The sequence below is a fragment of the Alloalcanivorax mobilis genome (assembly GCF_002864685.1).
In the GTDB taxonomy this organism is placed as follows: Bacteria; Pseudomonadota; Gammaproteobacteria; order Pseudomonadales; family Alcanivoracaceae; genus Alloalcanivorax; species Alloalcanivorax mobilis.
In genome coordinates this window covers 55,653-110,196 of the sequence record NZ_NMQZ01000006.1, presented here as the reverse complement: position 1 = coordinate 110,196, position 54,544 = coordinate 55,653, and the positions used below count along the sequence as shown (strand labels likewise).

The window sequence follows — 54,544 nt, the reverse complement described above, 5'->3', positions numbered from 1 at the left end:
GGCCGCCGACGAAACGGTCATTCTCGAGCGGCTGTTCGCGCATCACCCCGCCCCCTTCAAGGACGTCCCTCAATGACAGACGTGAACGACAACGACAAGGTCACCCACTTCGGTTACCAGCAGGTGCCGTGGCGGGAAAAACAGCAGCGCGTGGCCGGGGTGTTCCGCTCCGTGGCCGGCCGCTACGACGTAATGAACGATCTGATCTCGATGGGCAGCCACCGGGTGCTCAAACGCATGACCATTGAGCTGGCTGGCGTGCGGCCGGGGCAGACAGTGCTTGACCTGGCCGGCGGCACCGGCGACCTGGCGATCAAATTCTCGCGGCTGGTGGGCGAAACCGGCCAGGTGGTGCTGGCCGACATCAACGACGCCATGCTGTCGGTGGGCCGCGACCGCCTGATCGACGCCGGCTGCGGCCACAACACCCAGGTCGCCCAGGTCAACGGCGAGTGCCTGCCGTTCGAGGACAACAGCTTCCATTGCATCACCATCGCCTTCGGGCTGCGCAACATTACCGACAAGGACGCCGCCCTGCGCTCCATGCTGCGCGTGCTCAAACCCGGCGGCCGCTTGCTGGTTCTGGAGTTTTCCCAGCCGGTGCACAAGCCCCTGGGCAAGCTCTACGATCTCTACTCGTTCGCGGTGTGGCCGCGTCTCGGCAAGTTGGTGGTCAACGACTCGGAAAGCTACCGCTATCTGGCCGAATCGATCCGCATGCATCCCGACCAGGAAACGCTCAAGGGCATGATGGCCAATGCCGGCTACGCGCGCAGCGAATACTTCAATATGCTCGGCGGCATTGTCGCCCTGCACCGGGGGTTCAAGGTCTGATGTCGGAACCGGGGCTGATTTCCACCACCACGGTGGCCGCCGCCGAGCGGGCCATCAATGCCGCGCTGCGCGCCGACCCGGCCAGCGCCGCGCGGCTCGCCCAGCACGCCGGGCGCCTGCTGGCGGTGCACCTGACCCTGCCGGCGCTGTCGCTGTATCTGCTGATCGTCGACGACGGCGTGGAACTGTACCTGCGCAGCGACGCGGACGCCGACGTCACCGTGCACGGCAACCCGGTGGATCTGGCCGCCTTTTTGCTCAACTGGCGCCGCCAGCCCAATCCGATTGGCGGGCCGGTGCGCATCGAAGGCAACCGCGAACTTCTGCAAGAGCTGCGGACGCTGGCCGCCGATCTGGACCTGGATTGGGGCGCGCTGCTGGAACCCTTCACCGGTGGCGAACTGGCGCAACAGATCGACCTGGGCGCGCGCCGCCTGTTCGGCTGGGCCCGGCAAGCGTTCGACCGGCTCAACGAGCAGGTCGGCGATTACCTGGGCAACGAAGCCGGCCTGCTGGCGCTGCGCCGCGATGTCTATGAGTTTTACCAGGACGTGGATGAACTGCGCGGCGACGTCGATCGCCTGGACGCGCGCATCCAGCGCCTGAAAGCCAGGAGCGAGAACGCCTGATGCCGCCGCTGATCCGCCTGCTGACGGTCACCCACGTGGTGTGCCGCTACCGGCTTTTGTCCCTGCTGCCCCCCCATCCCGCACGCCCGCTGCTGATCGCGCTGCAATATCTGGTGCCCTCCAGCTGGCGCGGCACCGGCACCCTCAGCGAGGGCGAGCGCCTGCAACAGGCGCTGGAAACCCTGGGGCCGATTTTCATCAAGTTCGGCCAGTTGCTGGCCACCCGCCGGGACATGCTGCCGGTGGCCTGGACCGAGGCCCTGACCAGGCTGCAGGACCGCGTGACGCCGTTTGATGGCGCCCAGGCGCGGCGCCTGGTGGAGCAGGCGCTGCCCTGCCCGCTGGAGGAAGCCTTCCAGCATTTCGACGACACGCCGCTGGCCTCGGCCTCGGTGGCCCAGGTGCACCCGGCCACGCTCGCCGACGGCACCGAGGTGGTGGTGAAGGTGCTGCGCCCGGGGGTGGAACGGCGCGTCGAGCAGGATCTCAAGGTGATGGAATTTTCCGCCGGGGTGCTGGAAAAGCTGTGGCCGGACTCGCGCTATTTCCACCCCCGCCGGGTGGTGCGCGACTATCAGATCGTGATCCGCGCCGAGCTGGACCTGGAGCGCGAAGCGCGCAACAGCGAAACCATGCGCCGCCATTTTCTGTTCAGTCCGCTGCTGCACATTCCCGCCGTGCATCTGGCGCTCTCGTCGCGGCGGGTGATGGTCTCGGACCGCATTCATGGCATTCCGGTCAACGACATCGAGGCGATCCGCGCCGCCGGCATCGACCCCAAAGTACTGGCCGAGCGCGGCGTGGAAATTTTCTTCGCCCAGGTGTTCCGCCACAATTTCTTCCACGCCGACATGCACCCGGGCAATATTTTCGTTAATCCGGCGCACCCGGAATCGCCCCAGTACATGGCGGTGGATTGCGCCATCGCCGGGCGTCTGTCGCGCCACGATCTGAATATTCTTGGCCGCATGGTGCTGGCGGTGATGCGCGAGGATTACCCGGCCCTGGTGGATCTGGTGATCCGCACCGGCTGGAGCCGCGCGCCGATTGACCGCCAGCGTTTCGAACAGGCGGTCACCGCGATCATCGAGCCGGTGCGCTCGGCGTCGCTGGAACAGCTGGAGTTCGCGCCGCTGATTCTGCGCCTGTTCGATCTGGCCCGCGATTACCACATCGAAGCGCCGATTCAGTACATCCTGCTGATGAAGACGCTGGTGCACATCGAAGGGCTGGGCCGCAGCATTTATCCGCAACTGGACATCTGGACCGTGGGGCGGCCATTGCTGGAAGCCTGGATGATGCAGGAATACGGCCCCACCGCCACCGCCCGCAAACTGCGCAACCGCCTGCCGGAGTGGACCGCCCAGCTGCCGGACATGCCCGATCTGCTGCGTGACGCCCTGGAAAACCTGCGCGACGCCCCGCACCGCCAGCGTGAGCTGGAAAGCCACCTGGCGGACCAGCTGCGCCGCCACCGGCTGAAAATGATCGCCGCCATGGGCGGCCTTGCTCTGGGCCTGGTGTGCGCCGCCGATGTGCTGCAGGGCGGCGGCCCGCGCCTGTGGCCGCTGGCCGCCGCCGCTCTGGTGCTGCTGGGCGCCGCACTAAAAAGGTAATACGCTTGACCATTTCCCGCGGGCCGGACTCTGTTAGACTTGACCGCCTGCCCTGGAGAGACCATGTCGGACGTTCTTAAGCAATTGCATCAGGTCCTGGAAAGCCGCAAAAGCGCCGATCCGGAGACCTCCTACGTGGCCAGCCTGTACGCCCGGGGCTTGAACAAGATTCTCGAAAAAGTGGGCGAGGAAGCGGTGGAAACCCTGCTCGCCGCCCGCGACACGGAAGCCGGCGGGGACCCCAAGGATCTGATCGGCGAAACCGCCGATCTGTGGTTCCACTCAATGGTCATGCTGGCCCACCTCGGGCTCGGCCCTGACCAGGTTCTGGCAGAACTCGAACAGCGCTTCGGCCTGTCGGGTCACGACGAAAAAGCCGCCCGCAAGGGCTCAGGAGACTAATCATGTTTTCCGGTATCAGCATCTGGCAGTTGCTCATTGTCCTCGCCATTATCGTGCTGCTGTTCGGCACCAAGAAGCTGCGCAACATCGGCAACGACCTGGGCGGCGCGGTCAAGGGCTTCAAGGATTCCATGCGCGAAGGCGAGCAGGAACAAGAGCATAAACGCATCGCCGACGAACAGGACCCGGACGCCACGCGCCAGCAAAAAGAGAAGGACCGCGACCAGGTCTGAAGCAGCCCCTGGGAGCAGCCCCCATGAGTGAACTCGATGTTTGACGTCGGCTTTTCCGAACTGGTGCTGGTGTTCGTGATCGGCCTGCTGGTGCTCGGCCCGGAGCGGCTGCCCAAGGCGGCGCGCACGGTCGGCTACTGGATGGGCCGCGCGCGCTCCACCTTTAACCATCTGCGCAACGAGCTGGAGCGCGAAGCGCTCAATCAGGACATGCGCGAGCGCATGGAACAGCAGATGCGCGAGATGGGCCTGGACGAAGAGAAAATCCGCGAGGCCAAGGACAGCCTGCTCTCGCCGGACCAGATCGCCAGCGCCCGGCGCCGCCCGCACACCCATGAGCAGCCCGCCGACGCCCCCGCCATCGACAAGGACGGCCAGCCCGGGCCCGAGCCGCACGTACCCACACCGGAGCCGGCGGTCACGGACACCGCGCCGCCGGCGGCCGCACAGAAGAAGCATGATGACTGACGATCACTCTTCCCAGGACCATACCGACCCGGACCACCAGGACACCCCGCAAACGCTGATTTCCCACCTGCTTGAACTGCGTACCCGCCTGTTGAAAACGGCGGTGGCGGTGCTGGTGGTGTTCCTCGCCCTGTTCTATTTTTCGCGGCCGTTGTACACCCTGGTGGCGCAACCGCTGATGCAGGCGATGCCGGAAGGCACGCACATGATCGCCACCGGCGTGGCGGCGCCGTTCCTGGCGCCGTTCAAGCTGACCTTGTATGTGAGCATCTTTATCGCGGTGCCGTTTATTCTGCATCAGGCCTGGGCGTTCGTTGCCCCCGGCCTGTACCGCCACGAAAAGAAACTGGCGGTGCCGCTGCTGGTCAGCAGCGTGCTGTTGTTCTACGCCGGCGCCGCCTTCGCTTATTTCGTGGTGTTCCCACTGATGTTCAGCTTTTTCGCCACCAGCGCGCCAGAGGGGGTGGCGGTCTCCACCGACATCAGCAGTTATCTGGATTTTGTTCTGGCACTGTTTCTCGCCTTCGGCGTGGCGTTCGAATTGCCCATCGCCATCGTGCTGATGATCGCCGTGGGCGTGACCACGGTGGAAAAACTGGCCGCCGCGCGCGCCTATGTGGTGGTTGCCTGTTTCGTGGTCGGCATGCTGCTGACGCCACCGGACATGGTCAGCCAGACGCTGCTGGCGGTACCGATGTGGATGCTGTTCGAGATCGGCCTGCTGTTCGGCCGCCTGGTGCAGCGCCGCAAGGAAGAAGCGGATGAGAACGAGGAAGCCGACGCTCCCTGATCACTCATTTTGGATGGTTCGCGGATTAGAGGGGCAACCGAAGCGCGACACAACGGGGTGAGGCCCTCCAGATCGCACCGGTGCGAGTCCGGTTGCTCTTTGCAGCCTCCTGGTTCCGCCTCTGCGACGAAGCCGCTGTGGGAGCGGTCCCCGACCGCGAACCGAGCCGAAGGCGAGGCGGGCCTGGCAGAGCCCATTCGCGATCGGGGATCACTGCCACGGCGCAGGAGCAGGTAGGGCGGCGTTCCGCCACCTTGCACAGGTTTTCTTACCCACTCAGAACCGATAAGCCTCGGCCGGCGCCCGCAGCGCATCGGCGTCGCCACTGGCGTTCTCCGAATCCACTCCACGATGGCGCGGCGTTGGCATGCCGGGTTGGGCCGGCTCGGCCATCCCGGGCTGTTCCGGTGGCTCCGCCATGCAGCCACTGTGATCGAGAAAATCCAGCAGCCGCTGCTGCACCGCCGGGTCACGGGTGCCCTGGGCGTGGCCGCCCTTGAGCGCCTGAAAGGTTTTCGGCTCGGCGGCGGCGGCGAACAACGCCTCGCCCTGGGCATAGGGAATCACCGGGTCCTGGTGGCTGTGCAGCAGCAGCAACGGCCGCGGCGCCAGCGCGGCGATGTTCCCGGCCGGGTCCAGTGCCGGCGCCGGCAACGTCGGCAACACCGCCCAGCGTAACGGCCATAACAGCCAGCTGCGGCGCATCACATCGTCGGCCACGCCTCGGTAGCTGGCGAACGTCGCTTCCAGCATCACGCAGTCCACTTTGCCCTGGTTGGCCGGGTCCGCCAGCACATCCACGCCCAGCGCACCGCCCAGGCTCTGCCCGAACAACACCAATGGCTTGCCTTGCAGGCGCCCGGAGTGACTCAGCCAATCCAGACCCAATTGCACATCCGCCAGCGCGCCGGGCAGATCCGGATCGCCTTCGGAAAGGCCGTAGCCCCGGTAATCAAGCAGAAACACGTTATAGCCGCGCGCCGGCAGCCACTGCACATTGATCAGATGGGTGCTGATGTTTTCCGCGTTGCCATGCAGAAAATACACCGTGCCGCGATTAAAGCCGCGCGCCGGCAACCACCAGCCATGCAGGCGCAGGCCATCGGGCTGAATCAGCACCACGTCCTGGTAATCCAGCCCCTGACGCGCCGGGTTCTGTGCCCAGGGCTTCATGGGATAGAAAAACACGCCGCTGCAACCGCCCAGAATGGCGAGCAGCACGGCACCGGAAATCAGTCGTAATACCATCGCCATTGCAGTTTGAACTCAGTGTCGTCGCCGCCACGCCAGCCTTCCCGCTCAACCTGGGCGCGCAAGCCCTGCTGCTGGCTCAAGGCGTACTGCACAGCCAGTCGGGAGCGATGCCGGTAGACGTCGTTAGTGAAGTAATGCCCGGCGGTGCTCAGTTGCCACTGCCAGCGGCCGGCATGATACAGCATCCCCGCTTCGCCGCCGCCCCCCGGTGTCACCACTTCGCTGAATTCGCTGTTGTTCTCGGCGCGGGCACTGGCCAGCAAATACGGCTGCCAGCCACCGTAGCGCCAGCTCGCCCCGGCACCGCCTTGCAGGTAGCGCACCAGCCGGCGGCGGCCGGCCCAGGCGCGCTCCAGGCCGCCTTCCACGTACCAACTCAAGGGTTTGGCGAACTGATCGCGCGGTGAGAACGAACGGATGCCGACCAATTGCAGTTCTTCCAACTCCGGCGCGCCGGACTCGGTGCTGCGCACGGTCAGGCCCAACCCCTGAATCTGCGCGCCCTCGGGAAAGCCGAGCGAGTTGTCGAGCAGATCGTGGTAGGTCAGCCGGTAACTGAATTCGCCGAAATCGTCACCGCCAAGCTGGCCGGCGGCGGCGGCGATCATCTGCGAGCCGTGGCCGGATTCCGGCGGCGCCTTGCCGGTGGCGCGCGGCGGCGCCACCGCGGGCAGTGTGCTGATCAGCCTCAACAGGGCAAACGACTGGCCGGCCACCGCCTCGCTGCGATCTTCCTTGCGGTGCACGAAACGCACATAACGGTAGGCGGTCTGCGCCATCAGTGCGCGCCGCTCGGCGGGGTAGGCGCGGAACGCATCGCTGTCCGCCAGACCGGGGTCGTCGGCCAGGGCCCGCGCCAGCGATCGCTCATCGGCGCTCAACCCTTCGCTGAACGCTTCCAGCTCCACCTGCTTGGAGGGCCGATAATGACGCTCGGTGATCAGCCCGCGCTGGTCCAGCGAGCGCACCGTGTTCACCGGCAACTCAGCGAACCGCAATTCATCGAGCACGCCGGTGCCGGGCCGCGCCACTTCGATCAGTTCGAGCAACCGGAACGAGCAGTTCTCATCGAAAAAGTAGTAATCAAAGTTGATCTCTTTGAGTTCCCACAAATGATCGATGATCCAGTCGATCTGCGCCTGATTCAGGTCCAGCGAGTATTCCCACATGTCACGGCTTTCCATGTGGGAGTACTCCTGAATTTTTTTCAGGTAGGGCACCAGATTGAATTGCCCGGGGTAGCCGCCGGCCAGGCCGCGATACATATAGAACAGGGAGTTGTCCTGCTCGCTGGTCATGGCGCCGAAGTTGACCGCCCAGGACAACCACACCGCGCTGTCCTCGCCCTGATCCAGACGCAACAGGGTGTGGCCGAACATGGACGAGGGGCTGTTCAGGTAGGCGGCGGGAAACACCAGCACCGCTCTTTTCGCGTGCACCGAGGCGCGCCATTGCAGGTAATCGGCGCAGTGCGCGAACGGCTGCGGGTCGTGCCAACCCAACGATGTGGCGATAAACCGGTAACGGGCGGGAAAGCGACAGCGCTCGGCGCCGGGTTCGCGCAGGGCCGCCACGCTGGCGCGCAACTCGGCGAACGGATCGTCGGCGCCATGCTCGGCAAGAAAAAAATTGTCGTCGTCCACGTAACTGCGGTGGCGATCACGCAGGGTGGCGCCGGGATTGATGTGCAGCAGTGCGTGCCAGCGGGGCTGCTTGGCGAGAGTGGCGAGGCCATCGTCGGCCCGGGTAACACCGGCAAGCAGACAAAACAGAAGACACAGCAACCCGGTGCGCATGAACAATCCGATTGGAATGAACGGAAATACCCGTCCGCCGCCGGCGAGGCCGGATCAGTGCGTGACGGGACACAAAACGAAAACCGCCCCCGTGAACGGGGGCGGTGGGCCGTACTGCTTAAACGTACTTGGCCAGAGTCTGATCTTTCTGCATCAGCGCGGTGATGTTCTGCATCACTTCGCCGGCGCTGACGTCCTGACGGGGGAAAATGGCGGCGAAGTTCTGGTGCATCAGCGCGTTGAACTGAGCACGGTCTTCGGTCTGGATGCCCATGGAAACGGACAGCGCGGTGAGCGCTTCGCCGTTGCCGGTGGCCGCGTCCTGGGCCACTTCTTCCAGCACGCCGTTCATGGACAGCAGGCTCTCGCCGCTGTAGGTCAAAGCGCCGCTGGTGTCACAACCATTGGTGCCGCTGGACATACCAAAAGTGGCATTACCGGTACTGCCATTGAACACGGTGGCGAGCAGATGCATGCCGGTTCCGGATTTGCCTTCGAACAGCAGGTTACCCCAACCGCAGCCCGGGCCACCCGGCGCCGCCGCCTGTACGGAAAAAGAGGCGCCCAACAGGGCCGTTGCCAACAGTACTTTTTTCATCGGTTATCTCCTGATTATGCAATGGTCGTCCGTTGCGCTCCCGACGTGTTCCCCCGGAGAGCGGGAAACCTCCCAAAAGCTCTCGATAGGTTCGATAACTCTGTGTTGGTTCGGAAGTTCCCTTGAAAATCATCATAATTGAGGGTCACGCCTTTGCAATATAATCCGCTCGGAGATGTTTAACATTTACAAATCGCAACAGGACGTTGTTCACATCTCCAGCATAAAAGTCACCGGGCCGTCGTTAACCAGGTGTACTTGCATGTCTTCACTAAAGCGCCCGCAGGCCACCGCCAGCCCCGCGTCGCGCAGCGCCACCACAAACGCCTCGAACAACACGCGCGCGACAGCGGGTTGCGCCGCCGCTGAAAACCCCGGCCGCCGGCCTTTGCGGGTGTCGGCGGCGAGCGTGAACTGGGACACCGCCAGCAGCGCGCCGCCGGCCTCGCCCACGTCCAGGTTCATCTTGCCCTGGGCATCGGCGAACAACCGATAGCCAGCCACCCGCGTGGCCATTCGCGCCATCGTCTCCGGGCCGTCGTGCCGTTCAATCCCGACCAACAGCAGCAAGCCCCGGCCGATTTCACCGACGGCCTCTCCGCCGACCTCGACACGGGCTTCGCTGACCCTCTGTATCAGTACTTTCATCGATTCCCTCACCCAACCTCGGACCTTGCCGCCCGAGCCTACCAGAAGACCGCTCAAACCCACGTGTGTCGCCTTATCGGTGTATGTATAATCGCGGCACGGAAAACAAACCACGATAACACCACCGCCGCCCCGGCGGCCGGGGCGCGCAGGACCGCCCGACCGGCCGGCCCCGCCCGGGCCACGTCGCGGCTTTCTGATTGGGACATCATGCCCGAATTCGCCATCACACTGGCCCGCTGGGCCGCATGGGCACCAGGTCTGGAAAGCGCCGAACAATGGGCGCGCTGGTCCGGCGATGCCGCGCCTGCCACCGGCAACCCACCGGCCCTGGAATGGCTGCCGGCGATGCAGCGCCGCCGCCTGGCGCCGCTGGCCCGGGGCGTGTTCCAGGTGGCCCGCCAGGCGGCCGGCGACCTGGCCGGCTCGGTGCCCACGGTGCTTGCCTCCACCCATGGCGAATTGAGCCGCACCATCGGCCTGCTGGAAGACATCGCCGATGGCGAGCCCCTGTCTCCGGCGGCGTTCAGTCTGTCGGTCCACAACGCCGTCAGCGGCCAATTGAGCATCGCCCTGGGCAACCGGGCACCGGCCAGCAGCGTTGCCCTGGCCGGTGACGGCCTCGGCGCCGCCCTGCTCGAAGCGCACTGCCTGGCCTCACCGTCACAGCCGGTGCTGGTGGTGCTCTACGAGGCGCCCCTGCCGCACCAGTATCACCGTTACTACAAAAGCGACCCCTTTCCCTGGGCGTTGGCCCTGTTGCTCGGCGAGCGAGGGCAGCGCTACACCCTGACCAGCGCCCCGGGCAGCCGTCCTCAGCTCGCTCAGGGCCCCCGGCTGGCCCGCTTTCTGGCCCGTGGCGAGGCCGATCTGACGCTGGCTGGCGATCGCAGTGACTGGCACTGGAGCCACCATGCGCGCCCTGAATAAAGCCTGGCGACTGGCCGGCACCGCCCTCAGTTTCATGGTGTTCGGCCTGGGTGCCTTGCTGCTGGCCGTGCCCATGAGCCTGAACCGGTTGCTGCCGGGACCGCCAGCGCGACGGGCGCGGCGCGGCCAGCATCTGGTGCATCTGGCGTTCCGGCTGCATCTGGCGATCATGCAGGGGCTCGGCGTGATGCGTTGCCAGGTCAGCGGCGGCGAGCGGCTTAATCGACCCGGCCAGCTGGTCATCGCCAACCACCCGAGCCTGATCGACGTGGTGTGCCTGGTCAGCCGCATCCGCCACGCCAACTGCATCGTCAAGGCGTCGCTGCGGCACAACCCCTTTACCCGCTGGCCGGTGGCCGGCGCCGGCTTTATCAGCAACCGCGATCCGGTCACCATGGTCGACGAGTCGGTACGCTGGTTACGCCAGGGCGGCAGCATGGTGATCTTCCCCGAGGGCACCCGCAGTGAGCCGGGTCAGCTGGCGCGCTTTCAACGCGGCGCCGCCAACATCGCGCTGCGCGCCGATGCCGTGGTGACGCCGGTGTTCATCCATTGTTCGCCGGCGACCCTGACCAAGGGCACACCCTGGTACCGGATTCCAACGCGCCGCTTCACGGTGAGCCTGCGCGTTGGCGACGACATCGACCTGACCCCGTTCACCGGCACCGCCCTGCCCCTGGCGGCCCGGCGGCTGACCGAACACTTGCAACACCGATTCAGCGAGGAGACCCACCGTTCATGAGCGACCATCTGGAACAGGAGCTTAAGGAGCTCATCATCACCACCCTGGATCTGGAAGAGATCGGCAGCGACGACATCGATGCCGGCGAGCCGCTGTTCGGCGACGGCCTGGGGTTGGATTCCATCGACGCCCTGGAGCTGGGTCTGGCGATTTCCAAACGCTACGACGTGAAAATCGACGCCGACGACAAAACCACCCGGGAACACTTCGCCAGCGTCCGCGCTCTGGCGGATTTCGTACGCAACACCCGGGCCTGACCACCATGCGTGGCGCGTTGCTGATCCTGGTGATCGCGGCCACCCTGGCGTATCCGCTGGCGGTGTACGCCGGGCTGCGCCATTTTTCACCCCAGGTTCTGGCGGCCGCACTGGCCGCGCTGCTGGCGGCGCGCCTGCTGATTGCCCGCCCCCGCCACGGCGGGCTGGCCGGGCTGGCGCTGCTGGCGTTCGCGGTGTTGGCGATGTGGCGCGATGACGAGTTCACGCTGCGCCTGTACCCGGTGCTGGTGAATCTGACCCTGCTGGCGCTGTTCGCCTGGACGCTCTGGCGCCCGCCCTCGCTGATCGAGCGGCTGGCGCGCTGGCGCGAACCGGAGCTGCCGGCGGCGGCGGTGCGCTATACCCGTGGCGTGACGTTACTGTGGTGCTTTTTTTTTCTGCTCAATGGCACACTCGCCCTGTACACCGCGCGGTTCACCAGTGTTGCCATCTGGAGCCTGTATAACGGTCTGATCAGCTACCTGTTGATGGCCGTGCTGTTCGCCGGTGAGTGGTTGTATCGCCGCCGGGCCCGGGCTCGGCATGCCAAGAAGATGGGCCACCCCAAGGATGAAGAGGACCACCAGGCTTTATGAGTAACACCTTGCTCTCGCCCCCCGGCTTGCTGCTCGACCTGCCCGACCAGGCGGTGCTGGCAATGCACGCCGGCGAGCCACGGCACGGCCAGCGGCTGCGCCAGGACGTGGCCGCCCTGGCCGGCGCCCTGGCCGCCCACCCGGCGCGCGACTGGGGGCTGTTCCATGACCATGGCTACCCGGCCCTGGTGGCGCTGCTGGCGCTGTGGCAAAGCGGCAAACGCGCCTGGCTGCCCGGCAATAACCAGCCCGGCACCGAACAGGCCCTGGGCCGGCACTGCCAGGCGCTGCTCGGCGATTGGCCGCGCCCCACCGCGCTGCCCACCGGCACCGTGCCTCTGCCGGCCGGCCCCCTGGACGCGGACGCGGAGCTGGTGATTTTCACCTCCGGCTCCAGCGGCGAGCCCCAGGCGATCAGCAAACGCTACCGCCAGTTGTTCGATGAGGTGGCGATCCTGGAGCAGGCGTTCGGCGCCGGGCTGGGCGGCGCTGCCTTCGCCGGCACGGTCAGCCATCAACACATTTACGGCTTGCTGTTCCGGCTGTTGTGGCCCTTGGCCAGCGGCCGCACCGTGCACAGCGAAACGCTGCAGGACCCGGCCAGCGTGCTGGCCCTGGCGAGCGCCGGCGAGTTGGCCTGGGTGGCCAGCCCGGCCCACCTTAAACGGCTCCCCGACGATCTGCCCTGGGCCAGCGCCGGCGGCCTCCAGGCGGTGTTCTCCTCCGGCGGGCCACTGCCCGAGGACGCCGCTCTGGCCCTGGCCGAGCGCGCCGGCCAGGCCGCCATTGAAGTGTACGGCTCCAGCGAAACCGGCGGCATCGCCTGGCGGCGCCAGGGCGCGGACAACGACGACGCCTGGACGCCGCTGCCCGGGGTGCGCCTGGAACCGGGCCCACGGGGCGCCACCCTGTTGCGCTCCCCACATCTGGGCGAGAGCCAGCCCTGGCCCCTGGCCGACGCCATCACCCTGCGCGACGACGGCCGCTTCCACCTCGGCGCGCGCCTGGACCGCATCGTCAAAGTGGAAGAAAAGCGGGTCTCGTTGAGCGCCGTGGAGCAGGCGCTGCTGGCCGACCCGGCGGTGGCCGAGGCGCGCGCGTTGCAACCAGCGGGCGAACAGCGCCTGGGCGCGGTGCTGGTGCTCTCCGCCGAGGGCGAGACCCTGCAACGGGAGCAGGGCCGCGCCGCGCTGATCCGGCGGCTGCGCCAGCGGCTCGCCGCCAACCTGGAAACCATCGCCGTGCCACGCCGCTGGCGGCTGGTGGCGGCGCTGCCCGAGACCGGCCAGGGCAAGGTGCCAATGCGGGCGCTGCAAGCGCTGTTCAAACACAGCCAGGCGCGGCTGCCCGAACCCGGCGACGCCCACTGGAGCGCCGCCGACCAGGTTACCGTCAGCCTCGGCGTGGCCGCTGACCTGCCGTGGTTCAGCGGCCATTTTCCTGGCCAGCCGGTGCTGCCGGGTGTGGTGCAGATCGACTGGGCGGAGGGCCTGGCGCGGCGTTACTTCGAGCTGCCCGACGGCGGTTACCGGTTGCAGGCACTCAAATTCCACGATCTGATCCTGCCCGGCGCCGAGTTGCAGCTGACCCTGCAATGGCAGGCCTCCACTGGCACCCTGCGGTTTGCTTTCCGTTCACGGCAGGGGCCGCACAGTAGCGCCCGCCTGGTGTTCGAGGAGCCACGCTGATGCACCCTTGCATCGTGATCCCGGTGTTCAATCACGGCCACGGCATCGGCCGGGTGCTGGAGAGCCTGCGCGCGCCGCCGCAGTCTTGCGCGCTGCCGGTGTTGCTGATCGACGACGGCAGCGACGCCGACTGCGCGGCGATTCTGCGCGCGCTCGCCGACGCCGAGCCGGAACGCCTCACCCTGCACCGCCGCGAGCGCAACGGCGGCAAGGGCGCGGCGGTGATCGACGGCCTGCGCCTGGCGCAGCGGCTGGGCTTCAGCCATGCCTTGCAAATCGACGCCGATGGCCAGCACAACAGCAACGACCTGCCGCGCTTTCTGGCCACCGCCGAGGCGCACCCCCAAGCCCTGATCACCGGCATCCCGGTGTACGACGATTCGGTGCCGGCGATACGCCTGTACGGCCGCTATCTGAGCCACGTGTGCGTGTGGATCAATACCCTGTCTCTGGAGATTCGCGATTCGCTGTGTGGTTTTCGCGTCTATCCGCTGGCCAGCACCCTGGCGCTGATCGACAGCGAAGGGGCGGGCAAACACATGGAATTCGATTGCGAGATCCTGGTGCGCCTGCATTGGCGCGGCGTCACCGTGATCAACCTGCCCACCGCGGTGCATTACCCCAACGACGGCGTGTCCCATTTCCGCCTGCTACGCGACAACGTGCTGATCGCCGGCATGCACGCGCGGCTGTTCCTGGGCATGCTGCGCCGCCTGCCCGTCCTGCTGCGGCGGCGCTGGCGATGAGCGACCCGCGCCCCTGGTTTCAGATCGAGGAACGCGGCGTGCTGTGGGGCATGCGCCTGGTGCTGGCCGTGTACCGGCTGCTCGGGCGGCGGCTGTGCCTGTGGCTGATCAAGCCGGCGGTGCTGTATTTCTGGCTGACCAATCCGGGTGCCCGCCGCGCCAGCCGCGACTATCTTGCCCGGCTGGCGACGTGGGCACCGCACACCGGCCTGCGCGGCAACCGGCGCGACAGCCTGCGTCATTTCCAGGCGTTCGGCGCCACCATGATCGACAAACTCAGCGCCTGGCGCGGCGAAGTGGCTCTGGATACGGTCGACGTGATCGGCCGCGACACCCTTATCAAGGTGCTCGACAGCGGCCGTGGCGCGGTTCTGATGGGCGCCCATCTGGGCAACATGGAAGTGTGCCGGGCGCTGTCCCAGTTACGCCCCGGGGTGCGCCTGACCGTGCTGGTGCACACTCACCACGCCGAGAAATTCAACCGCCTGCTCAGCGAGGTGAGCGGCGACGCCAGCCTGTCGCTGATCCAGGTCAGCAGCCTCAATCCGGCCACCGCCATCGTGCTGCAACAACGCATCGACGCCGGCGAGCTGGTGGCGATCATGGGCGACCGGGTACCACTGAGCGGCACGCCGCGCACCACCACGGTGCCGTTTCTCGGCGCCCCCGCGCCGTTCCCCCAGGGCCCGTTTATTCTCGCCAGCCTGTTGCGCTGTCCGGTGTTGTCGTTGTTTTGCGTGCGCCGCCAGCAGCGCTTCGAAATTCACTTCGCACGGCTCACCGAACGGGTGCGGCTGCCGCGCCACGAGCGCCAGGCGGCGCTGGCCCGCTATGTCGGCGCGTTCGCCGCCGAACTGGAGCGGCACTGCCTGGGCGCGCCCCTGCAATGGTTTAATTTTTACGATTTCTGGCACCAGCATGAAACGCCGGCGTCATACTCCGTGGACACGGAACGGGAGCGGCCATGAACGAAGCGTCCGAGGCGCGTCTGCGACACAGCGTGGAAGTGGAGATTCCGTTCCACGACGTGGACATGATGGAAGTGGTCTGGCACGGCCATTACCTGAAATATTGCGAACTGGCCCGCTGCGCCCTGCTCGAGCGCTTCGACTACAACTATCCGCAGATGCGCGCCTCCGGCTACCTCTGGCCGATCATCGATGTGCGCCTGCGTTACGCGCACCCGGCGCGCTTCGGCGAACGCATCACCGTTACCGCCACCGTGCGTGAGTGGCACCAGCGTTTGAAAATCAGCTACCAGATCCACAACGCCCACGGCCAGCGCCTGGCCCGCGGCCACAGCGTGCAGGTGGCGGTGGAGATCGCCTCCGGCGAGATGCTCTACCGCTCGCCGCCGGTGTTACTGGATCGCCTCGGAGTAAAACCGTTATGAACGCCATTGCCCGTTTGCCACGCTCACCGCTGCGCGCGCTGTGTTACGGCCTCGCTTTGTGGCTGCTGGCCGCCACCGCCCAGGCCGCCGATGTCAGCCTGGATCAGATTCGCGAGCGTCTGGTGGAGGTGCCCATTGTGCGCGCCGATTTCCAACAGCAGCAGCATCTTTCCCTGTTGCCGGCGCCGCTCACCGCCACCGGCCATATCCTGCTGGTACGCGACCGCGGGCTGGTGTGGACCGTCGCCACTCCCTTCCAAAGCCGCATCAAACTGGTCAACGGCCGTCTTTACAGCAACGGCCAGGTGGGCCTGCTGCCCGGCGGCGAGCAGTTCGCGCGGCGGCTGATGGAAGTGCTGGCCGGCGACATCGCCGCCCTGGAGCCGCACTTCGATATCCAGGCCAGCGAACTGAAAAACGGCAACTGGCGATTGGCGATGACGCCGCGCAACGCCAACCTGGCCCAGGTGCTCAGCCGCCTTCTGGTAACCGGCGACAGCAGCCCGTCGTTTTTCCGCCTGGATTATCCCAACGGCGATTACAGCATCACCACCCTGACCCACATTGAATACCCCGAGGCCCTGAGCGCCGAGGAGGAGCGCCAGCTTGCGCCCTGAGCGACGGCGGGCCGCCGGCCCGCTGTTGTGGCTGGCGGTGCTGGCGCTGGCCGCCGGTCTGGTGGCGACACGCACCCAAGGGCCATGGCTGAACAGTGATCTGCTCGACCTGCTGCCCGGGCAAACATTACCGCCCGGGGCGCAGGCGCTCAGTGAGGGCTACCAGCGGCGCTTTGCCACGCAAACCCTGTGGCTGATCCCCGCCGACACTGGCGCCGACGCCGCCGAACAAGCCCGGGCGCTGCGCCAAACGCTGGCGACGAGTGGCCTGTTTCACGACATCGGCCCAAGCCTCGACGCCGAGGCCATGCGCCAGCGTTACCAGGCGCTCTACCGATACCGCTTCAACCTGCTCGCCGACGCCGACCAGGCCGCCCTGGACCAGCGGCGCCCACGGGCCCTGATCGATCAGGCGCTGGCCCGGGTGTTCGGCCCGTTCGGAGTGTCCAGCGGCCAGCTCGGCAGCGACCCCCTGTTTCTGTTCGAGCGCTACCTGCAAAGTCTGGCGCCCCTGGCCCTGGAGCTTGATGGGAAGATTCCCCTGACCCGCCACGGCCAGCGTTATTGGAGCCTGACGGTGGCATCGCTGGCCGGCAACGGCTTCTCCCTGGCCGACCAGAGCCGCCTGCTGGCACTCACCGAACGGCTGCAACAGCGTTGGCTGGCGCTGCGCTTTACCGGCGTGCCGCTGTACAGCGCCGCCGGCGCCGACAGCGCGCGGCGCGAAATCAGCACCATCGGCAGCGTCTCGCTGATCGCGGTGGTGGTGCTGTTCCTGGCGCTGTTCGCCAGCCCGCGGCCGATGCTGCTGGCGCTGCTCAGCGTCGCCAGCGGCGTACTGTGCGGCCTGGCCGCCTGCCTGGCGCTGTTCGCCCAGCTCAATCTGTTGACCCTGGTGTTCGGGGCCAGCCTGATCGGCGTGGCGGTGGATTACAGCGTGCATTTCTTTTGCCACCGCTTCGCCGCCCGCGAATCCGCCTGGCGCACCCGCCAACGGCTGGCGGCGCCGCTGGCCCTGGCGCTGATCAGCAGCGTGTTGGGCTACCTGGCCATGGGGCTGGCGGCGTTTCCCGGGCTGCGCCAGGTGGCGGTGTTCTCCGCCGCCGGGCTAACCGGCGCCTGGCTCACCGTGATGGTTGTTCTGCCAGCGCTGAGTGGCGCTCTGGCGCTACCGCCACGCCAGCGTCTGCTCGCCGCCGCCCACCGCTGGCGGCTGAAATGGCCGGGCCTGCTGCGGCGCGGGCGCTGGCCACTGGCGTTGTTGGCGTTGCTGCTGGCGGCCGGCGCGCTACGGCTGCACGGCGCCGACGACGTGCGCCGGTTCCAGAGCCCGCCGCCCTGGCTGGAGGCGCAGACGAGCAGCGTGCAGGCGATCCTGCCCGGCGGCGCCAGCCAGTATCTGATCGTGCACGGCGACGACGAATCCCAGTGGTGGCAACGCGAACAGCGTCTGGTGAAATCTTTGCAAGCGCGGGTGCGCGACGGCGCCCTGGACGATTTCCGCGCGCTCAGCCAGGGCTGGCGGCCGGCCGCCGAACAGCAGCGCACCCACCAGCAACTTGGCGCCGGCCTCTATCAGCAGCCGCGCCTGGCGGCCTATCTGCAACGGCTCGGCTTCGGCCAACCAGCCATCGAGGCGCAACGCCAGGCCTGGCGGGATGCCGCCGGCCGCGAGCTGGCCCTGCGGGACTGGCTGCGGGCCTTGGGCGACGACGGGCTGAGTGCGCAATGGGGCGGCTGTAATGCCAATGGCTGCACCAGCCTGGTCAGCCTCGGCGGATTACAGCGGCCGGCGGCGCTGGCCGCCCTGCAGAACCCGGCGGGCGGCGTCTATTTCGTGGATCGCGCCGGCCGCCTCAGCGCCACCTTCGCCGCCCTGCGCCACCATCTGGGCTTGCTGCTGATCGCCGCCTATCTGCTCAGCGGCGTGGTGCTGACGCTGGTCCGTGGGCCGCGCCGGGCGCTGAGCCTGCTCGGCGTGCCGGCGCTGGCGTCGCTGCTGACCCTGGGCGCGCTCGGCTGGCTGGGTGGCGGCATCAGCCTGATCAACGTGGTGGCGCTGTATCTGGTGCTCGGCATTGGCATCGATTACGCCATTTTCTGCGCCCAGCCGACCCAACAGCACGGGGCCGGTGGCGCCGCCCTGGCGGTGTTGGTATCCGCGCTGACCACCGGTCTGTCGTTCGGCCTGCTGAGTCTGAGCAGCACCCGGCTGGTTCACGATTTCGGCCTGACCCTGCTTATCGGTATCCTGGGGGCGCTGCTGCTGGCACCGTTGTTGTCCCGGCCGCCCCCCGCACCCAGCGAGGACACCACCCGACCATGAGTTTCGATTGCGATGTACTGATCATTGGCGCCGGCCCCGCCGGCAGCGTCGCCGGTGCCCTGCTCCGCGATGCCGGCCATGATGTCCATATCGTTGAGAAGCAGCACTTCCCGCGCTTCTCGATTGGCGAGAGCCTGCTGCCCCAGTGCATGGAATACCTGCAACAGGCGGGCATGCTCGAGGCACTGGGCGCGGCGGGCTTTCAACGCAAGAACGGCGCCGCCTTTGCCTGGGGCGCGCGTAAAGCGGCGTTCCATTTCGATGAACAGTTCACCGCCGGCTGGGATTACACCTGGCAGGTGGAACGGGCCCGCTTCGATCAGATCCTGGCGGAGCAGGCGCAACAGCGCGGCGCGCGCCTGGAGTTCGGCACCTCGGTGATCGATTTCCAGCCCGGCGGCGACGGCGTCACCGCCACCCTGCGCGATGAGCAAGGGCACGAACGCCGGCTGCGCGCCCGCTTCGCCCTCGACGCCAGCGGCTTCGGCCGCGTGCTGCCACGCTTGCTGTGTTTGGAAAAGCCCAGTGACTTTGCTGCCCGTGGCGCCCTGTTCGCGCACATCGAGGATCGCATTCGCGGCCCCGGTTTCGACCGCGAAAAGATCCTCATCACCGTGCATGAAAAGCGCCCGGACGTGTGGTTCTGGCTGATTCCATTCGCGGATGGCCGCGCCTCGCTGGGCGTGGTCGGCCCGCCGGATTATTTCGATACACTGCCGCAAGACAACGACGCCGCGCTGCAAGCGGCGGTGGACAGCGAGCCGGGGCTTTCCCTGTTGCTGCTGGCGTCGCGCCCACTCACCCCGGCGCGCCGGCAAAGCGGCTATGCGGCGGCGGTCAGCCAACTGCATGGGCCCGGCTACGCGCTGCTCGGCAACGCCGGTGAATTTCTCGATCCGGTGTTCTCCTCCGGGGTTACCATTGCTCTGCACTCAGCCACGCTGGCCGCCGACGTACTGACGCGGCAACTGGGCGGAGAAACGGTGGACTGGCAACACCAGTTCGCCACGCCGCTGCAACGGGGCGTGGACACGTTCCGCAGTTATGTCAGCGGCTGGTACGACGGCCGCTTTCAGAAAGTGCTGTTCCACCGCGCCCCGCCGCCGGCGATCAAACGCATGATCTGCTCGATTCTGGCCGGCTACGCCTGGGACCAGAACAACCCCTACGTGCAACACCATCAACGCCGCCTGGATACCCTCGCCGAACTATGCGCTCAAGACTTCTGATCTGTTTATGCGCCGCCGTGCTCGCTGGCTGCCAGTCCTGGCTGATGCCGCCGCGCTCGGTGCGCCCGCTGGCCGCGCCGCTCACCGAACGCCACCATGTGGAGCATTTGCTGGAAATCGATTGGGACCAGCAGAGCCAGCGCCTGCACTGCGTGCTGATCACCGCCGAGGGCGAAACCCGGGTGGTGGCGCTCACCGAAACCGGCTTGCCGGTGTTCCAGCTTCTGCAAACGCCGGGCAACATCGAAATCAACCGCTCGCCGCTGCTGCCCCGGCCGGTGTCTCCGGACATCATTCTGGCGGACATTCAGCTGATCTTCTGGCCCATCGACAGCCTGCGCAAAACCCTGTCGCCGCCCTGGCGCCTGGAACAACACGCCGGCTCCCGGGATCTCTACGAAGGCGAGGTGCTGCGCGCCCATGTGGACTACCAGGGCAAGGAGCGCTGGAGCAGCCCGGCCACCCTGGACAACAAACAATACGGCTACCGGCTCACCGTCACCCCGCTGCCTGACGCCACCGGAGCCGCGCCGTGACCGTTTATCTCAACCAACTGGGGCTGGTGTGCGCGCTCGGCAACGACCCGGCCAGCGTGCGCCGCGCCATGAGCGCCGGCGACCGTGGCGGGCTGGTGATCACCGACCACTGGCACCCCGGCCACCCGGGGCCGCTCGGCCAGGTGCGCGGCGAGCTGCCCGGGATTCCGGCGGCGCTGGCGGACTACGCCTGCCGCAACAATCAACTGCTGTTGGCCGCCCTGGCGCCACTGCGCGATGAGCTGGCGCGGCTGGCCCGGGGCGTGCCCCGCGAGCGCATTGGCGTGGTGCTGGGCACCAGCACCTCCGGTATCGATCAGGGCGAGCGGGCGATGGCCTGCTGGCGCCGCGAGCAGCCGGCGCCGGCGGATTACCACTACCGCCAGCAACTGCTCGGCAGCGGTGCCGATTTCCTGGCCCGCCATCTGGACGTTCGCGGCCCGGCGTTGACCCTGTCCACCGCCTGTTCCTCAAGTGGTCGCGCCTTGGCCAGCGCCCGTGCCCTGCTGCGCAACGGCCTGTGCGATCTGGTCATCGCCGGCGGCGCCGACAGCCTGTGCCACCTCACCGTGCAGGGTTTTCGCAGCCTGGGCGCGGTCAGCGACCGGCTCTGCAATCCGTTCAGCGTCAATCGCGACGGCATCAATATCGGTGAAGGCGCGGCCCTGTTCCTGATGTCCCGAGAACCGGGCCCGGTGGCCCTTACCGGCGTCGGCGCCAGCTCCGATGCCCACCATATTTCCGCGCCGGACCCGCACGGCGCCGGTGCCAGCGCCGCCATGAACGCCGCCCTGGCGGACGCCGACCGTGACGCCGGCGAGATCGATTATCTCAACCTGCACGGCACCGCCACGCCGCAAAACGACGCCATGGAAGCCCGGGCGGTGCGGCGGGTCTTTCCAGAAGGAGTGCCCGCCAGCGCCACCAAGGCACTCACCGGCCACTGCCTGGGCGCCGCCGCCGCCCTGGAAGCCGGGCTGTGCTGGCTGGTGCTCAGCGATCCCACCTGCCCGCTGCCGCCGCATTGCAACGACGGCCAGCTCGACCCGGCGCTGCCGGCGCTGAATCTGGTCGCCGCCGGTGGCGGCGCCGCCAACGCCCGCCGCTGCCTGAGCAACGCCTTCGCGTTCGGTGGCAACAATCTCTCTCTGCTGCTGGAAACCACGCCATGAGCACCGCGTTACCGCCGGTCGCTGAACTGATCCCGCACCAGGGTGATCTGGTGCTGCTGGAACACATCGAGGACGCCGGCGAGGCCCACCTTCATGCCCGGCTGACAGTGCGCGCCGATGGCCTGTACAACCACGGCGACCGGGTGCCCGCCTGGGTGGGCCTGGAATACATGAGCCAGGCGGTGGCGGCGCTCGGCGGCCTGCGCGCCCGCCAGCGCCGGCAACCGGTGACGCCGGGCTTTTTGCTCGGTACTCGCCGCTATCAGTGCGATGTGCCGTATTTCACCGTCGGTGCCAGCCTGCGGGTGAGCGTCAGCCAGGTGCTCGGTGAAGACACCGGCATGGCGGTGTTCGACTGCCTGCTCAGCGGTGAAGGCATTCATGCCAGCGCCCGCCTCAACGTCTACCGGCCCGCCCCGCAAACCGATGGAGCAACGCGATGACCGATCCAAGCGCACTGCGCGTGCTGGTGACCGGCGCCAGCCGCGGCATTGGCCGCGCCATTGCCCTGCGCCTGGGCGCCCTGGGCTACACCCTGGTGATCCATTACCGGCAACAGGCGGAACAGGCCGAGCAGGTCGCCACGGCGGTGCGCGACGCCGGTGGCCAGGCGCGCACCCTGGCCTTCGACATCGCCGACCGCGCCGCCACCCGCGCCGCCCTGGAAGCGGATGTGGACGCCCACGGCGCCTATTACGGAGTGGTCTGCAACGCTGGCCTGAGCGAAGACAAACCGTTTCCGGCGCTCAGCGAAGACGACTGGGACCGGGTCGTGCACACCAATCTGGACGGTTTCTATAACGTCCTCCATCCCCTGGTGATGCCGATGATCCAACGGCGCGCGCCGGGGCGCATCGTGGTGCTGTCGTCGGTATCGGGAATGATCGGCAACCGCGGCCAGGTCAATTACAGCGCCGCCAAGGCCGGCCTGATCGGCGCCGCCAAGGCACTCGCAGTGGAACTGGGCAAACGCCGCATCACGGTGAACTGCGTGGCGCCGGGCCTGATCGAAACCGACATGACCGACGACCTGCCGGTGCGCGATATTCTCAAAGCGATTCCCGCCAACCGCCTGGGTCGCCCGGAGGAAGTGGCCGCCACCGTCGCCTTTCTGCTCAGCGAAGAGGCCGGCTACATCACCCGCCAGGTGATCGCGGTGAACGGCGGTTTGTGCTGAGGCTGGCACGCTGACACGCGGCAAGCTTCGCGCTGCGCGCAACACGCCAGATCAAAAAAGTCACCAGAATGGACAACTCGACGTAACGGAATTGCTGAGGCCGATCTGGAGCGCCTCCTTGTTGTGTCGCCCTTTCCCTGTTTAATAATCGCCAAGGCGCTGAACCGCCTGCACCAGTGCATCGCTGATGGCGGGCTCGGCGCTGGAGTGGCCGGCCGCGTCCACCCAGTTGAGGCGGCTGTGCGGCAACGCCTGGTGCAACAGCCAGGCCTGCTCCGGCGGGCAGACCATGTCGTAGCGGCCGTGCACGATCTCCACCGGGCACTCAATGGCGGGACAACGGGGCAGCAAGGGTCGATCAAGAAAGCCGCCATTGAGAAAGTAGTGAATCTCCAGGCTCGCCATGGCGCCGGCGTTGTGGTCCACATTGATGTGTGGCGGCGGCACCAGCGTCGACAGGCTCGCCTCCCAGAAGGTCCACTCTCGCGCCAGCCGTTCACTGTCCGGGCCGGCGCCATCCAGCGCGCGCTGATAGCGCTGCAACAGGGTGCCCTCGCCTTCGGGCAACGCATCCAACAGACGTTGCCAGCCATCCGGCCGGAAACGCGCCGCGCCGTGCTCGGTGTAGAGCCAGTCCTGATCCTGCTGGCGGCACAGAAACACGCCGCGCAACACCAGCGCGCCCACCGCCGCCGGGTAAGCCAGCGCGTAGGACAACGCCAACGTCACCCCCCAGGAACCGCCCAGCACCAGGGCCCAGCGCGGCACGCGCAAATGCTCGCGAATGCGCTCGATGTCCGCGACCAGATGCGGCAGCGTGTTGGCGTGGGTGGTGGCGTAGGGCTTGCTGCGCCCGGCGCCGCGCTGATCGAACACCACGATACGGTAGCGCTGGGGATCGAACAGCCGGCGCAGCAACGGCGAACTGCCGCCGCCCGGACCGCCGTGCAAGGCCACCACCGGCTCGCCGCGCGGATTGCCGCTTTGTTCGACATACAGTGAATGGCCATCGCCGACATTCAGATGCTCGCGATGGTAGGGCTCGATCGGGGGAAACAAAGGCATGGCGGCGATCCGACGGAAAACACCGCAACAGCATAGTCCGCGACGGCGGAGGTGCAAGGGGGTGGATCGGGTTGAAAGTTAAAAGTTAAAAGTTGAAGGCGGCTGCGTTGATAGAAGGGGCACGCGGCTGATGACAAAGAGCAATCTTCCGGTTCGCGTGCACGGCCTCTTCACCCTGCAATAGCCCAGAAACGCGCCTTTAACTTTTAACTTTTAACTTTTAACTTTCAACCTCCCTTTTCAATCCTCGCCGCTGAATTCCGCTTCCATATCCAACTCCTTGATCTTGCGGGTCAGGGTGTTGCGGCCCCAGCCGAGCAGGGCGGCGGCGTCGCGTTTGCGGCCGCCGGTGTGTTGCAGGGCGATTTCGATCATGGTGCGTTCGAAGGCGGGCACCGCCTGGTCGAGGATGCCGCGGTCGCCACGGGCCAGGGCACGGTCGGCCCAGTGGCGCAGGGATTTCAGCCAGTCGCCGCCGGCTTCCGCCGGTTTGCTGGCGCTTTGGCGCAGTTCCGGGGGCAGGTCATCCACCAATACTTCGCGGCCGGAGGCCATCACCGTGAGCCAACGGCAAGTGTTTTCCAGTTGCCGCACGTTGCCGGGCCAGGCCATGGTGGCCAGGTATTTTTCCGTGTCTTTGTGCAGCACCTTGGGCTCCACCCCCAATTCACTGGCGGCGTGCTGCAGAAAATAACCGGCCAGGCGCGGAATGTCCTCGCGGCGCTCGGCGAGCTTGGGAATGTGGATGCGGATCACGTTGATGCGGTGGAACAAATCCTCTCGGAAGTCCCCTTCGTGCACCAGTTTTTCCAGGTCCTGGTGGGTGGCGGCGATAATGCGCACGTCAACGTGAATCGGTGTGGTGCCGCCGACCCGGTAGAATTCGCTTTCTTGCAGCACACGCAGTAAACGGGTCTGTGCCTCCAGGGGCATGTCGCCGATTTCATCGAGAAACAGGGTGCCGCCGTTGGATTGTTCGAAGCGCCCGACCCGCTGGCTGTTGGCGCCGGTGAACGCGCCCTTCTCGTGGCCGAACAATTCCGATTCGATCAGATCCTTGGGGATCGCCGCCATGTTCAGCGCCACGAAATTCTTCTCGCGGCGCATGGAGTGGCGGTGCAGCGCTCGCGCCACCAGTTCCTTACCGGTGCCGGACTGGCCATTGATCAGCACCGTCACGTTGGAATGGCTGAGCCGGCCGATGGCGCGAAACACTTCCTGCATGGCCGGCGCTTCGCCGATGATTTCGGTGGGCGTTTCCGGGGGCGGTGCGACGAATTCCTCTTCGGTCTCCTTGCGGTGCTTGATCCCCCGCTTCACCAATGCCACCGCTTCGTCCACATCAAAGGGTTTGGGCAAATACTCGAACGCCCCGCCCTGATAAGACGCCACCGCCGAATCCAGATCCGAGTGCGCGGTCATGATAATGACCGGCAGATTGGGGTTGTTGCGCTGGAGGATTTTCAGCATGCGCAGGCCGTCGGTGCCGGGCATGCGCACATCGGAAATCAGTACGTCCGGTTCCGGAGCGCCCTCATCGAGTTTGTTCAGAGCCTCATCGGCGTCCTCGAAGCAGGCGAGTTGGAAACCCTCCTGGCTGAGCGCTTTTTCCAGCACCCAGCGTATGGAGCGGTCGTCGTCGATCACCCAGATGGTTGCCGTCATGGTCCATTACTCTCCGTTGTATCCAGCGATTCCATGGGCAGCAGCAGACTGAACAGGGTGCGTCCGGGCTCGCTCTCGCATTCGATCAGCCCCTGGTGCTGGCTGATGATCGACTGCGCGATGGACAACCCCAGACCCGAACCGTTGGCGCGGCCGCTGACCATGGGATAGAAAAGCGTTTCTTGCAGGTCCTCGGCGATGCCTGGACCGTTGTCTTCGATGTCCAAGCGCAGCACCAGCCGGTGGCGTTGCGCGCCGATGGTGAACTGTCGCAACACGCGGGTGCGCATGATCACCCGGGCGTCCGCCACGTGGGCTTCCAGCAGCGCCTGAATGGCGTTGCGCATCAGATTCAGCAGCACCTGGATCAGTTGATCCCGATCGGCCATCACGTCCGGCAGACTGACGTCGTAATCGCGACGCAGCAGCACCCCTTGCGGGTACTCCGCCAGCAACAGTTGCCGCACATGCTCCAGGCACTCGTGTACGTTGACCGGTGCGAACGCCGGCGGCTTGCGCGGTCCGAGCATGCGATCCGCCACCGAACGCAGGCGATCCGCCTCGTCGATAATCACGCGGGTGTACTCGGCCAGTTCCGGGTCCGGCAGAGCGCGCTCCAACAACTGCGCCGCGCCGCGAATGCCCCCCAGCGGGTTTTTGATTTCATGGGCGACACCACGCACCAACGCCCGTGTGGCCTGATGGCTATGCATCAGCGCGTCTTCGCGGGTGATGCGCAGCAGGCGATCCAGCGACTGCATTTCAATCAGCAGCGCCATCGCCTGGCCGGGCTCGTGGATCGGGCTGACGCTGTAATCGACCATCGCTTGCTGGCCGGGCGCCACGTTAAGCCGGGCCTCTCGCCGGGTGAACGGGTGGCCTTCCTCAATGCACTGTTTCAGGGCGCCACGGGCATCCAGGTCATCAAAAAAGTAATCCGGCAGAGGCTGCCCCACTACCCTGGACGCACTGGTGGAGAGCAGCATCTCCGCCGCCGGATTCAGGTAGCGCACCAGCAACTCCGCGTCGAGCATCACCACCGCCGTGCGCAGGTGATCCAGCAAGCGTTTTTGCAATATCGTGTCGTTGGTCATAAGTCGGCCCATAACAGGGCATAAGCAATTATCAGGCCACCCACGACAGGGCCGGAATCGGGCTTGTGCGCATGGGAATCACCGCGACCGCGGTGCGAAACAAGGTCCACGATGGGGCATTGCCCCATTATGGTGCAAGCGCTATTTAAACAGGCTCATCGGGAGGAGGAAGACGAGGAAGAAGAGGAAGACGCTCCGCCCACCGACGACGGCGTGGCGGCGCGCCCGGGCGTGGCCGGCGGACCGGTGGTGGCCGGGGCCCCGAAGCGGGCGGCGCCGCCAACGCTGGCCGGGCTGCCCAGACGCGCTGGGGCGCCATAGGTGGCCACGCCGGAGCCGCCGCTGGCGCGGCCCTGCTGGGAAACGCTGGTGCGGTGCACATAGATCACCACCGGCTCGGAGCGGGCCACGCTGGCACCGCTGGCATCGCGCACCTCGACCTGAAGAGTGTGGCTGCCCCGGTTCGGGTTCTCCAACGCCTGGCCCTGCAGCGGGGTGCCGTTATCCAGCACCACCAGACGGTGGCCATCCCGCAGTGCCGGCTCCAGCGATATCCGCACCGGCACCGGAGAGGAAGGATTGCGCACCGTGGCTTGATCCTCGGGGCTGGTGATGGCGAGCCGCTGATAGCCCTGAAAGGCCGGCTGCTGCTTGTCATCGGCGGCCTTCGGCTCGCCCACCGGCAACGGTGCTTTCATCGGCACGGTATTGGGCTCGCGCAACCGCACCGGTTCGGCGCGGCTTTTGTCGGCGGGATTATCGGTGAAGACCACGTTGCCGTTTTTGTCGGTGGTACGGTAAATGGTGTCGTCACGACCGGACGCTTCGTCGGCCCAGGCGGGCGACAAGCCCAGCAACAGCAGAAAGATCAGACAAACTCGCATCGGCGGTCCTTTCAACGGGTTGCTTTGATTCTGCCGCCAGGGGAGCGGGAATGAAAGGGGGGGGCGCGCGCAAGACGAGAGGCTGGCTTTTGCGGGCACAGGCGCAGCCGGCCGGGCTGGCGCGGTTAAATGATCAGGCTTCACATGGCCGGCCCACAGCCCCCTCTCCCTGTCCCTCTCCCGCAAGGGGAGAGGGGACTCACCAAAACACGCCATCATGACCTGCCGTTCGCAACGTTCCAGAGCACGATTTTTAGCCCCTCTCCCCTTGCGGGAGAGGGGTTGGGGAGAGGGGGCCAGGGAAGGCGCCCACAAAAAAAACCGCCGAAGCGGGTTTTTTGTGAAGCACTGCCGGTGTTTAGCAGCTGTAGTACATATCGAACTCGACCGGGTGCGGGGTCATGTTCAGGCGCTCGATCTCGCCACGCTTGAGGTCAATGTAGCCGTCCAGCATGTCCTTGGTGAACACGTCGCCGGTGGTCAGGAAGTCGGAATCGGCTTCCAGAGCATCCAGGGCCATGGTCAGGGTGTGAGACACGGTGGGGATGTCCTTGGCTTCCTCGGCGGGCAGATCGTAGAGATCCTTGTCCATGGCGTCGCCGGGGTGGATCTTGTTCTTGATACCGTCCAGGCCGGCCATCATCAGCGCGGCGAAGCACAGGTACGGGTTGGCGGACGGATCAGGGAAACGAGTCTCGACGCGGCGCGCTTTCGGGTTGCTTACCCACGGAATCCGAATGGAAGCGGAGCGGTTGCGAGCGGAGTACGCCAGCATTACCGGGGCTTCGAAGCCGGGCACCAGACGCTTGTAGGAGTTGGTGGAACCGTTGGTAAAGGCGTTCAAGGCGCGGGCGTGTTTGATGATACCGCCGATGTAGAACAGCGCCTCGTCGGACAGGCCCGCGTAGCCGTCGCCGGCGAACAGGTTTTTACCGTCCTTGGACAACGACATGTGCACGTGCATACCGGAGCCGTTGTCACCGATCAGCGGCTTGGGCATGAAGGTGGCGGTCTTGCCGTAGGCGTGGGCCACGTTGTGCACGCAGTACTTGAGGATCTGCACTTCGTCGGCCTTGGCGGTCAGGGTGTTGGCGCCCACACCGATTTCACACTGGCCGGCGGTGCCCACTTCGTGGTGATGCACTTCGATTACCAGGCCCATCTGCTCCATGGCGGAACACATGGCGGCGCGCAGGTCGTGCAGCGAATCCACCGGCGGAACCGGGAAGTAGCCGCCTTTCACACCGGGACGGTGACCGATGTTGTTCTTCTCGAAGTCGTCGCCGGACACCCAGGCGGCTTCTTCGGAATAGATGCTGTACATGGAGCCCTGCATGTCGGACTTCCACTGCACCGAATCGAACACGAAGAATTCCGGCTCCGGCCCAAACAACGCGGAATCCGCGATGCCGGTGGACTTCAGGTATTCCTCGGCGCGACGGGCGATGGAGCGCGGATCACGCTCGTAACCCTGCATGGTGGTCGGCTCGACGATGTCGCAGCGCAGGTTCATGGTGGTGACGTCGGTGAACGGGTCGAGCACCGCGGTGGCGTCGTCCGGCATCAGGATCATGTCGGATTCGTTGATCCCCTTCCAGCCGGCAATGGAGGAGCCGTCGAACATCTTACCGTCCTGGAAGAAGTCTTCGTCGATTTCGCCCACCGGAATGGTAACGTGCTGCTCTTTACCATGGCTGTCGGTAAAACGCAGGTCCACCCACTTCACGTCATTATCTTTGATCAGTTTCAGCGTCTTTTCAGACATTGTTGAGCGTCCTCCTGGAACGGGTATGTGTCTGGCTTCTCGCCGCCGCCGGAGCGGGCACGCAAAGAGCCGCTATTCTGGGCCAGAAGGCCCGCGACGCCAATAGGGGAGCAATTAGTATGCCAGCCCTTTTTTGGCGCATTGTCCGGATTTTCGTCCCAAGCCGTGCGCTGCACCAGAGGTGTGCGCACCAAATGGGTGCCGATGGCCTGTTAGTGCACCATTAAAGTGCGGATCGAGCTTCACCAACACGCAGCGTGATCAGCACATCATGGCCGCTCTCGCGCGTCTCCAGGACCTCATGGCCGTTAATCCGGCACCAGGCGGGAATGTCGTTGAGCGCCCCCGGATCGGTGCAGGTTACCGTCAGGATGTCGCCCCTTTCCAGTTCACGCACCCGATTCTGGGTTTTGATCACCGGCATCGGGCAAAGCAGACGGCGCGCGTCCAGCTGCTGTTCAGCCATGTCTACCCCACGTTCCAGGCCAGAGGAATGTCGTCCGGGTGGGCCGGGGTGACGGTCAGTTCCCGGGCCACGCCGCCGGGCTCGCGCATCTCCACCACCACTTGATCATCACCACGGCCCTTCGAGTAACGGGCGACGATGGCCGCCGCCTGGTGGCGCTGCTCTTCGTTTTCCAGGGTGCCGTCCACCAGCGCCAGCGGCCCGGGGCAACTGGCGGTGGTGAGGCTGGTGAACTGGTAACGGTAGCCTTCCAGGAAGCGGTTCTCCCCTTCCTCGCGGCTGATGATCAGCTTGTAGTGCGGCGCCGGACGGATGTGTCGGCCGACCTTGAGCAGCATGATGTCATCCAGCTCATAGCGGCGTTCGTTGCGCGCCGTCCACAGGTCGGTGAGCTTACGGGAGTAGGATTCGTCGGTGAGAAAGCAACAGCCGCCAGCGGGTTGGGCGTATTCTTCCAGGCCGAACTGCTTGGCCAGCGCCATCTGCGGCTTGCGGTTGCGCCCGGAGAAGCCGTGCAGGCGCTCGCGGTCCACCCAGCCTTCCCGTTCCGGCAGGGTCGGCGGCAGATTGCGGGCGCTGAGCGGGCGCAGCAGGCGATCATCGGCACCGGACTCGCGGCTGATGATCGGCATGGTTTCCTTACGCTGACTCTTCGGCCGCTGGCCGACCACCTCGCCGGTGACAATAAAATCGAAGCCCTTCTCGCCGGCCAGCTCCCGTGCCTTGTTGAGCATCAGGGTGGCTTGGTTGACCATGAAGATCTTGCAGTCCAGGCAGGGATTCAGGTTGGCGCCGTAACCGTGCTTGGGGTTGAGCACCACATCCTTGTATTCCTCGGAGATGTCCACGATGTGCAGCTGGATGCCCAGCGTCTCCGCCACCCACAGGGCGTTGTTGCGCTTGTCTTTGTCCTGGTCTTTCTTGCGGATCGCATGGGTATGGCCTTCCACGCAGAAACCGGTGAAAAAATTCACCCCCTCCACGTGAACACCCTGCTCCTGCATCACCTTCACGGCCAGCATCGAGTCCAGGCCGCCAGACACCAAAGCAATGGCGCGTCTTTGAATCGGTGGGGGGGCTACCTCGGACATGCACTCCGCCTGCGATTTTCGCTGATCAAAAAATGGGCGCGAAAGTATAGCATGGAAGGAGGTGGAGCTTATATGCCTGATGCTGGAGGCTAGACGCTAGACGCTAGACGCCTGACGCCTGACGCCTGACGCCTGACGCCGGACGCCGGACGCTTAACCCTGGCACCGCAACGATGGGGGCGCGCAAAAGGCTCTTGCGTAGCCGCAATGCTCTTGGTCCGGGTTTTGATCTTAGCGTCCGGCGTCCGGCGTCCAGCGTCCGGCGTCTTATTTCCGATAAAACCGCGACATGTCGCGCAGCACCCTCGCCAGCCGCGTCTGTTCGCTGGCGAAGACCGCCTCTTCGTCCGCCACCGGTTCATCATCGGCGCGGCTGACGCTCATTTCGGCCAGGCCGCCGGCGTTCATGGGCATGGCGATTTTGAACTGTTGGCCCATGTAGGCCACCGCGTCCCAACTGGCGGCGAGCCGGTAGCGATCCGGGCTGACCTGGTCCAGCGGCACGCCGACCGCGTAATCACCGCTGGGGCTGGTGACGCCCAGGCGCTGCATCACCGTGGGCGCCACGTCCAGGTGGCTGGTGGGCAGGTTGACCACCGCCGGGTCGATGCCCGGGCCGGCGATCACCAGCGGCACGTGCACCTGCTCATCATGAAATTCCGAGTTGTGGCCCCAGCGGCCATGCTCCATGAATTCCTCGCCGTGGTCTCCGGTGATCACCACCAGGGTGTTGTCCAGTTGGCCGCTGCTCTCCAGCTCATCGATCACCCGGCCCAGTTGCTGATCGAGATGGTGCACCGAATTGATGTAGCGGTTGAAGATGCGCGGCATGTCTTCGTGTACGTCCATGGTGGCGTAGTTGAAGTCGGCCAGATAATCGCTGCGAATCACGCTTTCTTCGGGGAAGTAATAGCGGGCGTGGGGGGATTCGAAAAACATAAAACCGAAGAACGGCCTGCCATTGCCATCCTGGTGCAGGAAATCGAGCAGCCGGGCCACGTTGCGGCGATCGCGCTGCCAGCCCTGGCCAGTGTCGTCGCTGACCATCACGTCTTGGGGCACGCCGGAGAACACGGTCTTGTCGAATTCCGGATAACTGAAACGGGCGCTGGTGTACAAGCCGAACCGGTAGTCGCGCCGCTGCATTTCACTAATCAGCAAGGGCGGCTTGCGGGCATTGAGAAACGAAAACCAATAGTTGCCGGGCAAGCCGTAGAACAGGGAAAAAATGCCCATGCGGGTGCCATTGCCGCCACTGAAGTGATCGCTGTAGCGCCGCCCATGCTGGCTGGCGAAGCGCCACAGATTGGGCATGATTTCCGGGGTCAGCATATCGCCGCGCAGGGATTCGGCGACCAGAAACAGCACGTTCGGGCTGGGCGGGTTGTCCCGCCGCTGCAAAGCGTTCAACGGATACTGGAGCCGGCCGGAATCGGTGACATCGATACTGGTGCGGCGCTTGACCTGGTAACCCAGATCCTTGGCAACGCTGGCAAAGGTGGCGGGCTGATAAAGCGGGATTTCATGGGCAATCGCCAGCACCGGGCGATAGCCGTTCAAATGACTCAGACCATAAACAAAACGCTCGCCGAGCATGCACCCCAACAACACCGTGGCCACCAGCCACCAGCGCAGCACCGGACCACGACGATGCACCGAGAGCGCCATCAGCGCTGCCTCCAGCACCACGATCGCCAGACACACCAGCCCCACCGAGTAAACGGTGCCGTCGCTGCCGCCCATGGAGGCGATGCCCCCCGGGGTGACCATCAGGTTCCAGACGAATCCGTTGATGTGAAAGCCGTACAGCCGATACACCTGGCTGTCCACGATCAACAGCATCAGAACCGCGCTGGCCAGCAGCACCGCCAGCACTCGCGCCAGCGGACGTGGCAACAACCACCAGGCCAGCGCCGTCATCAACAGGGTCGGCAGCAAATAGACAAAGGCGTAACCGAACAGCGCCGCCAGCGTGAACAGCACGTTCCAGCCCTTCTCCCAGGGCATCAGGCTCTGGTGGGCGATATAGCCGGTCACGACCAGCAACAGGCCGTAGTTGGTCAGAAAAAAAAGACGGGGGAACAGGCCCTTATGGGCGGGAGCCACTGCCATGGGAACACCGCGAACCGAAATGAGAAGTCGCGAGAATAACCAACCAGTGTTAATTGAACCTTAATATGGGGAAGGTCGCGGAGACGGCGCTACTGCGCCGTCGTAATCACCTGATCAGGCAGCCGGGCCACCGCGAAGTGCTGCTTGGACAACGCCACCCGCCGGGCTACCGGTTCGGCCTCGGCGTCGTCGCCGAGCTTCTCCAGGTGCTTCTCAACGATCTGACAGCGGCGCACCAGGCCATCGTCGATGGCGATCTGGATGTTCAGCCCGGGCCGGGCGTTCAACTCCAACATCATCGGGCCTTTGTGCTTGTCCATCACCAGATCCACGCCCAGATACCCCAAGCCGGTGAGGTCATAACAGCGTGCGGCCAGGTCCAGACATTCCTGCCAATCGGGGATTTGCACCCCGGCCACCGGATGGGCGGTGTCCGGGTGGCGATCAATTTTCAGGTTGTGCCAGGTGCCGCTGAGGGTCACGCCGGTGGCGATGTCCACGCCCACGCCAATGGCGCCCTGGTGCAGGTTGGCCTTGCCGTCGGACTGGCGGGTTGGCAAGCGCAGCATGGCCGCCACCGGGTAGCCCTTGAGCACGATGATGCGCACATCCGGCACACCGCCAATGCTGATGCGGTCGAACAGGTCGGTGGAACGCACCCGATACTCAATCAGGGCCCGGTCGCGGTGCCCACCCAGGGAATAGATGCCCGAGATAATCCCGGAGATGTGAAACTCCAGCTCCTCGGGGCTGATCATGCGGCCCGAGGAGCTGCGGTAGAAGCCTTCAAAGCGATCCGAGATCACCATGATGCCATCGCCACCGGCGCCCTGGGCGGGCTTGATCACGAAGTCACCGTGGGTTTCGACAATGTGATCCAGCGTGCTGATGCCCTGCTCGGTATCGATGATGCCGTACATCTCCGGCACCCGGATGCCGGCGCTGAGCGCCAGATTCTTGGTGCGGATCTTATCGTCCACCAGCGGGTAGAGATGGCGGTCGTTGTACATCAGCACATAGTCGCCATTGCGCTGGTTGATGCCCATCACCCCGCGCTGGCGCAGGGCCTTCCAGGTGTTGATCCCGAACATCAGTTGCCCTCTTCGGTCATCGCCCGAAAGCGCAGCAGTTCCATCAGGCGATAGCCGCGATAATGGCCCATCACCACCATCACCGCCGCCAGCATCAGCAGAATGCCGGGGAAGGTGAACACCAGATAGATGAGCTGCTCCCAGACCATCAGGAAATGGCACAGGACGGCGGCGATCAGGGTACCAATCGCCACTTTCAATGACTGCGGCCCGCCGCGCTCTTCCCAGACGATGGAAACCCGTTCGATCACCATGGTCAGAATCACCATCGGGAACAGCGCCACCGACAAGCCGGTGGACAGCCCCAGCTTATAGCTGAGCAGCGTGATCACGCCCATCATGATCACCACGAACGTCAGCACCACCGACAATCGCGCCAACAGCTGCAATTTCAAATGCTCAAGATAGGATCGCACCGACAAGCCCACGGTGGTGATGCCGGTGAACAACAGCACGCCCCAGATCACCTGAGTCTCACGGAACGCCAACGCGATCAGCACCGGGGTGAACGTGCCCAGCGTCTCCATGCCCACCAGCGAGCGGATCAGCAGCACCAGCAGTACACCCACCGGAATCATGATCAGCACCTTCAACAGTTGCTGGGTCGGCACTGGCAGTTCATAAAAAGTGAAATCAATAAAGGTGTTGCGGTCTTGCAGCTTCAGCGATTGCGCCAATTGCAGGGCGCTCATTTCGTTCTCGTGCACACTGAAGCTGACCCGCGATCCGCGCCCGCCTTCCAGGGTCAGCAGCGGCTTTTCGCCGCTCCACCATACCAACCGGTCCTCGGGCAGGCCCTGCCGGCCATCCAGCGGGTTGAAGTAAAGCCAGTCCTGACCATTAAAGGTGCGCAGCCACAGTTCCGGCTGTTGGCTCTTGTTGTCCGCCAGCTGCAGGGTGTGCACCGGCTCGGCGGGGATATGCGCCACCGCCAGCAGCAAATCCACCACGCGGGCCCGATTTTCCGGGCGCAGGTCGCCGCCCAGCAGCAGCCTCACGTTATCGTTTTCCAAGTTGTTGACGCGCTTGATGGTCTCGCTGATAAAGGTTTCGATATCCGCCGAATGCTGGCGAATCGGCGCCAGCAGAGCATCCGCGGCGACCCGCTCCGCGCCCTGCAAAGAGGGACTGGGACGAAACTGCGGCCCGCCTTCCGGCGGTGGTGCCGGCTCGGCGAAGCGCGGGGTCAACATCAAACGGTAATAGAGGGTTTCCTCGCCAGCGCCGCGACGGGCCGACCAGGTCACCAGGCGGTTGCCGTTCTCGCGGTTGACGTTGACCCCGTAATTATTGGAAATAAAGCTTTCGTTGAGCGCGGTAAAGCCGCTGTCCAGAGGCGGCACGAACATGCGCGCCTTGAGGGGCTGGTTGGGACGGGCGGTGAAACTGACCTGGGCGTCCACCACCCACACCGGGTCGGTTTCGCTTTCCTTCAGCGGGACTTTCTGTACCAGCACCTGATACGCCATGCTGCCGATGCCAACGATAAGCAAAGTGGTGGCCAGCAGCCGGGCGTGCAACTTTACAGAACGCATTGTCTAGCCTTATTCCAATTATTCGGCGCCCGCAGCGACTCCGCCGCGAGCACAATCCGGCGCCCCGCGCCCCATCGATACCGCCGGGTCCACCAGCGCGCCCAAATCACGCAACGCCTCCGACCCGACCAGTAACGGGTAGCTGAACGCCCGGCGATCGGTGAGGTTGACCTCCACCGTGGCGAGGCGATCGCCCACGCACAGAGTCAATGCCACCACCGGCCGACGGGTATATCCCTTGTCACCGGGCAGCGCGCTCTCCGCGCGCTGCTTTATACGTACATGATCGGCCAGCGGCAACTCTATACGATCCGACGGGCCGGCGCCGAGGCCCCATTTTTCGCGGGTGTCGGCGTCCACGGCCAACGCGAAGGAGACCATCTGGTGTCCGTCACGCAAAAAAGTGCGCACCTGATCGGCGCTCAGCGACGCCGACTCCGCGCCGGTGTCCAGCTTGGCCGGCAGCGTCAGCCCCAATTCTCGGATATGCACCTGCTCATGCAACCCCAATATCACTTTGCTGGCCGGTGCCGGCCCGCCGGCCTGGGCCGTGCAGGCCAGGGCAAGCAACGCCGGTGCCCAGCGGTAACGCATAACCAATATTGATCCCCAGCTCAGTGGCACAAAAATCATGACAGGCTCTACGACCGGTCCGATGCCATTTGGTTGCGCATCGGCGTCGTGGCCCTGCCTGAGCGGGTCAGCGTGGGCCGGGGCCATGAACGGCGTCACATTCTGGCATGGTTGCCCGGCCCCGCCCACCGCCCGGCCGGCCGCCGCGCGAGGCCCCGGAAAAGCCGCTGACACCGATGTCATCAGGTTGTTATGGCTTCCCCGGGGCTAAGGACTGTACAATGCGCCCCCGAATCCGCCCCCCGATCCCCCCAACATGCCCCGAACGACGGGCTTGTCCGCCCCGGCGAAGCTGCTCGCGGGCATCCCGATATCATTGGACCGGCGGTGGCATTACCCGTAATACGGAGCTTTTTTTGTGATCGAACGCCTGCGCAACATCGCCATCATCGCCCACGTTGACCACGGCAAGACCACCCTGGTGGACAAGCTGCTGCAACAATCCGGCACCCTGGGAGACCGCGCCGGCAACGTGGAACGGGTAATGGACTCCAACGACCTGGAGAAGGAACGGGGCATTACCATTCTCTCCAAGAACACCGCCCTCAAATACGGTGATTACCGCATCAACATCGTCGACACCCCCGGCCACGCCGACTTCGGTGGCGAGGTGGAGCGCGTGATGTCGATGGTGGATTCGGTGCTGTTGCTGGTGGACGCGGTGGACGGCCCGATGCCGCAAACCCGCTTCGTCACCCAGAAAGCGTTCGCCGCCGGCCTTAAGCCGATCGTGGTGATCAACAAGGTTGACCGCCCCGGCGCCCGCCCCGACTGGGTCATGGACCAGGTGTTCGACCTGTTCGACAACCTGGGCGCTAGCGACGAGCAGCTCGACTTCCCGGTGGTCTACGCCTCCGCGCTGAACGGCATCGCCGGTCTCGACCAGGACAACCTGGCCGACGACATGACGCCGCTGTTCCAGGCCATCATCGACCGGGTACCGGCGCCGGAAGTAGACGCCGACGGCCCGTTCCAGATGCAGATTTCCTCGCTGGACTACAACAGCTACCTGGGCGTGATCGGCATCGGCCGCATCAAGCGCGGCAGCGTCAAGGCCAACTCGCCGGTCAAGATCATCGACCTCAACGGCGCCGTGCGTAACGGCCGCGTGCTGCAGATCATGGGCCACCACGGCCTGGATCGGGTCGATGTGCCCAGCGCCAGCGCCGGCGACATTGTCTGTGTGACCGGCATGGACCCGCTGGATATCTCCGATACGCTGTGCGATCCAAACAACGTGGAAGCGCTGCCGGCGCTGACCGTGGACGAACCCACGGTGAGCATGTTCTTCCACGTCAACACCTCGCCGTTCGCCGGCAAGGACGGCAAGTTCGTCACCAGCCGCCAGATTCGTGAGCGCCTGGAAGCCGAGCTCAAGCACAACGTGGCCCTGCGCGTGGAAGAAACCGGCAGCGCCGACCAGTTCCGCGTTTCCGGCCGGGGCGAGCTGCACCTGTCCGTGTTGATCGAGAACATGCGCCGCGAAGGCTTCGAGCTGGCGGTGGGCCGCCCGCAGGTGATCATCCGCGAGGTGGACGGCGTCAAGCAGGAGCCCTACGAAAGCGTGATGGCGGACGTGGAAGACCAGCACCAGGGTTCCATCATGGAGCACCTGGGCCTGCGCCGCGCCGAGATGACCAACATGGAACCCGACGGCAAAGGCCGCGTGCGCCTGACCTTCACCGTACCCAGTCGTGGCCTGATCGGTTTCCGCAGCCAGTTCCTGACCCTCACCTCCGGCACCGGCATTCTCAACAGCACCTTCAGCCACTACGGCGAATACAAACCCGGCGACATGGCCAAGCGCAGCAATGGCGTGCTGGTGTCCATGGTCAGCGGCAAGGTGCTGGGCTTCGCCCTGTTCAACCTGCAGGAACGCGGCCGCATGCTGATCGAACCCAACGTGGAAGTGTACGAAGGTCAGTTGATCGGCATCCACAACCGCGGCAACGATCTGGTGGTCAACCCCACCAAGGGCAAGCAGCTCACCAACATGCGCGCCTCCGGCACCGACGAAAACATCATCCTCACCCCGCCGGTGCGCTTCAGCCTGGAACAGGCGCTGGACTTCATCGAAGACGATGAGCTGGTGGAGGTCACCCCCCACTACCTGCGCCTGCGTAAAAAGCTGCTCACCGAAACCGAACGCAAACGCGCCAGCCGCTGATTGGCGTTGTAGCAGGACGGCCCTTCGGGGCCGTTTTTTTATGTGGGAGCGGTCCCTGACCACGAAAGAGCTCTGCCAGACCCGCCTCGCCTTTCAGGCTCGGTTCGCGGTCAAGGACCGCTCCCACGCGGCGCCGTAGCAGGGCCATATCCGGGTTGGAATGTTTTTGTGGGAGATTCCATGGTGTCCTGCAAGAGCAATGACCGTGAGAAGATACCTCTTACCGCTGTTGACGCCCTTTGGGGCGCTCTACTTGATTCGTGGCGTTGCCACTCACCCTTCGGGCCGCCTTCGGCGTTCCAGCCGTGAGCGGCGGGTCTTGCTTGTTTCAAGTCAGATTCGCCCCGCTTGGCAACGAAGCCGCTGTGGGAGCGGTCCTCGACCGCGAAAGGGTGCGTCACCCGCCGCGCAACAACCACAGCACCGCCACCGCTCCGACCACCAGGCCGATCAGCAGGCCGTGGCGGAACGCGCGGCGGGTGTCGTCATGGTGGTGCTCGGTGGGGCGCAGGCGTTCGCGCAGCGATGGCGCGGCGGGGAGCGGTTGGCGGGCCTCGAAATCCGTGATCACTTCGCGGGCGCGGTCTTCGTCGTTGTCGGCGACCCAGACACTGGCCAGGCCCAGCGCCGGCAGTTCGCCGATGCCCCCCTGCAGCATATCGCCGTTGACCTGCGCCAGCAGGCCGGCCTGCTCCAACAACCCGGCCACCATGTGCGCTTCCAACCCGTCGCGGGCTTCATAGACCCGTTTCATGGTGTGCTCCGTGGTGCCATCGCCTGCCCTCTTTTCCGTGATCGCCGCTGCCCGGCCGAACCAGCGCCCAGCAAAGCGCAAAGAAAAGTGCGCGGCAAGCGGTTACCATGTTTGCCCCGCCGCCAACGCCGCCGACCATGCTGCATATCGCCCTGTTCGAACCGGAAATACCGCCCAACACTGGCAATGTGATGCGCCTTGCCGCCAATACCGGCGCCACCTTGCATTTGATTGAACCGCTCGGCTTTCAGTTGGATGAGAAACGGCTGCGCCGGGCCGGGTTGGACTATCGGGATCTGGCCAGCGTCGAGGTGCACGCGGATTACCCGACGTTTCTGAAGCGGCTGCCAGGCGCGCGCGTGTTCGCGCTGACCACTCGCGGTCAGCGGGCATCGGCGGACGCCGGCTTCAAGGACGGGGATGTGCTGCTGTTTGGCCCGGAAACCCGGGGTCTGCCCACAGCGCTGCTGGCCGGTTTGCCCGAACAACAGCGCCTGCGGCTGCCGATGGTCGCTGGCAGCCGCAGCCTTAATCTCAGCAACGCGGTGGCGGTAACGCTCTACGAAGCGTGGCGGCAGCTCGGTTACCCGGGCGCCGGATAGGCGCGAAGCCCGGTTACTGCATGGTGGCGGAGGTACCGGTGGCGGCGCCCTCGCCATTCTGTTTGTCACGCTGCTGCTGATACAGCGCGTCGAAGTTGAGCGGTTGCAGAATCATCTGCGGGAATGAGCCCTTGGAAACCAGATCGGAAACCACTTCGCGAGCGTAAGGGAACAGCACGCTGGGGCAGTAGGAACCCAGCAACTGGGCGCGTTCCTCGCCCTCGATATTAACCACCGTGAAGATGCCCGCCTGGGTCACTTCCACCAAATAGAAAGTGCGGCTTTCCTGCTCGTCCTTGGCGGTCACCGTGACGGTGATCTCCACCTCGAATTCGTTGCCCTCGCCCAGCCGGCGAGCGGCATTGTTCAACTGCACGTTGACCTTGGGTTTCCATTCCTGAAGGAAGATGTCCGGCGCCCCCGGGCACTCGAACGAGGTGTCCTTCAGATACACGCGCTGAAGCTGGAATACCTTTTGCTGATCGTCAGCCATGGTTTTTCTCCGTTATCCGGCGAGCAGGTCGTCGAGCTCCCCCGCCCGCTGCAATGCGTAAAGTTCATCACAACCGCCAACGTGACGGTCCCCAATCCAGATTTGCGGCACGGTGCGGCGGCCGCTACGCTCCATCATCTCTCGCCGGCGGGCCGGATCGCGATCCACGTCGATCTCATCCACCTCGGCCTGTTTGCCGGCCAGCAATTGCTTGGCACGCACGCAAAACGGGCACCAGGCAGTGGTGTAGAGCGTGACCCGTGCCATCAGGCTTTCGCCACTGGCAGGTTATCATTGCGCCAGGCGGTCACCCCGCCCTGAATGCGATAGATGTCCTTAAAGCCCTTGGTGCGCAGCTGGCGCCCCAGGTGCGCGGCCTGATTGCCCGCCTTGCAGGTGAGAATCAGCGGCCGTTCCTTATACTGCTCCAGCTCGGCGAGGCGCTCCATGGCCTTACCGGCGGGCAGGTTAAGGCTGCCGGGTATATGACCGGCGCGAAATTCGTCGTTATCGCGCACGTCCACGATCACCGCGTCGTTCTGGTTGACCAGGTTGGTGGCCATCTGCGGGCTGATCGCCTTACCGCCGCGACGGGACTCCAGGGTAAAAAACACCGCCCACAAAAGGAAAAAGGCGGAGACCAACAGATAGTGGCTGCTGGCGAACTCGATGATACGATCCATGATTGCAATCCTGCCGGCGGAAAATCGGCGTCAAGTATACACACCACCGGTCGGTTAATATAAGGACACCATGAAGCCTGTTTTTCTGCTGCTACTACTGATCCCCGTCCTGCTGCGCGCCGAACAGGCCTCTCCGCAGCAGCTCAAGGAGCTCAAAGCCCGCATCGAGACGCTCTCCGAGGCCCAGAACCAGGATCTCGAAGAGCGCGACAGCCAGCGGGCCAGCCTGCGCACCACCGAAACCCGGATCAGCAAGCTGGTGCGCGAGCGGCGCGCTCTGGAGAACGACGCCCGCGCCGCGCAGCGGCGTCTGGACGGGCTGGAGAAACACCAGGCGCGACTGGCCGAGGAAAAGAAGCTGCAACTGCAGTGGCTGGCGAAGACAGTGCGCGCCAGCTACGAGACCGGCCGCGAGGAGCGCATCAAGCTGCTGCTCAATCAGCAAGACCCGGAACGCATCGCCCGGCTGCTGCGCTATCAGGAGTATTTTCAGCGTGCCCGCACCAAGCGGCTGACCGCCCTGCAGGGCGAACTGGTGGAATTGCGCCAGGTGGCCGAACAGGTCAACGCCGCCCGCGCCGACCTGCTTGACCGGCGCACGGAACTGGCGGCCCATGAAAAGCGTCTTAAGGGCGCGGTGGCCGAGCGCGAACAGAACATCGCCAGCCTGAACCGCTCTCTGGATCAGCGCGGCAGCAACATCGCCGGGCTGCGCCAGGATCAGAAGCACCTGGAAAAACTGCTCGAGGACATGCGTCGCACCCTGCCCGGGGTGCCACCGGACGCCGCTGGCAAACCCTTCGGCACCCTGGACGGCAAGTTGCCCTGGCCGGTGCCGGGCAAGGTGCTGTCCGGGTTTAATTCAACCCGCGAAGGCGCCCTGCGCTGGGACGGCGTGATCCTGGCCGCCGACACCGGCACGCCGGTGCGCGCCATTCACCCTGGCCGGGTGGTGTTCGCCGATTGGATGCGCGGCTATGGGCTGCTGATTATTCTCGACCACGGCGGCGGCTACCTGACGCTCTACGGTTACAACCAGAGCCTGCTGCGCGAGGTCGGGGAATGGGTCGCCACCGGCGATGTGCTGGCCCTGGCCGGACGCTCCGGCGGCAATGCCCGCAGCGCGCTTTACTTTGAAATCCGCCACCGTGGCAAGGTGGTCAATCCGGCGCGTTGGTGCGACCACCGTGTTACACTGCCGCCGATTGCCCGCACCGATGACTGACACCGCTCCCGGGTTGAGGAAGACCATGCTGAAGACCTCTCACGCCATACTGCGCAATGCTTTTTTCGTGATCGCCCTGGCCGCCCCCCTGGCCCACGCCCAAGACCCGGAAGTCGATCAGCAAGCCAAGAAACAAGGCGTGCCGGTGACCGAGCTGCGCGCCTTCGCCGAGGTGCTGGAGCGCATTCGTGGCGCTTATGTCACCGAGGTGGACGAGCATGACCTGATCCAGGCGGCGATTCGCGGCATGCTGATGGAGCTGGACCCGCACTCAGCCTACCTGACCCCGGACCAGTTCGAGGACCTGCAATCGGTGACCACCGGCGAATTCGGCGGGCTCGGGCTGGAGGTGACCATGGAAGACGGTTTCGTCAAGGTGGTCACGCCCATCGACGACTCCCCCGCCAGCCGCGCCGATATCCAGGCCGGCGATCTGATTCTGAAAATCGACGACACCTTCGTGAAAGGCATCGGCCTGCAGGAAGCGGTGGAATTGATGCGCGGCAAGACCGGCAGCGAAGTGACCCTGTCGGTGCTGCGCGACGGCGCCGACAAACCCCACTCGGTGACTCTGAAACGCGATCGCATTCAGGTGCACAGCGTCAAACAGGAAACCCTGGAGCCCGGTTACGGCTATCTGCGCATTTCCCAGTTCCAGAACAACACCGGCACCGAAGCCGGCCAGGCCCTGAACAAGCTGGAAGCCAACGGCGATCTGAAGGGTCTGGTTCTGGATCTGCGCAACAACCCCGGCGGCGTGCTGACCGGCGCGGTGGAAGTGGCGGATCTGTTCATGGACAGCGGCCTGGTGGTTTACACCCAGGGCCGCGACGCGCAAAGCCGCAACGACTTTTCCGCCACCCCCGGCGACCAGTTGCATGGCCTGCCCCTGGTGGTGCTGGTCAACGGCGGCTCGGCGTCCGCCTCGGAGATCGTTGCCGGCGCCCTGCAAGACCAGGGCCGGGCCATAGTGGTGGGCAACCGCACCTTCGGCAAGGGCTCGGTGCAGACGGTGCTGCCGATCAGCGGCGACAACGCCCTCAAACTGACCACCGCGCGTTACTACACTCCCAAGGGCCGGTCGATTCAGGCCCAGGGTATTGTTCCGGACATTGCGATTCAGGTGGCCAGCGTCAAGCTGGTGGAAGACAGCCTGCTGCGCGAATCCGATCTGCCCCATCACCTGCTCAACCAGAAAGCCAGCGAACCGGCGGACGATAAAAAAGAGCCCCCGGAGGCGCTGGCCAGCCGCGACTACCCGCTCTCCCAGGCGCTGTCCATTCTCAAGGGCATCAACCTGGCCGAGCGGCGCCAACTTGAGCGGCGCCCCGACGACGCGCGGAACGCGGCCTCCACACCAAGGTGAGACCGCTTTTCATGGCGGCGGCACTCCTTTACGGGGTGGCCGCCGGGCTCGCCATGGCGGCCCCGCCCCGCATCGCCATCATCATCGATGACCTGGGCTACAACCGCGCCCATGGCGAGGCGGTGCTCGCTCTGCCCGGCGCACTCACCTGCGCGGTGATTCCGGCAACCCCGTTTGCCCGGCGCCTGGGTGCCCAGGCCGCCAGCACCGGCAAAGAGGTGATGATTCATCTGCCAATGGCCGCGCTGGACGCGCGCCACCTGGACGCAGGCGCCATCAACGACACCATGAGCCAGGCCCGCATCGCCGCGGTCCTCGATCAGGCCCGCGCCACTCTGCCGGCCGCCCGCGGCGTCAACAATCACATGGGCAGCGCGCTCACCGCCGAGCACCAGCCGATGCGGCGCCTGATGAGCGAACTGGGCAAACGGCACCTCTACTTTCTGGACAGCCGCACCAGCGCCGCCACGGTCGCCGAGCGCACCGCCCGGCAACAGGGCGTGGCCACCGGCCGCCGCGACGTGTTTCTCGACAACCAGCGTGATTTCGCGCGCATCAACGACCAGTTCAACAAGCTACTGGAGCTGGCGCGCCAGCGCGGCCACGCCATCGCCATTGGCCACCCCTACCCGGAAACCATCGCCTACCTGCGCCAGGTATTGCCGGTGATCGAACAAGCCGGCGTGCGGCTGGTGCCAGTGTCAGCCCTGCTGCACACCCCCAAGCGCCACACCGCCGCCACCCCAACCCGCCCACCCGACGACGCCGGCTGAAGGGTGGTACGGATACAGGATTCAGGATTCAGGATTCAGGCGCGCGAGACGGGCGTTCCTGGCTGCAACGCCGTGCTCGCGCGGCACACCAAACTTCGCGGCCACGGCCCAGGGGGAGAGCACGGCTCCCCCCGCGCCTGAATCCTGTATCCTGCATCCTGCATCGCGGCCAAAGGCCGCCTCACCTACCGCCCAATCCCGCTAAGCCGGCTGTAGCCCAACATCAGAAACCCGAACAGGAACATCAGCACGCCGTACACCGCCGCCGGCACCGACATCGCTTCGGATTGCAGCAGGGTGAGCGTGACCATCAGCCCCAGGGTGCCGTTCTTGATGCCCAGTTCAATCGCCACCGTGAACGCCTGGGCCCGGCTCAGGCCGATCAGGCGGCCACCGGCCATGCCCAGCGCCAGCCCGACCAGGTTCAGCAACACCACCGCGGCACCACCCTGGCGCAGCAACACCAGAGCTTCTTCGCCCAGGTCCACCAGCAGCATAACGATCACCACGATCAGCACCAGAAGGCCAAACACACTGACCACCTTCTCGCCTTTTGCCGCCCAAGCTGGCCGCCGATGACGCACCACCATGCCCAGCGCCACCGGCACCAGAACGATCACCAGCAAAGTGGCGATGGTACGCAAAACCGGCAACGACACGGTGCGGCCGGCATCGCTGAAGCGCTCCAGGGCCCAGCCGGCGAACAGCGGTAAAGTGACAATGGTGATCAGGCTGGCGGCCACGGTCAGCACAATGGAAAGCGCCACGTCGCCGCGACCGAGAAAGGTGAACAGATTAGAGGTGGTGCCGCCGGGGCAGGCGGCAATGATCACCAGCCCCACCGCCAGCGCCGGCGACAAGTCCAGCGTCAGCGCCAGGCCGATGCCCACCAGCGGCAGCAGAATGATCTGCGCCACCAGCCCGAACAGGGTGGCGCGCGGCGCCACCAGAACTTCCCGGAAATCACGGAGCGTGAGTGTCAGCCCCATCCCCACCATGATCAAAAACAGCGCGGCGGGAAGCCCCACCGCAATCAATGTCGCCTGATCCATGCCCGCTTTCCCATCCGTTGTTTTGCACGATCGTACCTCAACGTAACGGGGCCGGCCACGTGCAACCGCCCGGGCTATTGCGGCGAATGGCTCTGCATCAGGTATTCCCAGGTGTTGTTGCGCTGCATCGGGAAACCGATCCAACCGGCCTGCGGGGCACGCGCATGACGCGGCTCGCCGGCCTCGGCGGTGTCGCCCGGGCCGGCCAGGGCCACCAGCTCGGTGAACCAGGTGGCGGCGTTGTCCAGCAGTTGCTCCGCCGGGCGACCCGGCAGGTTCGGGTCACCGGATTCCATATGCGCCTTGAGCACCACCCGGCCGGCCTCCGGCGCGTACCACAGCAACTCTTGGGTAAAGCCGTCCACCTGGCCGTCGCCGCCGTTCTTGATGCGGTCCAGCCCGCCGCCTTCGCCGCTGGCCTGGTCCTTGCGCCAGGCGAGCTCGCGGCTGATGCGCAGCGCCTTGAAAGTGCCGGCGCCGACGCGGATGGTTTCCACCGCGCTCACCGTGCTGGTGATCTGGGTGCGGTAGCGGTACTGCCAGTGGGCGCCGTCCGAGGCCGGCACCTTGACGGTGTCCTCGGTGCGGTAGCGCCACACGTCCCCGGGGTGCAGGGGGAAGCGCAGCATGGGCCCGTTCTCCTGGTCCACCGGCTGATAGCGGTGCACATCCTCTTCCAGTGTGGCCTGGCCCTGGCCCACCTGGTAGCGGGCTTGATCGCCGTCCTTTTCGGTGAGAGTCAGCACCACCGGTTCCGCGTCGTTGAACTGGTACAGCCAGGTGGTGCCCACCTCGGGCAGGGTGCGCGTCACTTCCTGAAACGCCTCCGGCAACCCGGGTATTCCCTGATCGTCGCGCACCACCAGATCCGCGCCGATCTCGAACTGGTGCTGAAATTCGCCGTGTTCGTCGTAGGTGATAAAAGTAACGGCGCCGCTGTCCTGATCGGTTTCAAACCACTCGCCCACCGGCTTGTCATCATGGTATTCGCCGCGTCTGAGCAACTGACCGTCGCGGCGCACCGTGAACAGCCCCTCCTGGAGGCCGTTTTTGTAGTGCTCCTCGGTGCGCGTATCGCCGTCGACGTGGACCTGCAGGCCATCGTAATCAAAATCCGGCATCATCACCGCGCGGCGATGTTTCAATTTGCCCTGCTCATCATAGGCTTGGGTGATCGAACGATAGGACTCGCCCTGGCCGCGCCGGTTGCGCTCTTTCAAACTGCCGTCGGCGCGATACGCCTCGGTCATCACCTCGCCGTTCGCCTCTTCCTTGCGCTGCGTCACGCGCCCCTGCGCATCATAGGTGAGCCGCACCCGCACCGGCTTACCCTCGCGCTGCAAGGTGAAATAATCCATCAGCAGGGAGCCGTCACGGCGGTAACGTTTGATCGGGTCCCGGCGCTCGGCGGTGCTCTCCAGCGATTCCAGCTCGACGCTGCCGTCGGCATAGAAACGCTTCACCGGGTAATAGCCATCCGGCTCATATTGGCGCAGCTCTTCGCGGCTGCCATCACGGCGGTAAACCGTCTCGATGCCGGTAATCAGGCCCTCGTCATCGTACTGCCCTTGCAAATGGGGCTTACCGTTTTCATGATAAAAGACGTAATCGCCACGGCGGTTTTCCTGGGCCAGCGGCTCATCGCTCTGGGGCTCGGCAATGTAACCTTCAAACGCCAGCCCGCCGCCGGCGTAGTCGATGTCGACGCGCCACAGCTCACCGCTTCGTTGTGGCGGCCACCGCACCTGGTACGCCGGCGACTGATCGGTGAAATGCCATTTCTCGTCCAGCCCCCGGGTGGCCGCCTGGGCGGCCACGCCCCACAGTGATGAAATGAGCGCCGCCATCATCAGCCACGCCCCCAACAGTCCCTGTCTCCTAGTCATCGCCTTTCACCTTTCCTCTTAGTGCTTTGATACCCCCACGCTTGGTCTTGCTGTCCACGCGCCTGCGTTTCGCGGCCTTGGTGGGGCGGGTCGGGGTGCGGGATTTGTGCACCACGGTGGCGTCCTGGATCAGCGCCTTAAGGCGCGCCAGAGCATCGTCCAGGTTCTTTTCCTGGGTGCGGAAGCGCTGTGCCTTGATCACCACCACGCCCTCGCCGGTGATGCGCCGATCCGAATACGCCAGCAGCCGCTCCTTATAGAAATCCGGCAACGACGACGCGGCGATATCGAAACGCAGATGAATCGCCGAAGCGACTTTATTAACGTTCTGCCCGCCCGCCCCCTGAGCGCGAATCGCCTGCCACTCGATCTCGGCATCGGGGATGGTCACGGTGTTTGATAGTCGGAGCATGGGATTATCCTTGTTTGGGTGCTGCGCGCTGGACGCTGGACGCTGGACGCCGGACGCCGGACGCTTAAAACATCTGGTCTGCCCGGTGCGTGGGCACCCTATCCGCGATGCGTAGCCGCAAAGCTCGCGGAACCGGGTTTTGACTTAGCGTCTGGCGTCTGGCGTCTGGCGTCCGGCGTCCGGCGTCCGGCGTCCGGCGTCCGGCGCCTAGCGTCGAGCCAGAAACCGATCCAACGCATTGGCGAAAGTCTGCACGTCGCTTTTACTCAGCGAAGCGGGCCCACCGGTCTGTACGCCGGTGGAACGCAGCTCCTCCATGAAATCGCGGCGGCCAAGGTGCTCGCGAATGGTTTCGGTGTCGTAGAGGGTGCCACGGGGATTGAGCGCGGTGCCACCGCTGTCCACCACCCGGGCGGCGAGCGGAACGTCGCCGGTGATCACCAGATCGCCGGGTTGCACCTGCTCGGCGATGTAGTCGTCGGCCTGATCAAAACCGGCCGCCACCTGCACCGCGCGAATGTGCGGCGAGCGCGGCGTGCGAATAAAGTGGTTGGCCACCAGGGTGGTGTCGATGCCGCGCCGGGTGGCGGCGCGGAACAGCACCTCGCGGATCACCGCGGGGCAGGCGTCGGCGTCGATCCAGAGATTCATGACAGCAGCCTGCCAGGGCTCAAAGCCGCATCTCGATGCCGGCGTTCCGCATGAACCGCTTGGCCTCGCCGATGGTGTATTCCGCGAAGTGGAAGATCGACGCCGCCAGCACCGCGTCGGCGCCGCCCTGGATCACGCCATCCACCAGATGCTGCAGATTGCCGACCCCGCCGGAGGCGATCACCGGCACCGGCACCGCGTCGCTGATGGCGCGGGTCAGGGCAATGTCGAAGCCGTTCTTGGTACCGTCGCGGTCCATGCTGGTGAGCAGAATCTCGCCGGCGCCGTAATCGGTCATCCGTTGCGCCCACTCCACCGCGTCGATGCCGGTGGGCTTGCGGCCGCCGTGGGTGAAAATCTCCCAGCGATTACGCTCGCTCTCGCCGCTGACTTTCTTGGCATCGATGGCCACCACGATGCATTGCGCGCCAAACCGCTCGGCGGCCTCGCGCACGAAATCCGGGTCACGCACCGCCGCCGAATTAATGCTCACCTTATCGGCGCCGGCGTTGAGCAGGTTGCGGATGTCTTGCAAAGTGCGCACGCCGCCGCCCACGGTGAGCGGGATGAACACCTGGCTGGCCATGCGCTCCACCGTATCCAGAGTGGTGTCGCGGTCCTGATGACTGGCGGTGATGTCCAAAAAGGTGATTTCATCGGCGCCGGCTTCGTTATAGCGGCGCGCCACTTCCACTGGATCGCCGGCGTCGCGGATATCGACGAACTGAACGCCCTTGACCACCCGGCCGGCGTCCACGTCGAGGCAGGGGATGATCCGTTTCGCCAGTGTCATTCGCGCACCCCGCTGCCGCTGGTGCCGGACATCGCCGGGCCACGGCCTTTCAGTTCGTCCGCCAGCGCCTGGCCTTTCTCGAAATCCAGGGTGCCCTCGTAAATGGCGCGCCCGGTAATCGCACCGGTAATGCCGCTGGCATCGCTTTCACACAGCTGCCGCACGTCTTGCAGATCGGTGATGCCGCCGGAGGCGATCACCGGAATCGAGACCGCGCGGGCGAGCCGCTCGGTGGCTTCCACGTTAACGCCCTGGAGCATGCCATCACGGCTGATGTCGGTGTAAACGATGGCGGCCACGCCGTCGTGTTCGAACTGGCGGGCCAGATCGATCACGTCCACATCGGTGACCTGGGCCCAGCCGTCGGTGGCCACTTTGCCGTCTTTGGCGTCCAGACCGACGATGATATGACCGGGAAAACGCTGGCACATCTCTTTCACGAACGCCGGCTCGCGCACCGCCTTGGTGCCGATGATCACCCATTGCACGCCGGCGTCCAGGTAGGCCTGAATGGTCTCGGCGCTGCGGATACCGCCACCGATCTGAATCGGCAGCCCCGGGTGGGCGCGGGCAATGGCGTTGACGATCTCGCCATTGACCGGCTCACCGGCGAAGGCGCCGTTGAGATCCACCAGGTGCAGGCGGCGAGCGCCTTTTTTCACCCAGTCGCCGGCCACCGCCACCGGATCGTCGGAGAATACCGTGTCGTCGTCCATTCGGCCCTGCTTAAGGCGCACGCATTTGCCGTCTTTCAGGTCGATGGCGGGGATCAGTTCCATGGTTCTCTCACTCGATGGGTTTGTTCGGGCGCTGGTTCAGGGCTGCCAGCGCAGGAAATTTTCCAGCAGTTGCAGGCCGGCGTCGGCGCTTTTTTCCGGGTGGAACTGCACCGCGAACACATTGCGGCGGGTGGCGGCAGCGGCGAACTGGATGCCATATTCGCAACCGCCCGACACCTGCTCATCCGGCAAGCCGGTGACGCAATAGCTGTGCACGAAGTAGAAACGGCTGTCGTCGGCGATGCCCGCCCACATCGGGTGCGGATGCATCTGGCGCACCTGGTTCCAGCCCATGTGCGGCACTTTCAAACGCTGCCCGGTGTCGCCGTGTTGCTCGCCGAAGAAGGTCACCTGGCCGGGAAACACGCCCAGGCAATCCACCCCCTGGTTCTCTTCGCTGAAATCCATCAGCGCCTGCATGCCCACGCACACACCCAGCAGCGGCTTGCCGGCGTCAATCACATCGAGGATCGCCCGATCCAGGCCGGTCTCGGTGATCACTTTCATGCAATGGCGGATCGCGCCGACGCCGGGAAACACCACCCGGTCGGCCTGGCGCAGTTGCTGTGGGTCGCTGGTGACCAGAATGCGCTGCCCGGAGGCGACCCGCTCCAAGGCCTTGCCCGCGGAGTGCAGATTGCCCATGCCATAGTCGAGCACGGCGACGGTTTCGCTCATTGCGGAGCCTCTTAATGTGATTCAGGCGAGGCGCGGCCACGGCCGCGCGCGTCCAGCCGGGGTCTGACTGACTAGGGGGCTTCCGTGAGGGTGCCCTTGGTGCTCGGCGTCACCCCGGCCATGCGCGCGTCCGGTTCCACCGCCATGCGCAGCGCGCGGCCGAACGCCTTGAACACGGTTTCCGCCTGATGGTGCGCGTCCTTGCCGCGCAGGTTATCGATGTGCACGGTGATCATGGAGTGGTTCACCAGACCCTGGAAGAACTCGAAGAACAGGTCCACGTCGAAGCCGCCGATCATGCCCCGGGTGAAATCCACGAACATCTCCAGGCCCGGCCGGCCGGACAGGTCGATCACCACCCTTGAGAGCGCCTCGTCCAGGGGCACATAGGCATGACCATAACGGCGCAGGCCTTTCTTGTCGCCCCAGGCCCGCGCCAGCGCCTGGCCCAGGGTAATGCCGATGTCTTCCACCGTGTGGTGGGCATCGATGTGCAGATCCCCCACCGCCTTGACCTCGATGTCGATCAGGCCGTGGCGGGCTACCTGGTCCAGCATGTGCTCCAGAAACGGCAATCCGGTGTCCAGCTTGCTGGCTCCGGTGCCATCCAGATTGACGGAAACCCGGATCTGGGTTTCCAGGGTGTTGCGCTCAACTGTGGCGCGACGTTCGCTCATCGGTACCTCCCGAAAGTGCAGCCCGCTATTATACGTACCCCCGGAGCCCCTCACCAGCGGAGACACCATGCCGATCAGCGTTGAATTTCACCCCAGCCGCCCGGAACTGGCGCAAACCTTCGCCCAGGTCCTGCGTGACCAGCCCGATTACGCCGCCGAGCTGGAGCTCGCCCTGGGCGAAAACCGCGACCTGGTCGCCGCCCATTTCAACGGCAAACCGGTCGCCGTGGCGCTTCTGCACGGCAATCAACTCGCCTGGATGGTGGTCCACCCCGCCACCCGCGGCCGCGGCGTCGGCCGGGATTTCCTGCGACTGATTGAGAAGCGGCTGGGGCATGGGGTGGAGTTGCCGGAGAAATGTAAAAGCAGTTGAAGGTTGAAAGTTAAAAGTTGTAACGCGCCGGAGGTGGCCCGGTCGCGGAACCGCCAACACCGCGTTTGAACGCCGGTCGAGCGCCGCCTCTACCACAAAGTTGGAAACTCGCTTACGGGCCTACCGGGTAATCCACGGTTTGAAAACGCGCTGAAGTGGGCGGCGGCGCACTTTAATGCTCAAGCGCGCCCCACCACCGATCAGTCATCTCCGCGCCGCACCCGCGTTTTAACTTTTAACTTTTAACGCCCCGACTCACCCGCCCTCCGCATCCAACCGAATCACCAACATAAACCCCTTCCCAGGGCCGTCGCTTTCCGCCCAGATGCGGCCGCCGGTTTGTTCGATCATCACTCGGGCCATGGCCAGCGACAGGCCGTAGCCCTCTTCATGGTGGCGGGAGCCGACCACGAAGAACGGTTCGAACAGGCTTTCCAGCTGGCTTTCGTGGGCACCGCGGCCATCGTCGCGCACGCGGATTTCGGCGCGCTCGCCACGGGCGGTGCTGGTCAGCTCGATGCGGCCACCGGGCTCACTGAAACGGATCGCGTTATCCAGCGCCATTGCCAGCACTTCGCGCAACTCGGTCTCGTTGGCGCGCACCTGCAAATCCGCATCGATGTGGTTATGCACGGTCAGATTGCGCTCGCGCAAAGCCCCGCTGGCGCCGGCCAGAGTGTCATCCAGCAGGCGCCGCGGCGAGCAGCGGGCCAGCAGCGGCGAACCATCCCGGTCGGCAAGATCGAAATAACGCAACGAGGTGGCGACCATGCCCATCAGGCGTTGCTGGCCCTTGCGCACCAAAGCCCAGACATCCCGCTCAGCGCCGTCGTCATTGGCCGAATGCGCGGCTCCCAGCCAGTTGATCGGCGTGTTCAGCTCATGGCTGACATACTGCAAAAAAGTGGATTTATCCCGGTTCATCTGCTCGATTTCGCGCACGTGGCGCTCCAGGTTCTGCCGCGCTTCGATGAACAACTGGCTGCGCTCACGCTCCAGAAAACGAATTCGGTCGCCCAGCGCCAGGGACAGCATCACCACCACCCACAGCGCGCCGATGTGCGGCAGCATGGTGATGATGGTGGCATAGGGCACCCAGCCCAGGTTGCCGAGCACGAAGATAAAAATCAGCAGCAGGAACACCGACCAGGCGGCCACGTACAAGCGCGCCGCCTGATAACCCCGCGCCCACACCATCCAGCCCAACCAGCTGAACAACAGCACGGTGATCAACACCACCAGCGTGGAAAGGTAATAGGACCAGGGCGGCGGGATCAGCAATTGCACCACCAGCAGAACACCGAGGGCAGCCAGATAGTGCCGCAGCAGGCGATCGTAGCGCACGAAGCGCTGTTTAAGGCTAAGGAAATGGCGCGAATACATGGCCAGGGCCGGGGTGCAGATATAGATGCCCAACCAGTAGTACTCATTCAACCTGGGTAGATTCGGCCACACGAACTGCAGCCCGAAACCGTTGATATTGAGATTGAACAGCAGAATACCGGCCAGAAAGGCCACGAAGTAGAGGTACACTGGCTCGCGCAACGACAGCGCCAGCAGCGCGTTGTACACCACCATGATCAGCAGACAGCCGTAAAACACCCCGTAGATCAGCGTGTCCCGATAGGTGTATTCCACCAGTCCCTCGGCGCTGTAGAGCATTGGCGAAAGATTGATCGCGCCCTTGCCGCTGACCTTCACGTAATAGACGCGCGGCCCCTCTATGCTGGTATCGAGCGGAAACACGAACGCCCGATGGTCCATCATCCGGTGGCTGAACGGCAGGGTGTCGCCCATCTCGACGCGCTGATAATGATTGCGCTGGTCGGGTTTAAACAACGTAATGTGGTCAAGAATCGGGTAGCGTTCCACCAGATACCAGTTGTGCGCGCGCGCCGCGGAAAGATCCAGGGTGAAGCGCAGCCAGATCACGCTGCCGGTGAAACCGAAGTTGGGCTCGTCGGCGGCATTGGGCGCGAACCGGCCGGCGAACTCGCCGCGCACCTGGTTGAAATCCCAGCTCCCCTCCGGGTCCACCAGCACGTCCATGAACCGCGCCACGGTGATCGCGGTCTGATCCGAGGAAGGCGCCACGGTTTGCGCGTGGACGCCGGCGCAACACAACCAGGCCAGCCACAGCAGCATCGGGCGGAGCAAAAAATTGCCGTTTTTTAACAAAGATGCATCCCCCGGAGAGCCGGACAGCGCTCTGCCCCGTTTATTATTTGCCTGCTGAACGCATGTTTTGACCAGATCACCGCGCCCGGTCACCATTGTCCATGCTCATTACGCATGAGCCTACCGGGTTGATATAATCCCGGCCCACAGGCCGGGGCGCAAGGAGAGCTCTGTATGAGACGCGCAATAAAGATTGTTTTGATCGTCATCGCCGCCCTGATCATCCTGGTGGCGGCGGCGCTGTTCATCATTACCCAGGTGATCGACCCCAACGATTTCAAGCCGCAAATCCGCGAGCAAGCCCGCGAACAGGCCAACCTGGACCTGCAAATCCCCGGCGAGCTGGCCTGGCAGTTCTGGCCCTCCCTGGGGGTGAGCATGGGCCGCACCGAAGCGCGCATCGCCAATCAACAGGCTTTGTTCGCCGCCATCGATTCCGCCAGCGTCAGCGTCTCGGTGTGGCCTTTGCTGTTCGGCCAGGTTCAGATGGACGGCGTGCAACTGGACGGCCTTGAGCTGAACCTGGAAGAGACCGCCGACGGCGCCAACTGGGAACAGATCGGCCCGCGGGACAAGAGCCCCGAAACCGCCCAGGAAGAACCCGCCAGCGAAGAACCGGCGGATTCCGGCAGCATGGAGATTCCGCTCACCATCCCCAGCGTGGTGGTGAGCAACGGCCAGGTGCGTTATCGCAACACCACCGACGGCTCCGACATCCGTGTTGAGCATTTCAACCTGAACGCCCAGGACGTCAGCTTCGATGAACCCTTCCCGCTGCAAATGTCGCTGCGCTACCAGGATCAAAGCGATATCCGCATGGACCTGAATCTGGCCACCACCCTGGCCGCCGACCTGGACAGCAACCATTATGAGCTGAACCCGATGACCCTGGACGCCCAGATCGCCGGTGTCACCATCAACCCG

58 protein-coding genes (2 of these 58 only partly in view) are annotated in these 54,544 nt (G+C 65.0%); 30 read left to right on the top strand and 28 right to left on the bottom strand.

The features are described from left to right. The 8 genes from CGS25_RS05335 to tatC all read left to right on the top strand — a co-directional run. A protein-coding gene (locus CGS25_RS05335) for an FFLEELY motif protein (protein ID WP_101674825.1) crosses the window boundary here: on the top strand, positions 1-76 show its final stretch. Its footprint begins 629 nt before the window's first position; the window shows 76 of its 705 coding nt (coding positions 630-705); its start codon lies off the left edge, out of view; its stop codon occupies positions 74-76. After that, positions 73-834: a bifunctional demethylmenaquinone methyltransferase/2-methoxy-6-polyprenyl-1,4-benzoquinol methylase UbiE gene (ubiE, locus tag CGS25_RS05330; RefSeq protein WP_408608720.1), complete on the top strand. Its 762-nt coding sequence runs from the start codon at positions 73-75 to the stop codon at positions 832-834. Before CGS25_RS05335 ends, ubiE begins: the two co-directional genes overlap by 4 nt. Then, positions 834-1,463, top strand: coding sequence for a ubiquinone biosynthesis accessory factor UbiJ (locus CGS25_RS05325; protein WP_101674824.1), 630 nt, complete (start codon positions 834-836; stop codon positions 1,461-1,463). Before ubiE ends, CGS25_RS05325 begins: the two co-directional genes overlap by 1 nt. Further along, a complete protein-coding gene (locus CGS25_RS05320) occupies positions 1,463-3,079 on the top strand; it encodes an AarF/UbiB family protein (RefSeq protein ID WP_089031075.1) in 1,617 nt (538 codons plus the stop codon). Before CGS25_RS05325 ends, CGS25_RS05320 begins: the two co-directional genes overlap by 1 nt. 63 nt (positions 3,080-3,142) lie before the next feature. Beyond that, entirely contained in the window at positions 3,143-3,481 is a 339-nt protein-coding gene (locus CGS25_RS05315) for a phosphoribosyl-ATP diphosphatase (RefSeq protein WP_089031074.1), read from the top strand. 2 nt (positions 3,482-3,483) lie between these two features. Further along, on the top strand, positions 3,484-3,714 hold the full coding sequence (tatA, locus tag CGS25_RS05310) for a Sec-independent protein translocase subunit TatA (protein WP_089031073.1): 231 nt from the start codon (positions 3,484-3,486) through the stop codon (positions 3,712-3,714). A 36-nt stretch (positions 3,715-3,750) separates the two neighbouring features. Further along, positions 3,751-4,182: a Sec-independent protein translocase protein TatB gene (gene tatB, locus CGS25_RS05305; protein WP_089031072.1), complete on the top strand. Its 432-nt coding sequence runs from the start codon at positions 3,751-3,753 to the stop codon at positions 4,180-4,182. After that, positions 4,172-4,972, top strand: coding sequence for a twin-arginine translocase subunit TatC (gene tatC / locus CGS25_RS05300; RefSeq protein ID WP_232802263.1), 801 nt, complete (start codon positions 4,172-4,174; stop codon positions 4,970-4,972). The genes tatB and tatC overlap by 11 nt, the downstream gene beginning before the upstream one ends. Positions 4,973-5,248: 276 nt before the next feature. Here the strand turns inward: tatC and CGS25_RS05295 are convergent, their stop codons facing one another. The 4 genes from CGS25_RS05295 to dtd all read right to left on the bottom strand — a co-directional run bounded on the left by CGS25_RS05295 (position 5,249) and on the right by dtd (position 9,268). Beyond that, positions 5,249-6,226: an alpha/beta hydrolase gene (locus tag CGS25_RS05295; RefSeq protein WP_232802262.1), complete on the bottom strand. Its 978-nt coding sequence runs from the start codon at positions 6,224-6,226 to the stop codon at positions 5,249-5,251. Beyond that, on the bottom strand, positions 6,205-8,022 hold the full coding sequence (locus CGS25_RS05290) for an Lnb N-terminal periplasmic domain-containing protein (protein WP_101674823.1): 1,818 nt from the start codon (positions 8,020-8,022) through the stop codon (positions 6,205-6,207). The genes CGS25_RS05295 and CGS25_RS05290 overlap by 22 nt, the downstream gene beginning before the upstream one ends. A gap of 118 nt (positions 8,023-8,140) precedes the next feature. Next, entirely contained in the window at positions 8,141-8,620 is a 480-nt protein-coding gene (locus tag CGS25_RS05285; protein ID WP_101674822.1) for a DUF3015 domain-containing protein, read from the bottom strand. A 210-nt stretch (positions 8,621-8,830) separates the two neighbouring features. Continuing rightward, positions 8,831-9,268 carry a D-aminoacyl-tRNA deacylase gene (gene dtd, locus CGS25_RS05280; RefSeq protein WP_101674821.1) on the bottom strand — a complete coding sequence of 146 codons (438 nt, stop codon included), beginning with the start codon at positions 9,266-9,268 and terminating at the stop codon, positions 8,831-8,833. A 210-nt stretch (positions 9,269-9,478) separates the two neighbouring features. Here dtd and CGS25_RS05275 point away from each other — a divergent pair, with 210 nt between their 5' ends. The 15 genes from CGS25_RS05275 to fabG are packed head-to-tail and all read left to right on the top strand — an operon-like array spanning position 9,479 to position 22,677. After that, positions 9,479-10,198: a beta-ketoacyl synthase chain length factor gene (locus CGS25_RS05275; RefSeq protein WP_101674820.1), complete on the top strand. Its 720-nt coding sequence runs from the start codon at positions 9,479-9,481 to the stop codon at positions 10,196-10,198. After that, positions 10,182-10,940 carry a lysophospholipid acyltransferase family protein gene (locus CGS25_RS05270; RefSeq protein WP_101674819.1) on the top strand — a complete coding sequence of 253 codons (759 nt, stop codon included), beginning with the start codon at positions 10,182-10,184 and terminating at the stop codon, positions 10,938-10,940. The genes CGS25_RS05275 and CGS25_RS05270 overlap by 17 nt, the downstream gene beginning before the upstream one ends. Continuing rightward, positions 10,937-11,197: a phosphopantetheine-binding protein gene (locus CGS25_RS05265; protein WP_101674818.1), complete on the top strand. Its 261-nt coding sequence runs from the start codon at positions 10,937-10,939 to the stop codon at positions 11,195-11,197. The genes CGS25_RS05270 and CGS25_RS05265 overlap by 4 nt, the downstream gene beginning before the upstream one ends. A gap of 5 nt (positions 11,198-11,202) precedes the next feature. Next, positions 11,203-11,793 (top strand): COG4648 family protein, encoded by a 591-nt coding sequence (locus CGS25_RS05260; RefSeq protein ID WP_089031064.1) that lies wholly within the window; start codon positions 11,203-11,205, stop codon positions 11,791-11,793. After that, on the top strand, positions 11,790-13,481 hold the full coding sequence (locus CGS25_RS05255; protein WP_101674817.1) for an AMP-binding protein: 1,692 nt from the start codon (positions 11,790-11,792) through the stop codon (positions 13,479-13,481). The genes CGS25_RS05260 and CGS25_RS05255 overlap by 4 nt, the downstream gene beginning before the upstream one ends. Further along, a complete protein-coding gene (locus tag CGS25_RS05250; protein WP_101674816.1) occupies positions 13,481-14,227 on the top strand; it encodes a glycosyltransferase family 2 protein in 747 nt (248 codons plus the stop codon). Before CGS25_RS05255 ends, CGS25_RS05250 begins: the two co-directional genes overlap by 1 nt. Continuing rightward, positions 14,224-15,195, top strand: a complete 972-nt coding sequence (locus CGS25_RS05245) for an LpxL/LpxP family acyltransferase (protein WP_101674815.1) — start codon at positions 14,224-14,226, stop codon at positions 15,193-15,195. Before CGS25_RS05250 ends, CGS25_RS05245 begins: the two co-directional genes overlap by 4 nt. Then, positions 15,192-15,620, top strand: coding sequence for an acyl-CoA thioesterase (locus CGS25_RS05240; protein WP_101674814.1), 429 nt, complete (start codon positions 15,192-15,194; stop codon positions 15,618-15,620). Before CGS25_RS05245 ends, CGS25_RS05240 begins: the two co-directional genes overlap by 4 nt. Continuing rightward, positions 15,617-16,237: an outer membrane lipoprotein carrier protein LolA gene (locus tag CGS25_RS05235; protein WP_101674813.1), complete on the top strand. Its 621-nt coding sequence runs from the start codon at positions 15,617-15,619 to the stop codon at positions 16,235-16,237. The genes CGS25_RS05240 and CGS25_RS05235 overlap by 4 nt, the downstream gene beginning before the upstream one ends. Further along, positions 16,227-18,563, top strand: coding sequence for an MMPL family transporter (locus tag CGS25_RS05230; RefSeq protein ID WP_101674812.1), 2,337 nt, complete (start codon positions 16,227-16,229; stop codon positions 18,561-18,563). Before CGS25_RS05235 ends, CGS25_RS05230 begins: the two co-directional genes overlap by 11 nt. After that, positions 18,560-19,792, top strand: coding sequence for an NAD(P)/FAD-dependent oxidoreductase (locus tag CGS25_RS05225; protein WP_101674811.1), 1,233 nt, complete (start codon positions 18,560-18,562; stop codon positions 19,790-19,792). The genes CGS25_RS05230 and CGS25_RS05225 overlap by 4 nt, the downstream gene beginning before the upstream one ends. Further along, complete coding sequence (locus tag CGS25_RS05220) at positions 19,774-20,328, top strand: DUF3261 domain-containing protein (RefSeq protein WP_089031056.1); 555 nt, start codon at positions 19,774-19,776, stop codon at positions 20,326-20,328. The genes CGS25_RS05225 and CGS25_RS05220 overlap by 19 nt, the downstream gene beginning before the upstream one ends. Further along, positions 20,325-21,500 (top strand): beta-ketoacyl-ACP synthase, encoded by a 1,176-nt coding sequence (locus CGS25_RS05215; RefSeq protein ID WP_101674810.1) that lies wholly within the window; start codon positions 20,325-20,327, stop codon positions 21,498-21,500. The genes CGS25_RS05220 and CGS25_RS05215 overlap by 4 nt, the downstream gene beginning before the upstream one ends. Next, on the top strand, positions 21,497-21,943 hold the full coding sequence (locus CGS25_RS05210; RefSeq protein ID WP_101674809.1) for an ApeP family dehydratase: 447 nt from the start codon (positions 21,497-21,499) through the stop codon (positions 21,941-21,943). Before CGS25_RS05215 ends, CGS25_RS05210 begins: the two co-directional genes overlap by 4 nt. Next, positions 21,940-22,677, top strand: coding sequence for a 3-oxoacyl-ACP reductase FabG (gene fabG, locus CGS25_RS05205; protein ID WP_101674808.1), 738 nt, complete (start codon positions 21,940-21,942; stop codon positions 22,675-22,677). The genes CGS25_RS05210 and fabG overlap by 4 nt, the downstream gene beginning before the upstream one ends. Before the next feature lie 141 nt (positions 22,678-22,818). Here the strand turns inward: fabG and pip are convergent, their stop codons facing one another. The 11 genes from pip to CGS25_RS05150 form a co-directional block, all read right to left on the bottom strand. After that, the gene (pip, locus tag CGS25_RS05200) at positions 22,819-23,742 is read right to left on the bottom strand and encodes a prolyl aminopeptidase (protein WP_101674807.1); all 924 of its coding nucleotides are present in this window, start codon (positions 23,740-23,742) and stop codon (positions 22,819-22,821) included. 240 nt (positions 23,743-23,982) lie between these two features. After that, on the bottom strand, positions 23,983-25,407 hold the full coding sequence (glnG, locus tag CGS25_RS05195) for a nitrogen regulation protein NR(I) (RefSeq protein ID WP_101674806.1): 1,425 nt from the start codon (positions 25,405-25,407) through the stop codon (positions 23,983-23,985). After that, positions 25,404-26,501: a nitrogen regulation protein NR(II) gene (gene glnL / locus CGS25_RS05190; RefSeq protein ID WP_198588699.1), complete on the bottom strand. Its 1,098-nt coding sequence runs from the start codon at positions 26,499-26,501 to the stop codon at positions 25,404-25,406. The genes glnG and glnL overlap by 4 nt, the downstream gene beginning before the upstream one ends. Before the next feature lie 155 nt (positions 26,502-26,656). After that, on the bottom strand, positions 26,657-27,385 hold the full coding sequence (locus tag CGS25_RS05185; protein WP_198588698.1) for a DUF4124 domain-containing protein: 729 nt from the start codon (positions 27,383-27,385) through the stop codon (positions 26,657-26,659). 358 nt (positions 27,386-27,743) lie between these two features. Next, on the bottom strand, positions 27,744-29,150 hold the full coding sequence (gene glnA / locus CGS25_RS05180; protein ID WP_089031048.1) for a glutamate--ammonia ligase: 1,407 nt from the start codon (positions 29,148-29,150) through the stop codon (positions 27,744-27,746). 223 nt (positions 29,151-29,373) lie between these two features. Continuing rightward, positions 29,374-29,616 (bottom strand): sulfurtransferase TusA family protein, encoded by a 243-nt coding sequence (locus CGS25_RS05175; RefSeq protein WP_089031047.1) that lies wholly within the window; start codon positions 29,614-29,616, stop codon positions 29,374-29,376. Positions 29,617-29,618: 2 nt separating this feature from the next. Then, entirely contained in the window at positions 29,619-30,707 is a 1,089-nt protein-coding gene (locus CGS25_RS05170) for a tRNA (5-methylaminomethyl-2-thiouridylate)-methyltransferase (protein ID WP_101674804.1), read from the bottom strand. 267 nt (positions 30,708-30,974) lie between these two features. Then, complete coding sequence (locus CGS25_RS05165; RefSeq protein ID WP_101674803.1) at positions 30,975-32,819, bottom strand: DUF3413 domain-containing protein; 1,845 nt, start codon at positions 32,817-32,819, stop codon at positions 30,975-30,977. Positions 32,820-32,908: 89 nt separating this feature from the next. Next, positions 32,909-33,910, bottom strand: coding sequence for an alpha-L-glutamate ligase-like protein (locus CGS25_RS05160; RefSeq protein ID WP_101674802.1), 1,002 nt, complete (start codon positions 33,908-33,910; stop codon positions 32,909-32,911). After that, positions 33,910-35,445, bottom strand: coding sequence for an inactive transglutaminase family protein (locus tag CGS25_RS05155; protein ID WP_101674801.1), 1,536 nt, complete (start codon positions 35,443-35,445; stop codon positions 33,910-33,912). The genes CGS25_RS05160 and CGS25_RS05155 overlap by 1 nt, the downstream gene beginning before the upstream one ends. A gap of 18 nt (positions 35,446-35,463) precedes the next feature. Next, positions 35,464-36,039 carry an ATP-dependent zinc protease family protein gene (locus CGS25_RS05150; protein ID WP_101674800.1) on the bottom strand — a complete coding sequence of 192 codons (576 nt, stop codon included), beginning with the start codon at positions 36,037-36,039 and terminating at the stop codon, positions 35,464-35,466. Between the two features lie 397 nt (positions 36,040-36,436). Between CGS25_RS05150 and typA the strand changes: the two genes are divergently transcribed. Beyond that, entirely contained in the window at positions 36,437-38,245 is a 1,809-nt protein-coding gene (typA, locus tag CGS25_RS05145; protein WP_101674799.1) for a translational GTPase TypA, read from the top strand. Between the two features lie 397 nt (positions 38,246-38,642). Here the strand turns inward: typA and CGS25_RS05140 are convergent, their stop codons facing one another. Beyond that, positions 38,643-38,999, bottom strand: coding sequence for a putative signal transducing protein (locus CGS25_RS05140; RefSeq protein ID WP_101674798.1), 357 nt, complete (start codon positions 38,997-38,999; stop codon positions 38,643-38,645). 137 nt (positions 39,000-39,136) lie between these two features. On the opposite strand from CGS25_RS05140, the gene CGS25_RS05135 reads away from it, so the two are divergent. Further along, entirely contained in the window at positions 39,137-39,601 is a 465-nt protein-coding gene (locus CGS25_RS05135) for a tRNA (cytidine(34)-2'-O)-methyltransferase (protein ID WP_101674885.1), read from the top strand. A 13-nt stretch (positions 39,602-39,614) separates the two neighbouring features. Here CGS25_RS05135 and secB read toward each other — a convergent pair whose 3' ends face one another. From secB to CGS25_RS05120, 3 genes are read right to left on the bottom strand one after another with little or no spacing between them, the layout of a single operon-like run. Continuing rightward, the gene (secB, locus tag CGS25_RS05130; protein ID WP_089031039.1) at positions 39,615-40,094 is read right to left on the bottom strand and encodes a protein-export chaperone SecB; all 480 of its coding nucleotides are present in this window, start codon (positions 40,092-40,094) and stop codon (positions 39,615-39,617) included. A gap of 12 nt (positions 40,095-40,106) precedes the next feature. After that, positions 40,107-40,361: a glutaredoxin 3 gene (grxC, locus tag CGS25_RS05125; RefSeq protein ID WP_089031038.1), complete on the bottom strand. Its 255-nt coding sequence runs from the start codon at positions 40,359-40,361 to the stop codon at positions 40,107-40,109. Next, positions 40,361-40,777, bottom strand: coding sequence for a rhodanese-like domain-containing protein (locus tag CGS25_RS05120; protein WP_089031037.1), 417 nt, complete (start codon positions 40,775-40,777; stop codon positions 40,361-40,363). Before CGS25_RS05120 ends, grxC begins: the two co-directional genes overlap by 1 nt. Positions 40,778-40,847: 70 nt before the next feature. Here CGS25_RS05120 and CGS25_RS05115 point away from each other — a divergent pair, with 70 nt between their 5' ends. Genes CGS25_RS05115 through CGS25_RS05105 form a run of 3 tightly spaced genes read left to right on the top strand, consistent with a single transcriptional unit; the run spans position 40,848 to position 44,141 of the window. After that, positions 40,848-42,002, top strand: a complete 1,155-nt coding sequence (locus CGS25_RS05115; protein WP_089031036.1) for a murein hydrolase activator EnvC family protein — start codon at positions 40,848-40,850, stop codon at positions 42,000-42,002. 25 nt (positions 42,003-42,027) lie between these two features. Next, on the top strand, positions 42,028-43,368 hold the full coding sequence (locus CGS25_RS05110; RefSeq protein WP_101674797.1) for a S41 family peptidase: 1,341 nt from the start codon (positions 42,028-42,030) through the stop codon (positions 43,366-43,368). An 11-nt stretch (positions 43,369-43,379) separates the two neighbouring features. Next, complete coding sequence (locus tag CGS25_RS05105) at positions 43,380-44,141, top strand: divergent polysaccharide deacetylase family protein (RefSeq protein ID WP_101674796.1); 762 nt, start codon at positions 43,380-43,382, stop codon at positions 44,139-44,141. Between the two features lie 185 nt (positions 44,142-44,326). On the opposite strand, the gene CGS25_RS05100 is transcribed toward CGS25_RS05105, so the two are convergent. From CGS25_RS05100 to hisB, 8 genes are all read right to left on the bottom strand, one after another. Further along, positions 44,327-45,193: a bile acid:sodium symporter family protein gene (locus CGS25_RS05100; protein ID WP_101674795.1), complete on the bottom strand. Its 867-nt coding sequence runs from the start codon at positions 45,191-45,193 to the stop codon at positions 44,327-44,329. Positions 45,194-45,267: 74 nt separating this feature from the next. Continuing rightward, complete coding sequence (locus CGS25_RS05095) at positions 45,268-47,079, bottom strand: toxin-antitoxin system YwqK family antitoxin (RefSeq protein ID WP_157933784.1); 1,812 nt, start codon at positions 47,077-47,079, stop codon at positions 45,268-45,270. Further along, positions 47,072-47,491: an alternative ribosome rescue aminoacyl-tRNA hydrolase ArfB gene (gene arfB, locus CGS25_RS05090; RefSeq protein WP_101674793.1), complete on the bottom strand. Its 420-nt coding sequence runs from the start codon at positions 47,489-47,491 to the stop codon at positions 47,072-47,074. Before arfB ends, CGS25_RS05095 begins: the two co-directional genes overlap by 8 nt. Before the next feature lie 207 nt (positions 47,492-47,698). Continuing rightward, positions 47,699-48,142, bottom strand: coding sequence for a YaiI/YqxD family protein (locus CGS25_RS05080; RefSeq protein ID WP_101674792.1), 444 nt, complete (start codon positions 48,140-48,142; stop codon positions 47,699-47,701). A gap of 19 nt (positions 48,143-48,161) precedes the next feature. Next, entirely contained in the window at positions 48,162-48,935 is a 774-nt protein-coding gene (gene hisF / locus CGS25_RS05075) for an imidazole glycerol phosphate synthase subunit HisF (RefSeq protein ID WP_089031029.1), read from the bottom strand. Beyond that, on the bottom strand, positions 48,932-49,714 hold the full coding sequence (gene hisA / locus CGS25_RS05070; RefSeq protein WP_089031028.1) for a 1-(5-phosphoribosyl)-5-[(5-phosphoribosylamino)methylideneamino]imidazole-4-carboxamide isomerase: 783 nt from the start codon (positions 49,712-49,714) through the stop codon (positions 48,932-48,934). Before hisA ends, hisF begins: the two co-directional genes overlap by 4 nt. Before the next feature lie 36 nt (positions 49,715-49,750). Then, positions 49,751-50,392: an imidazole glycerol phosphate synthase subunit HisH gene (gene hisH / locus CGS25_RS05065; RefSeq protein WP_089031027.1), complete on the bottom strand. Its 642-nt coding sequence runs from the start codon at positions 50,390-50,392 to the stop codon at positions 49,751-49,753. A 71-nt stretch (positions 50,393-50,463) separates the two neighbouring features. Next, on the bottom strand, positions 50,464-51,069 hold the full coding sequence (hisB, locus tag CGS25_RS05060) for an imidazoleglycerol-phosphate dehydratase HisB (protein WP_101674791.1): 606 nt from the start codon (positions 51,067-51,069) through the stop codon (positions 50,464-50,466). A gap of 67 nt (positions 51,070-51,136) precedes the next feature. Here hisB and CGS25_RS05055 point away from each other — a divergent pair, with 67 nt between their 5' ends. Beyond that, positions 51,137-51,442 (top strand): GNAT family N-acetyltransferase, encoded by a 306-nt coding sequence (locus tag CGS25_RS05055; protein WP_101674790.1) that lies wholly within the window; start codon positions 51,137-51,139, stop codon positions 51,440-51,442. 255 nt (positions 51,443-51,697) lie between these two features. Here the strand turns inward: CGS25_RS05055 and CGS25_RS05050 are convergent, their stop codons facing one another. Next, positions 51,698-53,599, bottom strand: coding sequence for a sensor histidine kinase (locus tag CGS25_RS05050; protein WP_232802261.1), 1,902 nt, complete (start codon positions 53,597-53,599; stop codon positions 51,698-51,700). Positions 53,600-53,794: 195 nt separating this feature from the next. Between CGS25_RS05050 and CGS25_RS05045 the strand changes: the two genes are divergently transcribed. Continuing rightward, a protein-coding gene (locus tag CGS25_RS05045; protein ID WP_101674789.1) for an AsmA family protein crosses the window boundary here: on the top strand, positions 53,795-54,544 show its 5' end (the start). The gene runs 1,482 nt beyond the window's last position; only the first 750 of its 2,232 coding nucleotides appear in the window; its start codon is at positions 53,795-53,797; its stop codon lies beyond the right edge, outside the window.

Coding starts and splice junctions, on each gene's coding strand:
- hisB (WP_101674791.1), bottom strand. CDS start 51,069: ATGAGCGAACGTCGCGCCACAGTTGAGCGCAACACCCTGGAAACCCAG.
- CGS25_RS05220 (WP_089031056.1), top strand. CDS start 19,774: ATGCGCTCAAGACTTCTGATCTGTTTATGCGCCGCCGTGCTCGCTGGC.
- CGS25_RS05315 (WP_089031074.1), top strand. CDS start 3,143: ATGTCGGACGTTCTTAAGCAATTGCATCAGGTCCTGGAAAGCCGCAAA.
- CGS25_RS05285 (WP_101674822.1), bottom strand. CDS start 8,620: ATGAAAAAAGTACTGTTGGCAACGGCCCTGTTGGGCGCCTCTTTTTCC.
- glnA (WP_089031048.1), bottom strand. CDS start 29,150: ATGTCTGAAAAGACGCTGAAACTGATCAAAGATAATGACGTGAAGTGG.
- CGS25_RS05325 (WP_101674824.1), top strand. CDS start 834: ATGTCGGAACCGGGGCTGATTTCCACCACCACGGTGGCCGCCGCCGAG.
- glnL (WP_198588699.1), bottom strand. CDS start 26,501: ATGACCAACGACACGATATTGCAAAAACGCTTGCTGGATCACCTGCGC.
- CGS25_RS05245 (WP_101674815.1), top strand. CDS start 14,224: ATGAGCGACCCGCGCCCCTGGTTTCAGATCGAGGAACGCGGCGTGCTG.
- CGS25_RS05270 (WP_101674819.1), top strand. CDS start 10,182: ATGCGCGCCCTGAATAAAGCCTGGCGACTGGCCGGCACCGCCCTCAGT.
- CGS25_RS05240 (WP_101674814.1), top strand. CDS start 15,192: ATGAACGAAGCGTCCGAGGCGCGTCTGCGACACAGCGTGGAAGTGGAG.
- glnG (WP_101674806.1), bottom strand. CDS start 25,407: ATGACGGCAACCATCTGGGTGATCGACGACGACCGCTCCATACGCTGG.
- CGS25_RS05155 (WP_101674801.1), bottom strand. CDS start 35,445: ATGCGTTCTGTAAAGTTGCACGCCCGGCTGCTGGCCACCACTTTGCTT.
- ubiE (WP_408608720.1), top strand. CDS start 73: ATGACAGACGTGAACGACAACGACAAGGTCACCCACTTCGGTTACCAG.
- CGS25_RS05165 (WP_101674803.1), bottom strand. CDS start 32,819: ATGGCAGTGGCTCCCGCCCATAAGGGCCTGTTCCCCCGTCTTTTTTTT.
- CGS25_RS05275 (WP_101674820.1), top strand. CDS start 9,479: ATGCCCGAATTCGCCATCACACTGGCCCGCTGGGCCGCATGGGCACCA.
- tatC (WP_232802263.1), top strand. CDS start 4,172: ATGATGACTGACGATCACTCTTCCCAGGACCATACCGACCCGGACCAC.
- CGS25_RS05160 (WP_101674802.1), bottom strand. CDS start 33,910: ATGTTCGGGATCAACACCTGGAAGGCCCTGCGCCAGCGCGGGGTGATG.
- CGS25_RS05150 (WP_101674800.1), bottom strand. CDS start 36,039: ATGCGTTACCGCTGGGCACCGGCGTTGCTTGCCCTGGCCTGCACGGCC.
- CGS25_RS05095 (WP_157933784.1), bottom strand. CDS start 47,079: ATGACTAGGAGACAGGGACTGTTGGGGGCGTGGCTGATGATGGCGGCG.
- CGS25_RS05260 (WP_089031064.1), top strand. CDS start 11,203: ATGCGTGGCGCGTTGCTGATCCTGGTGATCGCGGCCACCCTGGCGTAT.
- fabG (WP_101674808.1), top strand. CDS start 21,940: ATGACCGATCCAAGCGCACTGCGCGTGCTGGTGACCGGCGCCAGCCGC.
- CGS25_RS05110 (WP_101674797.1), top strand. CDS start 42,028: ATGCTGAAGACCTCTCACGCCATACTGCGCAATGCTTTTTTCGTGATC.
- CGS25_RS05210 (WP_101674809.1), top strand. CDS start 21,497: ATGAGCACCGCGTTACCGCCGGTCGCTGAACTGATCCCGCACCAGGGT.
- grxC (WP_089031038.1), bottom strand. CDS start 40,361: ATGGCACGGGTCACGCTCTACACCACTGCCTGGTGCCCGTTTTGCGTG.
- secB (WP_089031039.1), bottom strand. CDS start 40,094: ATGGCTGACGATCAGCAAAAGGTATTCCAGCTTCAGCGCGTGTATCTG.
- CGS25_RS05100 (WP_101674795.1), bottom strand. CDS start 45,193: ATGGATCAGGCGACATTGATTGCGGTGGGGCTTCCCGCCGCGCTGTTT.
- CGS25_RS05140 (WP_101674798.1), bottom strand. CDS start 38,999: ATGAAACGGGTCTATGAAGCCCGCGACGGGTTGGAAGCGCACATGGTG.
- hisF (WP_089031029.1), bottom strand. CDS start 48,935: ATGACACTGGCGAAACGGATCATCCCCTGCCTCGACGTGGACGCCGGC.
- arfB (WP_101674793.1), bottom strand. CDS start 47,491: ATGCTCCGACTATCAAACACCGTGACCATCCCCGATGCCGAGATCGAG.
- CGS25_RS05055 (WP_101674790.1), top strand. CDS start 51,137: ATGCCGATCAGCGTTGAATTTCACCCCAGCCGCCCGGAACTGGCGCAA.
- CGS25_RS05295 (WP_232802262.1), bottom strand. CDS start 6,226: ATGGCGATGGTATTACGACTGATTTCCGGTGCCGTGCTGCTCGCCATT.
- hisH (WP_089031027.1), bottom strand. CDS start 50,392: ATGAGCGAAACCGTCGCCGTGCTCGACTATGGCATGGGCAATCTGCAC.
- CGS25_RS05265 (WP_101674818.1), top strand. CDS start 10,937: ATGAGCGACCATCTGGAACAGGAGCTTAAGGAGCTCATCATCACCACC.
- CGS25_RS05115 (WP_089031036.1), top strand. CDS start 40,848: ATGAAGCCTGTTTTTCTGCTGCTACTACTGATCCCCGTCCTGCTGCGC.
- CGS25_RS05080 (WP_101674792.1), bottom strand. CDS start 48,142: ATGAATCTCTGGATCGACGCCGACGCCTGCCCCGCGGTGATCCGCGAG.
- CGS25_RS05120 (WP_089031037.1), bottom strand. CDS start 40,777: ATGGATCGTATCATCGAGTTCGCCAGCAGCCACTATCTGTTGGTCTCC.
- CGS25_RS05170 (WP_101674804.1), bottom strand. CDS start 30,707: ATGTCCGAGGTAGCCCCCCCACCGATTCAAAGACGCGCCATTGCTTTG.
- CGS25_RS05135 (WP_101674885.1), top strand. CDS start 39,137: ATGCTGCATATCGCCCTGTTCGAACCGGAAATACCGCCCAACACTGGC.
- CGS25_RS05255 (WP_101674817.1), top strand. CDS start 11,790: ATGAGTAACACCTTGCTCTCGCCCCCCGGCTTGCTGCTCGACCTGCCC.
- CGS25_RS05290 (WP_101674823.1), bottom strand. CDS start 8,022: ATGCGCACCGGGTTGCTGTGTCTTCTGTTTTGTCTGCTTGCCGGTGTT.
- CGS25_RS05225 (WP_101674811.1), top strand. CDS start 18,560: ATGAGTTTCGATTGCGATGTACTGATCATTGGCGCCGGCCCCGCCGGC.
- hisA (WP_089031028.1), bottom strand. CDS start 49,714: ATGGAACTGATCCCCGCCATCGACCTGAAAGACGGCAAATGCGTGCGC.
- CGS25_RS05235 (WP_101674813.1), top strand. CDS start 15,617: ATGAACGCCATTGCCCGTTTGCCACGCTCACCGCTGCGCGCGCTGTGT.
- CGS25_RS05320 (WP_089031075.1), top strand. CDS start 1,463: ATGCCGCCGCTGATCCGCCTGCTGACGGTCACCCACGTGGTGTGCCGC.
- dtd (WP_101674821.1), bottom strand. CDS start 9,268: ATGAAAGTACTGATACAGAGGGTCAGCGAAGCCCGTGTCGAGGTCGGC.
- CGS25_RS05185 (WP_198588698.1), bottom strand. CDS start 27,385: ATGCGAGTTTGTCTGATCTTTCTGCTGTTGCTGGGCTTGTCGCCCGCC.
- CGS25_RS05175 (WP_089031047.1), bottom strand. CDS start 29,616: ATGGCTGAACAGCAGCTGGACGCGCGCCGTCTGCTTTGCCCGATGCCG.
- CGS25_RS05105 (WP_101674796.1), top strand. CDS start 43,380: ATGGCGGCGGCACTCCTTTACGGGGTGGCCGCCGGGCTCGCCATGGCG.
- tatA (WP_089031073.1), top strand. CDS start 3,484: ATGTTTTCCGGTATCAGCATCTGGCAGTTGCTCATTGTCCTCGCCATT.
- tatB (WP_089031072.1), top strand. CDS start 3,751: ATGTTTGACGTCGGCTTTTCCGAACTGGTGCTGGTGTTCGTGATCGGC.
- pip (WP_101674807.1), bottom strand. CDS start 23,742: ATGCCTTTGTTTCCCCCGATCGAGCCCTACCATCGCGAGCATCTGAAT.
- CGS25_RS05250 (WP_101674816.1), top strand. CDS start 13,481: ATGCACCCTTGCATCGTGATCCCGGTGTTCAATCACGGCCACGGCATC.